This window comes from Sphingobium sp., from assembly GCF_033795625.1.
Lineage (GTDB): Bacteria > Pseudomonadota > Alphaproteobacteria > Sphingomonadales > Sphingomonadaceae > Sphingobium.
In genome coordinates, this window is record NZ_JARYGI010000005.1 from 1 (window position 1) to 57,671 (window position 57,671).

Here is a 57,671-nt window from a genome sequence, read left to right on the forward strand (position 1 = left end):
CTTTACCTCACCAACTAGCTAATCCTACGCGGGCTCATCCCTGGGCGATAAATCTTTGGACTTAACGTCATCATCCGGTATTAGCAGTCGTTTCCAACTGTTATTCCGAACCCAAGGGCAGATTCCCACGCGTTACGCACCCGTGCGCCACTAGACCCGAAGGTCTCGTTCGACTTGCATGTGTTAGGCATGCCGCCAGCGTTCGTTCTGAGCCAGGATCAAACTCTCAAGTTTGATGCTCGACCTCCAGCGCGGCGGAATAAGCCACGTCAAAGGCCGCCATTTCATGGAGCCATTCCTGCACAAATTACATTCACTGTGGATATGTAAAATTGAGACATATGAACTCCCCACCAGACCAAAGCCCAGCAGGAACCCATTAGGAACGGCCTAAATTTAACTGACCCCACACGCCATAAAACCGTGTGAAACCAGAGCCGTCGCCCACATGTCCCTTCATCTAACCTACAATGTCAAAGAACCCAGCCGACAAAAGTGGCGGACAGTTACCGTTCCCCGCTATCGCTATCGGGGGACTCACTGTCCGTTCATGTTGGCGACCAGTCAAAAGCACTACTTGCTAGCAGCGCCCCGTCCGGTGAAACGGCATATATGCCCATCACCATAAACCGTCAACTCCCCTTTTCAATTTTATGACAAAAAATCGAAAGAAGACCGGGAACAGGCTCACCGGCGGATGAAGATGGGCTTTGCAGGGTTGCCTTGAGCAATGGCGTTGGCCGGAATGTCCGTAACGACTACGGAGTTCGGGGCGATTATAGCTCCGTCGCCTATCGTCACGCAGTCCTGGATAGATGCGCCTGCACCTATCCACACATTATTGCCGATCGTGATGCGCCCCGGCTTACCCGCCACTTCGGTTGCGGATGTGCCACCCGGCCGTTTATAATCTGATCCGGCGATCCAGCTGTTTGGGCTGATAAGGCAGTCTTGGCCGATACTAACCCCCTGCTCGCCGCCGCCTATGAAGCTGCCAACTCCGACATCGGTGTGAGAGCCGATGGAAATCGGGCCGCCGCTGCTGCTGATCCTTACGAAAGAACTGATCCGGCTGTTCGCCCCGATGGACAACCAGGGTTTAAACTCCACCTGCGCGCGGGGACTGATGGCGGCCTTGAAGCGGATTAAGCCTATCAGAGGGTTTAATAACACCACTGGTTCCCTCTGGTCAGCCTGACCATGTCAGCGCTGTTCCGCAAGCATAACAAGGTCGCCAAAACTGTGGACATTGCCGATCTCGGACATGGAAGGCCGGATGCCGAACTCCTCTTCCAAAGCGGTGATTAGGCGCAGATGAGCGAGCGAGTCCCATTCCGGAAGCTCTTCCCGATCCACCTCGGGGGATAGGCGATGCACCGGAACTTCAAGTACGTCGGCCATCAAAAAGCGAATCCTATCGATCACATTCATGCAGCCAGATCCTCACGCATCTGAATCCAGGAGCAGGCGGCAGCGGCGGCATTGCCAGCGTACCAAGCATAATCGACTCTGCCGTCCTCCGCTTGATGCAAGGGGTGAAATCCATGATCCTCGAACAAGCCGGCTACTGGCGCATTGCGTGCAGTGGGCCGGTATGCGGCCAGGAGAGTCGCATCGGAATTCGTACTTGCAAGACGATCCTGCACGCGATGCAGTATTTCGGTTTCAACTCCCCTGCCCATTGCGCGGCAGCTCATCACGAAACTGTCTATTTGCCAGCGCATCGGATCGTTCGTCCGCGTAGCGATCGCCGCGATCATGCCCATGTCACCGAAGCGATCGCGCATGAAGGCCACTTCCAGGCAGATATCCTCCGTGTGGATCATCTCCTGCAACTCTCCCAGCGAGTACCGGATCGTCGTTACGTTGAACTGGTTGGTCTTGGTGAAAAGCTGATGAAGCCGATGGAGATCCCGAGGCTCGGCTTGGCGCACCTCAAGTTCGATACCCAAAGCGTCCAGATATCCAAGTCCCTTGGGTAATTCCTGTAGAGCCGCTTCTCTTGCCGCAGCTTCCGCATAATGATCGGCCTTGCGCACATCCTCGGCCGTGATTCGGGATTTCTCGAACCACGGCAAGCGGTCGAGCAAACCTTCATAGGACGCGATGTCCGCTGGGAGCAGCACCGTTTCGATGTCAGGCAACGCGGCCCGGACATGCTCGACTTCTGCAGGATTATCGTCGAGGAACACGAGCGCCTCGATCCCGATGTTAAGGTCGCGTGCAATGTTGATCAAACCCTGACTCTTTGAATTCCAGCCCACCGCAAGCGCTGCAAAATCACTCCGTTTCAAAGGCATGTCTACTCGCACATCGAACAGCTCATCGATATCGGAAGGATTGTTCTTGCTGCACAGAGCCAGCAAAACGCCGCGGTCTTTGAGAGCTTTCACTCGCCGTTGGAAAGCGAGAAACGCTTCTCCTGTGGGATCGCCGGGATCGATCTTGATCCCCCAAGGTCCCTCCTCACCCAGCACGCCGCCCCACAAGCTATTGTCAGCATCGACAACCAGGCATTTCCGGGCCGTGCCAGTTGCAGCAATCAGGTGCCGCGCGAAGCAGTTGCCCATTTCCGCCATCAGCCGTTCGGTCCACCCGACCTTCGCAACATGGAACATCCGCCGGTCGAAGCCCTGATCGCTACCGACGCGAGCGGCAGCGCCAGCTAAATCAAATAGCTGAACGCGCGGGTGATCCGCCACGATCTCCAGCATACTCCGGTTAAGCTCATAGTAGAACTCCATTTCGCCGAAATCATTGGCGGCATCCGCCACTCCTAGGGCCGGGAAAGCGGGCATGGGAAAATTGGCTACCAGCAGCGTCGCATTTGTTCCCGACTCAGCGGCCACTACCCAGTCGCGTATCTCATTCGTTATCTGCTCCCGCAGCTTGAGCCTCTCGCCAGGGGAAAGAGCAGTTATCCCAGTTATGGCATCGGGGCGGAGTTGCTCAAGCGACAGCAACAGAAAGATAATATGCGGATCGAACAGCTGACAGACGCCTGTCGTGAGATCCTGAAAGAACTGGCCAAAACCGCCATAGCGACAAGATAGCTGGAAACCCTCGCGGGCGCTTGACACCGCCAGGAACGGCTCCAGCAACTCGCAAGTGACGTTACCAAGCAACGTGACCCGGACAGTGCCGCCGGCATCAAGCTCCCTCAGTTGGCGGTGAAACGCACGATAGTCCGCGCCACGAAGAGGACCCTCACGCTCCTTGAGGCGAATGTCGCGACGAACAAGATCAATCGTCCGATCTGCTGCAATGGGATCACTCATCTTGCCAAAGACCTGTAAGCGAGGATTACCGTTGGGACCGATACAGCCAGCCCTCCGATGCTGACACCTAGCAGGAGGCCCGCCAGGCCGAGGGAGGACCCTGCCCACCCACCAGCACAAGCGAGAGCCAACCATGCGAAGCTCAATTTGTTCATGTGATGAACAGTCGTTCTATTGCCGCAGCCTGTAAGGATTGCAGTGGCCATGGCATGCGCGAGCTTCGAGAGTCCGTTTAGGCAGGCAGCTGCCGTTAATCCATAACCTACGTGATAAGCTCCCATGGTCAGCCAGGGCACCAGCAAGGGTGTGAGGGTCAAGATCGCTATGGTGGCGACCAAAGCCAGACCGCCCGCCGCCAGGATTTCCAGACCCACGATCCGCCGCCGCTCCCGCAAGTCCGTGGCGCGCCGCAATCGGGGCACCAAAGAAAACCCCACCCCTGCAACAAGCAAACGAAAAGGAAAAATTGCTGTCGACGCAAGCACGGCAAAGATGGCGAGGTCTGCAAGGCCCAGCGTACCGGGCACCAGCAGGCGCTCGACCTGGAGGGCTATAGTGCCAACAGCAGCAATGCCGAGCAGACTGGAGGTCTCACGCCAATCAATCTTCTTTACAGCGGGCACGCCACTGAGCTGATGACGCAGAGCCATGGCTACGGCGACCAGCGCCATTATCGTGTTACCAAGGGCGAATACAATCAGGGGACCAGCAGCTGTAACTGGTGTCCACAGCAATGCGGCTCCGCCGATGGCCAGCAACATCCAACTGGCCCCGGTAGTGAAGGCCAGGCCCCAGAGCGTTCGTGCTCGCGACCGCAACGCGGCGTTCGCAGTGACAATGATTGCCCCTGTCACTATGGAAATGGTCAGCGCAGATGCCTCCATCAGGCTCAGAGCGTCCAGCGACACTATGAATGCCGAAACTGCCGAGCCCATGAGTAGTGCGAACGCTGCAACCAACGAAATCAACCGTGTATCGGGATTTAGCTGGTGACGCAGTATGAATTGGTCCAGCCCCAAGGGTGCAATCAGAATAAGTATATTGAACAGGGCCAGCGCCAAGGCAAACTGACCGAACTCCGTCACTGACAAAGTGCGTGCGAGAAGGAGGTTACCAAGCGCGAAGGCGCCACCCGACATGAAGAAGACTGCAGACGCCGCAAGGCTTGGATGCCTGAGTAGTTTGGAAGCCGTGTTCAGCAGCGAAACTGTGCCTGCCTCGGTTGCCCCCAACTTACCGAATGCCGCGCCTTGGCCCGCTGCTTCGTTCATCGCCATCTACCAAGAATTTTCCTGGTCAGGCTGAGCATCGCTGGCAAGGTTTCCGAACCAAGCCGACCGGGGCGGCATTGCAGCATCTGAATACCCTCCAAGGCAGCAGCAAGAACAATATGCTGAATCTGTGAAGGGCTGAGAAGCTACGGGTGAATACCTATGTAAGCTGCTGTAATGGATTCACCTGTTACAAAGGGTAAGGGTACATTCAAGGCGGTCAACTTGGGCAAGCTGCGGATGAAGATTTCGGTAGTCATACCTACACATCGACGGCCTGAGCTGCTGAAGGAAGCGATGTCGAGCGTCGCCCAGCAAAGTCTATTGCCGGACGAACTCATCGTTGTGGATGACGCCGACGATATAGTTACCCGACAGAATGTTATGAACTTCGCGCTTACGTGGCAGGTTCCCACGCGATACGTTTCCAATATGATCGCGCCTGGTGCTTGTGGCTCTCGCAATCTCGGCGCCTTCGTCAGCGCTCATGAATGGATTGCTTTCCTCGACGACGATGATGTGTGGCAGCCGCCGTTTCTTGTCCGTACAGCGGAGCGCGCCAAGCAGGACGGCGTCGATCTGGTCATGAGCGCTCTCAATCGGCAGGAGCAAGGCCGATCGGACATCATGCGGTCTACACCCGAGGGCATGACAGGAGCCAACGTTCTGCAATTTCGCAGTGCGATGACGGGGAGCAACTTCCTGATTCGGGGGACGCACTTCGCCGCTGTGCGTGGGTTCGATCCCGCCATGACCGTCTTCAATGACTGGGATTTGCTAGTGCGCCTCCTGCAAAACCAGACAAGATATTCCGTCGTTGGTGAGCCCCTCGTTGTATGGCGGGATCACTCGGGCGACAGGATTGCCACGCCCAGTCCAAAGCGCGCTGACGGGATCGATAAATTCCTAGCCCGATATGGCCATGAATTGCCGGCTGCTATGAGAAGGGAATTGCGAACTACCGCTCTTGGCATCAGGCGGAAATGCGCTGTCCGGCCGCGCCATTATCTTGAACTCAGTATCGCCCTGGCACTGGCGCATGGACCGGTAGCGGCACTGGCGCGGTTCGCAAAGGCGCCCAAGCTATCCGCTACGTCCTAGAGAAATGTGTCGGTTGAGGAACTTCGTGTGAAAATTGCGTTCTTTGTAGCCGATTATCCTAACCCCTCAGAGACATTCATCGCCCGCCAGATCGTCGGGATGCAAGCCTTGGGGCATCAGGTCACGATCATTGCCGGGAATTTGAAAGCGCCCTTCGAGGAGATGCGAGGCGAAGGCCTGACTGTCCAACTGATACGGGAGCAACGCACTGGGCTTGGGGTACTGGCTCTACGGTTAAGCTGCGGCTTGCGCTCACTAATCCGGTGGCGCCGATTACGAGGGGTCATCCAAGGGCTGAAAATGGGTTCACTGATGCCCGCAGCCGACCTCTTCAGCTGCCCGCGGCATCTGGGTTCTTTCGACGCCATCGTCGCGCATTTCGGGCCCATGGGAGTGCGCGCGGACATCTTGCGTCGGGCGGACTTGCTAAAGGGACCGCTGACAGTGGTTTTTCATGGAAAGGACATGAGCGATCACTGGACCTTGGAACGCTACCTGCCTTCCTATCGACAACTGTTTCAGTCGGCAGAACGCCTACTGCCGATTAGCCGGCTGTGGCGAGATCAGCTCATCTCATGGGGAGCGCCGCCCACCAAAATCCAGATACTGCGCATGGGGGTAGATTTCGACGCGTTACACCCGCTTCCGGACGACCGGCCGCTGTCCAGGCCCGTCCGTGTGTTAAGCGTGGCACGGTTCGTAGAAAAAAAGGGTCTTCAATATGCGATTGAGGGAGTGAAAAAGGCTCGCTCGGCCATCGAATATCATATCATCGGTTTCGGGCCTCTCGAAGAAACTCTCGCGAAAAAGGCTCAGTCCCAAGGCAACACGGTGAAGTTTCTTGGCCGCAAATCTCACTCAGAGGTGTTCGCGGAACTTCGCGCAGCCGATATATTCCTTCTGCCATCGGTGGTAGCTGCAGATGGGGACATGGAAGGCATACCAGTGGCATTGATGGAAGCCATGGCTATGGGCGTCCTTGTCATAGCGACTCATCATAGCGGTATCCCGGAATTGATTGAAGACAACAGTGAGGGACTACTGGTGCCGGAACGCAATGCCGCGCCTATCGCTCGGGCTTTGGAGCGCCTTGCTAGCGGTTCCGTGGATATAGCGGCGATGCGTAAAGCGGCACGGGCGAAGGTTCGGCTCGAGTTCAACAACGCAAATCTCGATCACGAATTGGAAGCTATTCTCACGCAGCTTCAGCCGAGCGTTTCACAACGCGGAGCCGTGAAAAGTGCGCCCCCTGCGGTGCAATCGCTCTCCACCTGATCCACCTCAGGAGGCCGCCACCATAGTCGATGAGCGGCCACGGCTAAGTATGCTCCGCACCATCTGGGCGGAGCGAGCGATCATGTCACGACCCTCGTTGGATAGCGCATGGAATGCGACACTGCTTGTATAGGCCGCCACAAGTCCACAAGCGATCAACGGAAGCGCTTCCAGGCGTTCCTTCAGCACCCAGACTACTGCCGCTCCGGCAGCCCCGGCAGCCAGCGAGGGCAAGAGTACCGCGTACAAGTCGGAAGCGTTCACGCTGGTGTTCCGCGTGCTCCACCGGTACAGGATAGGAATGCGGAGAACTTCGCTTGCCGCATATGCGGCTGCGACGCCGGTCGCTCCCCATGGCAGCCCGATCACTATGCTCCCGATCGCGAAAATGGCTGAGGCAACACCCCAGTTCATCATAGACCGTGTTTGGCCCGAGCTGATGAACAGCCAGCCAGTGGCATTGGAGACCGACTGCACGCTCGCGGCCAGCGCCAGCCAGAAGAAGATGGGCGCTGCTCCCAGCCATCGTTCGCCGAGCAACAGCACTACCAAGGGTTCGCTACATGCGGCGGCCACCAGCGCGCCAGGCACCGTGACGAAGACGAGCGAACGCACTGCGAACAGGAACATCCGGCGATACCGTACAGGATCTGTGAGAACGGACGAAAGCGCGGGCAGCATCACTCGTGACAAAGGTTGATTGATCGTCTGAAGTGGAAACATCATCAGACGGTAGCTGCGGTCGTAAAGGCCCAACTGTACCGCACCCCATACCTTCGCAATCAGCACGTTATCGATGTTCCGGCTGAGTTGATTAAGCAGGTTGAAGCCCGTGACATCAACCCCAAAGCGCAGAAGCGAACGCGCACCTTGCAGCCGGACGCGGATCGAAGGGCGCCAAGGGTCCATGAACCACGCCAGCAGTGAACCGGCGATAGCTCCGACCAAAGGTCCTATTACCAGCGCCCAGTAGGTCCGCAGAATCAGGGCGCTCAAGACCGTGGCGGCAAAACTCACGATCGCCACAGTCATGTCGATGGCGCTGAGCGCGCCAAACCGCATCTGTCGGTTCAACAAGGCGACGTGCAACAGCGACACGCCCGTCGCCACTACCGTGAGGCCGCTCGCCGCGATCACGTAGCCGGGTCGCCGGTCGCCGTAAAACATGGCTACCAGCGGGCTTAAAGCTACGAACGACAGGGCTATGGCCAGCGACGCAAAGATGTTGAACCAGAACACAGCGTTGATCTGGTCCGCTGTCAGGTCGCGCCTCTGCACAACCGCCTGACCTAGCCCCAAAGACTGGAAGATCAGTATGAAGCTTGCGATTGGCGCCACCATCGCAATCACGCCGTAATCAGCGGGAGACAATAATCGCACCACGATCACCGTGGAAGCGAACATTGTGACGACCTTCACCGCCTGAGACAGCCCGAGTAATGTAGCGCCACGCGCAGCGGCATTGCCCAGTCCCGGAGAGCGCGCATTTTCGTTAGGCATGGGCCAGTCCCGTCGGAGCTTTTGCACTGTCCGCTTCGGCCACAAACGAAGCGAGTTTCGCCCGCGCGTAGAAAAAGCCGAAGCACGTCCACATCAGTGCCGTGGTCTTGATCGATAAAGACGCGTTGCTGATCGGCAGGCACGCCACCAGGAATATCGCCATGCCATGCTTGAAGGCCCTGCCGCCCCCTGTCTCCCCAGTACTGGCGAGCGTGACGGTGATCCACAGGATGATCGCGACCGGCAGCGTCTGGTTCTGAATGAAGTAGACCAGCCCCGCATCCTCGTTGCCGGTCCGGCTTTCGCCAATGGCGAAGAAGCGTTGCACATTGAGCCGTCCCAAGGCCTCGATCCCATATCGCAACCGGCCGGCGAAAGTGTCCCCGACTTCGGCCAGCAACCCCAGCATCTTCGCCACTGTCAGTAGAAGCAGCGAGAAAGGTAGGTAGACGATGCTAATCCAGCCGGGAATGAAGCGGACGACCGGCAGAACGGCAATCAGCATCAGGTTCACCCCTAACGCCAGGCGACCATCACAGACCACCAGCAGCGCCATATTCGAGGCGATCAGCAACACTCGCAATTTTACGCTCAGGTCACGCCAGAGGCCGGCGGTGAAGAGAGTAATCATGATCGTCCAGTTGCCCAGCGACACCGGCTCAAGAAAGAGAGACGATCCTCTGTGAAGCCCTGAATTCGGCAGCAGCATACGCCCATGTGGCCGCGTCGCGCTCACGAACAAGTCGCCACCCGCCCAGAAGTCATTGGCTTCATACCCGCGGGAGTTGATGTAATATTGGGCAACTTTGAACACGGATCCGAAGTTGACGGGATATAGAACCTCCCAGATGCCGACGATGAGGATGGCGGCCTGCATCATCACGACGGTTCGAATAAAAGTCGTTCGCGTGAGTTGCATCCCCATCAAAACGAAGGCCGGGATCAGGAGAACATCACCCAGGCTCTTGGGATCGAACTGCGCACGAACAGCCGCAGTGGCGAGGGACACCAGCGCGAGCATCCAGACCAGAGCTATCCACAAGCTGGCTGCTCTGCCGCAAGCATAAAGCCCCAGTAAAAGCGCCGAACCGATCAAAGCACCCTGTACGATTGCCACCATTGTCCCGCTGACGGGCATGACCGACGCGTTCACCAATGCCAGGAGAGGATTGAAGGCAACAGTGAGGCCGAGCACAGCGGCGCAGGCAATCTGCAGCTGAGAAAGAGCAAACGGCCGGGAATCATCCTTAGCACCACCGGGAGGTGCTGGCGGTGCCCAGGTAAAAGTCGATCCCATCGGCGCCTTTGCCTCAAGCACGGGCAGCCTCTATCAAGTTGCCCGCTACTTCCGACCAGGATGGCACATGCGAAATCGATCGGGGCGCATTCGCCGCACGCTCCAATGCGCCAATGATGGTTTCTGGGTATTCGGGATCGTAGCCGAACCTCAAGCTACCTTGCTCGACTGCAAACTGAGGACAAACTGCAGGTAAGCCGATCGCACCGAACTGAAGCAGTTTAAGGCTGGATTCCGCGAGATATTCGGATCGCGCTTCCTTCTGATACGCGGCCAATCCGATGTCTGCGTGGCGGATGTAAGGTAATGTACTGCTGAAAGGCATCTCCGGATGTTGCACGACGTTATCCGGAAAAGTGCTGCTGGGCACACCGATCAGATGGAACGTCCAGTCCGACAAGTGCTCGGCAGCTAGGCATACCGGCTTCGGGTCGAACAGCATGGCGCCCACGGACACGATGTTTTTGCCACGGGGGTACGGACTCTCTGTCGGGGCACAGATCTGATCGCGGTCGACGCCATGGCGAAGCACTATCTTTGGCGCCCGAAAATCATCGAAGTGGGGAAGCATCGCTTGAGCGACCACTACTACAAGATCGATGGCTTCCCGCGACTGTTCCAAAATCTCCTGCACACGCGGATGAACTCCAGCCGTTGATAGGAGGTCGGCGGCGCGGTAGATGAGACGCGCATTAGGCGCCGCAGCTCTCACCCGCGGGATGAGAACCGGCGCGATGCCGGACTCTACGATAATGACATCCGCTCGCGACGCCGCTTCGTCCAGCGCATCGCAGCGACTGCGTGCCCACATATCGTACAGGTAGCCGAAGCGTTCGCCCATGAGTGGCATCCGCGTCGCGTGCCACACCCCCCGCCATAGATAAGCCTGGACGCCGTCGACGGTTTCCCAATGATTGGCTCTTTCGTCCAGGAACGCCCGGCTGTCGCTTCGAAGGCGGGAAAGCCAACTATAGCCGATAGAGAAGAACTGAACTTCGTGCCCCTGCTCCACCAGAGCTTTGGCCAGAAAATGCGCACTTGCCTTCCGCTTCGTGCGATAATCATGACGCGACAAGATGAGGACCCGCACGGGCGATGCTGATGAAGGGAGCGCGCCTGCTGCTGGCGTATCTCTTTCGCCTAAACTGGATGTCGAACGCACATTTGCTGCTGCGGTCTTCATCAGGCGTGTAAACCAGCTTGGCGTTGAGGAGTGCCGCCGCTTTTGGTTCGGAACCTCACTCCCCGCCGCGCCTCATTCGCTATTGCCGCAAGAAATGTTACATTTCCAATGAGGTAGCGTCGAGCCAGTCGTCGTGGCTCAAGATATAGGCGATATGTCCATTCAAGACGCGCAGCCCGCATCCATTCAGGCGCCCGAACGGCGGCTTCGGCAACGAAGTCGATCAACCCGCCCACGCATATGATCGGCAGTCCGATCGCCTTCACATTTCGGCTGGCCCACAGTTCCTGCTGCGGCTGGCCCATCCCGACGAGGACCAGATCAGGGTCTGCGGCGCGCACGCGCTGCGCTAGCAACGCCTCGTCCTTCGGATCGAAAAAGCCATGGTCCGTTCCCACAACCTCAATCTTGGGATTGATCCGTTGCAGCATCCTGCCTGCGCGTGCCGCGATCCCGGGGGCGCTTCCGATGATGTACACTCGCAACTTCGTACGAAATTGCCTCAAGAACGCGGGAACAAGATCGGTGCCGTTAAGGTTCGCAGGGAATTTTCGACCGTAGAGCAACTTGCTTGCAATATCGATGCCGGCACCATCGTTCAGAACGAGCGCCTCGCTCATTGCCTCGCTGAATGCCGGGTCCCGGCGCGCTACGTTGACCGTGTGAGCGTTGCAAAAAGCAACCACCTGCGGCTGCCGCGCCCTGACGATGCCTCCCAACTGATCCAGCGCGGAAGCCGCATCCATCACGGGAACATCGATGCCACCAAAAGAACGCCGCCTTGTCCCAAGAATGGTGTCGTACAAGGTTTCGATCTGTTGCGACACTCCGCTCCACGCGAAGGACTGAAGCGAAGTAGCCAGCACCTCCTTAGGAGGCACAAGCAAGGCGCCCGCGCGATACAGGTCCAGGAACCGCTCTGGCGACTTAGGATCGTCGAACGTTTCGAGCAGCCCATACCCTAATCTGGTGCGCGTATACTGATGTGCAGGAATATCACTCAGCACGGGGAAAAGTCCTGCCGAGGCAGCTTCCACGGCAGCTATCCCAAAGCCTTCATGAGAGGCAGCGGACGCAAAGAAGCTGCTCTTCGATATAAGGCCGGCAAGTTCCGCGTCGCTTGGGAAAGGCACGACTTCAAAGGCGTCGGTCACGCCCAGCTGCCGTGCAAGGTCGGTCAGGGCCGCAACATCCACGCCCATGGGCTTGCCCGCGATGACGAGCTTCCATTCTGGGTCCTGCCGACGGAGAGCAGCGAACCAGCGGAGCAGCTTTTCCGGCTCCTTGTTAGGCGCCAGGCGTCCAAAACTCAAAATAGTCTTTGTGTCGCGGGCTGCCAGCCCGGCGAACTTTCGGACATCGACGCCATTCTCGATGGTCAGCAAACGATCGTCGGTGATCGTCGCGAACATGTCGTGGTCCGACTGGCTGCAGGCGATTACCGCGCGATAGGCCTTAAGGCTGTGCCGCGTGACCTGGTTGAAGTAGAGCCTCTTCATCTTCGCAGCAAAGCTGGTGTGGAAAAACCCGCCGTGCGTACTCAGCACCAGAGGCTTCCGATGCACCATCGTCGTCGCCGCGAGAAAATCGGCGAAGAAGTCCACCCCATGAACGTGCACGACGTCTGCCGCGCTCAGGTGGCGCAGGACGGAAGGAGCGAATGGATAGCGTTCGCTGCCTGAGAAGGAGATACGTTGAACATCGACACCATCGATGTTTTCCTGGTCCGCAAGCACACGGTCGGGTTCCCCGAAAGTCTTGTTCAGCGTCAATACGCTGACCGAATTCTGTGCAAGCTGTTCACGAGAGAGGCAGCGCACGTAGTCTTCCATTCCTCCGACGCCAGGAAGATATTGGCGAGTCACGTGCAAAATGTGCATGAATATCTCACTCGTTCGTGAAATCTGACATCTACTTGAACATAAATGTCCCTAATACCGCGGTACCGGCAGTTCGAAGACTATGTACTATTTCCTGAGTATCAGCCACAGCGGTAAAGTCTCTACGTAATACTACTACAGCTGCATCGGCTCCATATGTAGGTGCCGACGATCTGCTTCTGTGACTTGCGTCGACAATCGTGAGATCAAAATCTTCCGTGACCTGCCTGAGCGCAGAATGCATCTGCACTGAGGCGGATGCGGAAGTAGAATGCTTGGCGGTCGCAAGCGCGAGACGAGGAATGGAGCTTGCGCGCACGATCAATTCCGGCTCGCCGCCATCGTCCTGCCCGGTGCCAGTGTAATATGGCAGCCCAAACAGCCGATGTTGAACGGGATCGGCGGAATCCGTGTCGACCAGCAAAGTACGCCAGCCCGACTGGGCACTGGCAATCGCGACATTGGCGCTAAGCAGCGCCGTCTCCGCATCTGCATCCGCGCCAAGAAGCACCACCACCTTCGGGCGCTCGCCATTTTCCAGTCGCGCCGCGGAGATCATCGCCCGTAAATTCCGCGCCGCTTGAGCAAGTGGGTCATCGGGTGACAGCGCGGCCACGAGATGAGGGTCGAGCTCGAGCAGGAGGTCGACTTCCGAACTGCTCGCCCCCTCCCCGCGACCTTCCTCCTCATCGAACCGGGCGTCATGCGCCAGCGGAACATCGTGGATTCGAACCGTGCTTTCTGATGATTTGAGCCTCATGTGGTCGCCTCCCCGCTAGGCTGGGGCAGCGCCCGTGTCACATGCACAGTGCCCAGGACAGGCGCTCCCGTAAGATGAACCAGGCTGGCCACGTTCCGGATGCGCGGCCGCCGCCATTCCAGCGCAACCGCTACGCCCACGGCCAACATGAGCCCGAACATCATCGCCATCAGCAGTCGCATGACGACGTCAGGACTGGTCGGCAGCATCGGCGTCTCCGCCTTGTCCAAAAGCCGGATGTTAGTCGCCGGAACCGTGCTGCGGAGCCGCATCGACGCGAGTTGCTGCGTGACCGAGTCATATTCCCTGCGTGCAGAAGCCGTATCGCTTTCGAGCACTTCCAGCTTGCTGCGGTCAGCGGCCTGCGCCAGCATCCTGTTGCGCTGGCCCGAGAGCAATCCTCTGATCTGGCCTTCTCTCGAAGTGGAAGCGGCGCTTGCTGCACCCAGCATCCCAGCCGTCTTCCCCGTTTCGCTTGCCAGCCGCGCCTGCAATTCGGACAGCTCCGCCTGAGCAGCCTGCATCATAGGATGTGCGCTACCAAGCTCCGAGCGCATTTGCTGCACCACCGCGGACTTCGATGCAATTTGTGAGCGCAGCCCCTGGATCACGCCACTCGTCTGCACTTCGGGCATCGCCGATCCGCCCACATTGGCGCGCGCCCGCGCATCCGCAGCCTGGGCTTCGGCATTCGACAGTTGGGACGACAGTTCACCCAGCCGCGTGCTCTCGGCATCTATCGATCCAGTGGAGATGATGCCCCGGGCCCGCTGAAAGTCCGACAAGGCCTGTTGGCTAGACACCAACTTGGCGCGCACTTCCGCAATCCGTTTCTCGAACCAGTCGGCGTAAGTTTTTGCCGGATCAGTGCTCATCCGCAGGCGGACATCCACATAGCTGTCGGCAAAGGCATTGGCCATTTGAGCCGCTTTCTGGGGATCCGACGATTTATACGACAAGGTCATCACATTGTCGGTTTCGCTGGTCGCGACCGAAAGGCCGGACAACAACCCCCGTGCCAACCACCCATCGTAGGTCTGCGCGCGGCCCGTCTCCTCCATCCACCGCTCCTTGAGGTCGGGGCGCTGCTTCATGCCAAGCTTGTCCGCCACCTGACTGGCGATAGCCTCACTGCGGATGATCTTTGCCTCGGTGGCTAAAGTGGAGGTTGCCTTGGAGCTTTGCGAGGGCTCGGCTGACACAGGGTCCGGCGCACGAGAGTCCACCAGCATACTGGCGCTGGCGATGTACGTCCGCGGCGTGACGGCTATCCAGATTACCGCGAGAAGCAGCACTCCAAGGAAAATCGCTACTTCAAGCCTCCAACGGACAAGTACCGCGCGGATCAAGTCTGCCAAATGCATGAGCGGCCTTTCAAACTACATGCCCGAGACGCGTTGTCTCGGATAAGGGAATGACGTTGTCGGGTGTATCTGCCCGACTGGGCGTGTGGGTGAGCAGCAACGCCAGGAAGAACTGAGGCGCGCCAGAATCCCTAAACACATATTGTCCGTCGTCGCGTCGCTGGAGGGCTGGGCCGAATGCCTGGATCGCCTGCTCTGCCTGCCCTCCCGGCAACTCCCTTACGATATGAGGCATGCTGACGGCGTCCAGCATCGCCGCAGATCGCGCGACATGCGCCAACGCATGATGCAGCGCTGCATTCTTCTCCGCCAGATATCTGAAGATCGCCGCGTCTTCGTCACTCATCAGCGCCCAATCTTCGGTGGCAGCGAGGATGCCAGCCAACGCATCGGTAGATGTCACGGTGTCGCGGCCGCGCCTTAGCGTTTGAAGCCCAGCCTGCGCGCAAAAGAGCCGTACATGATAAGGCGACCCGCAGGCCAGGCTCGCGATCAGCTCCTTGCTCGCAGCATCGAACGGGAGGCCGGCTTGCTCTGCCCCCACGTCGATCATTTCCTGCACCGCACTGGCGCTGATTCGGCCGATAGGAATGGCCGTGAGATGGCGCCTTAGCGAAGGATGGTCGGTGATAAGATCAGCCAGATTTCCGCCTATCCCCACGAGCACGGCCTGCACCGGCAGCAGCGCATCTGCCAGCAACTTCAGGAAGCTTGCGAATTCCAGCCGAACCTCACGCCCCAGGATTCGGTCGAATTCGTCGAAGATGAAAATCAGCCGCCGCGTCGTGAACTCCTCCAGGAAATCCACTGCATTTCGGGGGGTAAGGTTGTCCGAGAGGTTCCGCAGCGCATCGCGAAACAGGACATCGCGTCCCTCGGTAATGCACGATCGCGGGATCGTCTGAAGATAGGGCTTCAGCAATTGGGCGAAGCTCTGTTGCGGCTCGCACGCGGTATAGATGATGACCAATCCCTGTTGGTCCGCATAGTCCGCGAAGACCCGGACCAGTGAAGTCTTGCCTGATCCCCGCGCGCCGTAGATCAACGCGTGCTGCTCGCGCAGGACCACTGCATCGAACAGGGCCTCCAGCTTCTCAGCGCGCCCGTACAGGTCGCGACGGTTTTGCACCGGTTGTGTGCTGTTGAAGTTGATGCTGACCCTGCGCCGGCGCGGATCGGTGAGCGCATCGAAGGTATGGCCTTGCCGGATCTTGGGTGAGGCGGGAGGTGGCGCCGCGGTCCTGCCAGCTTGCCCTCCGGGTGCACTTCCCTGAGCCAAGGGTTGTCGAGCAGGTGCTGAGAGGACCGGCCGCACTGGAGGCGTCGGCGCGAACAGACGCTTGAACCACGACATGGGAGTACCCCATGATCTTCGACGTCCAGCAACGGTCCGCCGCGTGTCGGGAGCGGCCCCAGCCATCAGAACAGTTTCTCATTGACGAAATAGACATCGCCAGCCTGAACCGGCGTATCCAGAGGAACCTTCTTTTGCGTAGTGGGGCCACGGGTCAGCGTGATCCGCTTTTGCGTACCCGCCAGCGTGGGACCGCCTGCTTCCGCTATGGCCTGGCGCAGTGTCATTCCGGAGCGTATCTCGATCTTCCCCGGCTTGTTGACCTGGCCGTAGACGTACAGCAATGGCGCGGCCGGAACGAAGATGGAGTCTCCCGCGATCAGAGGTTCATCGCTGCCATTCGCCAATTCATCCAGGATCACGCGTCTGTCGGGTTGGCCCTTACGGCGCAGGATCACGTAATCCGCGGCGTCGTTCCGCGTTCCCCCCGCTCTTGCCAGCACCATCGCGACCGTCAATGGCCTGTCGATCGGATAGAGCCCCGGTTGCTGAAGGCTACCGAACGCCGTGACGGAATTGCTGACGAAGCTTGTGATCTCCACATTGACGATGGGGTTCACATAATAACTGCCAGCCTTCAGCTTCTGCGCGATGTTGCTGGCCAGCTGATTTGCGGTCTGCCCGGCCGCCTGCACTTCTCCGAGCATGGGCAGGGTGATGCCGCCATTCTCCTTGACGCGGGTTTTGACGTCGATGGGATGCCCGCCGAAGACCGAAACCTGGACTTCGTCGTTGATGCCGAGCGTATAGCTGGCAGATGTCGCCTCTATCGCTGCGTGCACAGCTATCGGGCTAGCCACAGTGCCAAGCAGGAGTGCCACATGCACAAGCATTTTCATGATCGATCTCCCATCATAAACGTACGCCGATCTGTGCAGTGACCGACGCCGATTTATACTCGTAATAGTCGATGTTGGCTGAGCGCCGTTCGTAGCTGGCGGCCAGCCCGGCCCTGATCTTCTGGTTCAGCGCACGTGTCACGCCGAGCCTGACGGTTGCGGTGCGATCGAAGTCCCTCGGGAACGGCGTGTCGATAAACAGTTCATCCTTGAAGTTGCGATGCCGCAGACTTCCCCCGAGCTGGAACTCCGTGCGCGCGCCTGGTTTGTAGGAGGCAGACACCTGCCAGTTGGTCAGGATGATGTAGGTTGCGCCCGTATTTCCCTGACTGGATGCTGCCCGCCCTGCCCTGAAGGCAATGGCCAGAGCTGGCGATGGCCGGACATCCACCCCGCCCTCGAACCCGAAACCTGAAAAATCGGCGATGGCAGGAGCGCGGGGCTTAACCCTGAAGTGGTTGGCGGCTGCCCTGAAGCTGATGCGCGGCGCGACGTTGCGAGTGAACAATAGCCCATATCGCCAGGTTCCGGTGCGATCGTCGATGCCCAGCCTCGACCTGAGCTTTGGACGATCAAAGCGTTCATATTCCACAGACGCCACAAGGTCGCCGATGCTGGGCACGCGATACCCGATCCCCGCTCTTACATATTCGTTATGCAGATTGAAGATTTCCCGCGATTCCGCAGTGTTGGTCGCGCGGCTTATGCGCCCGGTCACGGTGGGATACAGCCCGGCGGCCCGACGACAGGACAATGTCAATTCCAGATCCGTTTGCCGCAGCGTGTTGCCTACGACGAAGCCCTGATCGGACAGGTTGGCCTGAGCCCAGTTCACGGCGGCCGCCGGACGAGCGCGACATGACCCCGCGACAACGAAGTCCACTTCGGCAGTGGCTTCTATCCTCTCGCGATTGAGAAACTTGAAATTACGGTGCAGGTCATAGCCGGCAAGCCCCGTCAGCGTGACCTGATGCCGCCCACCCAGCAAGCGCCGGAGAGTGAAGTCTATCGACGGCGTGATCCGCAGATCGTCGCGCTCATCCGGCGCGCGTAGCCGACTGAGCTTCAGCATGTTGTCGTCATACGTGGCGCGGACCGTAGGCTGGATTACCAGCGTGTCGGGCGGCATGTCGACTTGCGCAGATGCGGTGCCGTGGCTTGCTGCTCCAATGCAGACAACAATCAAACCGACGAACCGGGGCCGCATCATCTTCCGGCCCCGATAAACCGCGCCAGCACGGCCATCTGTGGCTTTTGCTGCCCGGCCTCCGGCTGAATACTCATTGGATATCTTTTCCACCACGCCCCCCCCGCCCAATATGCCCAGCCCATCCAGACATCCGATCCCTGCTCGACTTGCCGCAGAAGCATCGTGAGTGCTTCGAGGCAGGGAGCATTGGATGCGGCGCCGAATTCCCCGAGAAAGCCGCGATATTTGTTCTTGCGCAGCCATTCGGTGGCGGGCTTGAGGCGGGAGGCGGCAACGGCCGGTTCGACGCACTGTTCCGTCGTTCCGCTATTGTCCGCATCAAGATATTGGTGGAGTTCGAAAGCGAAGTTACCGCCGGGATCGCGAAAGCCGGTGAAGGCGGCCGCGTTCGAGTTCGGGCCACCCCTCGTCCAGCTGTGCGCCCCAGTCCAGGACGTTCCGGGCACCAAAATCAGGTTCCGGGCGCCCGTGCGGCGAATGGCGGCAACCGTGTCATCCACCATCCCGCGCCATGTTTGAGCAGGAATGCCGTTAGGCTCGTTCATCAGGCCAAACGCGATCTTGTCGTTACCTTTGTAATGCTCGGCGAGTTGACGCCACAGATTGGCCAGCAACATGCTTCCGTCCGGCAGATGATCCAGCCGCTGACCGCCAAGCTTTCCGTAATTATGGACGTCCAGGATGATCGTCTCGAAGTTGTTCATTGCGGCAAGCGCTTTGTCGAGCCGCCGCATCTCGTCGCGGGCAAGGGGTTGGCTCGCCACCGGCTGCACGCGTTCCCATAGAATGGGCACGCGCACGATCTTCATCCCGCTAGCGACGAACGGCGCAGCAACCTTGGCGTCAGGATAGACATAGTCCTTCCCGTAGGTGCCCGGCTTGCGTTTCGAGTTGAACTCGCCGCTTGCCAGATTGACACCGGCAATCGGGCGCTTCTTTGGCGCGCTGTTGGCGGTGCACAGAGCCAGAGCTACCAGGATCGTCAATCTGGCGCATGGGGAGGAAGGCGACGCTTTCATCGCAGCATGCCTTCGCTTCTATACCAGTCTACGGTGCGCCTGAAGCCCTCGGCCAGCCCGACCTTCGGCGCATAGCCCAGCAGCGACCGCGCCCGGTTGATCGTGAAGGCGCGGTGATGCTTGAAGAAGGTCAGCCGCCGCCGATGCAAAGGCGGCTCGACGTTCAAGGGCGCACAGAGCAGCTCACAGGCCCTGGCCGCCGCGTTCACGGGCCCATAAGGAAGGTGACGCTTGGGAGCAGGCACGTTCAGGGCGCGCGCCGCCGTCGCCACATAGTCGCGCAGTGGCAGATGCTCGGCCGCGCCAATGATGAAAGTCTGACCGGCGGCCGCGGGCTGCCGCATTGCCAGCATGAATCCCTCGACCAGATCATCGATATACACTGGATGGAAGTGCGACTTGCCCTGCCCCACGTAAACGAAGGTGCCCTTCTGCAACATGCTGAACATCTTGAGCATTCGCGTATCGCCCGGACCGTAGATGCCGCAGGGACGGACCACGACGATCTCCATGCCCGGCTCGCGCATCTGCTCGCGGCAAAGCTGTTCGGCCAGCAGCTTGCTCTGCTGATAAGGATCGCGCGGCGAGAAAGGCGCTGTTTCATCGGCTACGCCACTATGCACATCGCCGTGGACGCCAATGGACGAGCAATAGACGAACCTGCGCACCCCTGCATCACGCGCAGCCTTCAGCAGCAGCGCGGTACTGTCGCGATTGATGTGCAGGAATTCCTCCGCGGGGCCCTCCGTCCGGTACATCGCGGCAATGTGGAAACAGGTGTCGGCGCCTTTCACCAGCTGCGCTATCGAATCCGGATCGGTGAGGCCGCCAATAAGCCAGTCGGTAGCGCGCGTCGCCACATCATCGTCGGGCGCACGGCGCGATAAGGCGCGAACATGATAGCCCTCGGAGGTCAGGCGGCTTGCCAGTGCTCCGCCGGTGAAGCCTGACGCGCCGGTGATAGCGACTATGGGGAGCGCTTCGGCGTTCATGCAGACACCCTGTCGAACCGGGCGAGAACCGGATTGCCGATCAGGTGAGTGATACCAGTGACTCGCAGTGCTTCCTCTACCGGGGCTACGCGTTTCCCTGCCAATCGATGTACGCCCATCGGAATGCTGAACTGCTTGATCGTTCCTGCTGGACGAAAACCATGACGAGCGAATGCCCGATTGATTTGCATTGGCCAGAAGCTGCGATAGGTCCGGGTATCGCCCTCGATCGCACGCTTCAGCGGATAAGCGGGCAAGGCCAGTGCGTTCAGCCCTGCCAGCGTAGGATAGTCCACGATCACATGGCGACGCGCGACCCTGCACAGCTCGGCGATCAGTACATGCCAATGTGTCATGTGCGCGAGCAGCCGGATGCTCGTCACCAGATCGAAGCTGCAATCATCGAATGGGGAGGCAAGCAGCTCGCCTTGTCGGAACTCGACCTGGTTGCCAAACGGCCCATGAGCGATCCGCTTTGCGCAGCAATCATCGCTGCCAAGAACCGTCACTCGTCCTGCGTTGCGAAGCAGCGTTTCGACGAGCTGGCCGTGTCCTCCGCCTACATCGAGCGCCGACCGGAGCGGAGCAGTCCCCTGCCCCTTCTGTAGCAAGGCTTCTACACCTTGATTCTGGACTTTCAGGAGATAGGCCCCGGCGTCCCCCGAAAAGCGACCTGCGTAGGCATCAGACGATGTCTCGACATCTGGCCAGGTAAAATCCAGCGCGATCATGCAGCGCCTCCCGCGACGCTGGCCCATGGGCAGGAGGTGCTGGGCCGGTGATGCCAGCGGAACAAGCGGAAGTGATTTACCGGGGATTGCACCGGGGACGTGCGCTGCTCGATCCGGTCGGCTACCGCAGGCGGCACACCCTTGGCAGTCCGCCAATGTGCATCGTCCACTACGATCAACCCGTCAGCCCGGCAATCGATCAGACGGTCCAGACCCGCCACACTGCCAAGGATAGGGCGGCCCGTGCGCACATCCCTAGTGAAATCCTTGCTCGTATTCAGGTCGCTCAAGTGGCTCGCATTGATCAGCATGTCATGCGGCCGGATGTGCTCGATCGTGCGCAAATCATCGGATGCGACCAGAAAGTCGTCGCTCCTTACGGCGGCCCGTAGCGCTTGCGCCTGCTCATCCCAGATCGGGTCTGCAGGCTGAGCGAGATACCCAGAGCCACGAAACGCCGTGATGCTCTCACGCAGTGCGGCGGCCGTATGCCGATAGCTGGAATTGAGGAGCAATGTGGCGAGGCCAACTGCCAGGAGCACAGCCACGGCAAAGACCGCACTGGTTTCCGGACCGACGCCAAGGGACCTGAAGGCTCGCTTCAGGGCTGTAACCGCTGCCTGGACTGGCCGCGTCAGCGCCAGCCCGAAAAGCAGCGCCACGAACGGCATCGCGTAATAGACGTAGCGGCCCGCCTTCATGGCGGCGAATGAATGCGCCAGCAGCGTGACAGCAACCATGAGGATGCCGAGAAGCGCGAGGCGGCGATCCTGAATCACGGCTAATACGGCGGCGATCGGAAGCAGGATGAGTATCAATGGGATCTGACGGGAGAACTCCCGCAGATAGAACAGGCGATCGGACGCATGGTCCTGCGCCCACACCGACGCAGACTGAAAGCGCTGCATCAGGTGCGGGAATAACAGGAGCATGAAACTGACTATTAAAACGCTTACCGCAGCGGCCGCCCACGGCCAGCGCAGGGCGCTCGCCTTGATCACATCGAACCGTTCAATCCCAAACCACGCCGCCAGCGCGGCTGCAGCAATGAGCGTGGTCGGCTGCAGGTGATAGCCGAGCGCCAGCAACGCCACCGCTCCCGCCAGCCGTATCGCCATGGCGCTTCCGGCCTTGGCCGCAGCGGCATGAACCAGGATGGCTGCTCCAAGCACGACCAACGCTTGAGGCGCATAGAAGCGGGCGAAATGCGCCACATCCAGCGTATACCCGGAAAGCGCCAGCAGCAGGGCCGCCACCGTCGCCGCCGTCCTGTCCGCATGACGTGCTACCCAAACATATAGCAGCGTTACAACGCCAGCGGCGAGAAGCACGCTAGGCACCCGTGCGATCAACAGGCTTCCGCTGCCGAACAAATCGAATGTCGCCCCCACCATTATCGTGAACAGACGGGCCCGCGTATATTCCCCGTCCAGAATGGCGAAATTCGAATGCTCGGCCCAGTTCCGGGCTGCGAACAGCGTGTAATATTCATCGACACGCACCGGCGTCGTACTGATCGTCGCGGCATAGAGTGCGGCCACTGCGAGAAACAGCAGAGGGGCCTGAAATGTACCGATGTTCAACGCCAACGCTCGCTTCGGGAAAGGTATCGGCATCTTGGTCGATACAGTCATCTGGAGTTCCCCACGATACGATCGAATCGCCATTGTGCGGCGCAGCGTAAATCTTATGGAAAGAAGAGTGGCAGATCACTGGTAGATAAGCACTAGGTATGAATACCTACGTGCCTTACTTAGTATAAGTTCTATCTCGACCCATCTACAGTATAAGACATATCACCGCGAGATTGTTGTTTAAATCGGGGGATTTATGGGGGTTTATCTTTCTGTAGTTGTTCCCTCTTTCAACGAAGAAGAGAATCTTCCACTTCTGGTAGAGCAAATTTCCGCAGCGTTGTTATCATATGTTGGTAACTATGAAGTTATATTAGTGGACGATGGCAGCACCGATGCCACTTTCGCGGTCGCGGAACGCCTGGCGGCGCAAGACCCCCATTTACGCGTGATCAAATTCCGTAGGAATTATGGCCAGACCGCGGCGATGTCCGCCGGGATACAGCATGCACGCGGCGACGTGATCGTTACGATGGATGGCGACCTTCAGAATGACCCGGCCGACGTCCTGCGCCTCGTCGAACTGATAGACAGCGGATATGACATTGCGACCGGCTGGCGCCGCAAGCGGCAGGATGGCGCCGCCCGCGTCTTCGTCTCCAAGATCGCCAACGGGATCATGGCGAAGCTCATGGGTGTCGCGGTACGCGACAGCGGCTGTTCGCTGAAAGCCTTCCGCGCATCGCTCATCAAGAACCTGCCGATGTATGGCGAGTTGCACCGCTTCATTCCTGCTCTGTCACGGCTGGCCGGCGCGCGCCTTGCGCAGATCGAAGTCAATCATCATCCGCGGCGCTTCGGTGTCTCGAAATATGGTTTCTCACGGATCTACAAGGTGATGCTGGACATTCTTTCGGTGCGGATGCTGCTCAGTTTCACGCGCCGCCCGGCCGCCTGGCATTCGCCGCTGACGAGCGTGGTTCTCGCCCTGGGTTTCCTGTCGCTGGTCGCCGGGTTTGCGGCCGATGCGCGCATCTCGCTGCCTTACCTGACCGTGGGCGTACTCTGGCTGTCGCTAGCAGCCATACTCATAAGCTGGGGGATGGTCGGCCAGCTCTTGGCCTCCTCGAACCAGCGTGTCTCAAACTATGCGACGCTCGGTGCGACTTTGTCGGCCCGCGTGGCGCATCTGCGGAGTGGTGAAGATGAACATGGCAACGGTAACTAAGCTCAAGCTCACGCCCCCCGTCGACCTGTCCGTGATCATCCCCGTCACGGGGAGGTTCGATCCTCCCGAGACGCTTTATGCCAGCTATGCTCAGGCTCTGAAAAAAACAGGGCGCAGTTATGAAATCATATACGTCCTCGACGGACCTTATCCCCAGATCTCGACGATGGCCGATCGGCTTGCGGAGGCTGGCGCACCGGTCCGGGCCGTAGGTTTCAACCGTGAGTTCGGCGAAGCGGCGTGCCTGCGTGAAGGCACACGGCGCGCCATCGGCGGGTCGATTTTGTTCCTGCCCGCTTATTCCCAGATCGAGCCCGGCGCGATCGGACTGGTGATCGACCAGTTGAAGACCGAAGACATCGTGGTAGCCAGCCGCGACCGCAAGCACGACCGTCCGCTGAACAGGCTGCGCAGCTGGGGCTTCGAAATGCTGGCCAAGGTCGCCGGCTCCCGGTACGCCGATCCGGGATGCGTGGTCCGTGCCGTCCGCCGCCGTGTGCTGGACGAAGTTCCGATCCAGGACGAACAGCATCGCTTCCTGCCGCTGATGGCGGAACTTCACGGCTTCCGGGTCGGCCAGGTCACGGTGCCACAAGCGAGCAGCGACGCCCGGCGACCACAGCACCGACCAGCCGTCTATCTGGACGTCATTCTCGACCTTTTTGCCGTCGCTTTCCTGCTGCGCTTCATCCAGAAACCCTTTCGGTTTTTCGGCACGGTCGGGGCGACATCGATCGTCCTCAGCGCCTTGCTCGCGGTCTACCTGCTGTACGAGCGGCAGGTGACGGGCGTGCCCATGTCGGACCGGCCGCTGCTGGTCCTCGACGCACTTCTCGTGATCGTCGGCATCCAGCTTGCCGCCATTGGTCTTGTGGCGGAAATCGTTCTGTTCACGCGCAACGATGGCCGCACCCATTACCACATCGACACCATCGTCGAAGAAGAGAAGACGCTTGGCTGAAGTCGTCATCCTGGGCGGAGGCATACAGGGGCTCAGCATGGCGATGGCCGCGGTCGAGCGCGGCATAAAGCCAATCGTGATCGAGCGCGGCGGGCTTGGCGGGGGAGCAAGCGGTAACAGCTACGGCATCGTCCATGGCGGGCTGCGCTATCTGCAGACGCTGAACGTCGCCCGCTGGCATCGGTCGCGCCGGGCTCAGCGCTGGTTCATGGAACGGTTTCCCGATCATGTCCGCCCGCTAAAATGCGTCATGCCGCTCTATGCGGGCAAAGCGCGTTCGCCAGCAGCCTTCGCGGCTGCACGTGGCATGGAGCGCACGATGGAGACGCTGCTACACGCGCCCGCTGCTCCACTTGCCGCTGGCACGATGACGCGGAACGAAGTGCTCGAACTGTTCCCCGTGCCGGAGCGTGGCTTGATCGGCGCGGCTTTCTGGCATGATCTCGAACTGCGTGACGCGGACGCATTGCTGGAGCAAATGGCGATGCGCGCGCGCACCGGGGGAGCAACGATACTTCTGAACCAGGAAGCCGAAGGGCTGTTGTGCGACTGCAAGGTGCGCGGCCTCACAATGCGTGATCGAACCACCGATAGCCACCGCAGCATACACGCAGATACCGTCATCGATTGCCGCGGAGCAAATGCGGGACACTGGCCCGGTTCCTCCACGAAGGGCATCCCTGCGCCGACAAGCGCCACTTTGGCTTATAACCTGCTGCTGGACATGGCTCCGCCGCCTTCGGGCAACGCCCTTGCGGTGTCGTGCGTGCCTGGCTCGGGCCGCAGCTATTTCCTTCGGGAGCAACGGGGCCAGATCCTCGCCGGCACCTTTTATCGGCCCGCTCCCGGAACACGCGAACCGCGCACCAGCGAGCAGGACGTGGAGACGGCTCTTTCGGAACTACGGCAATGCCTCCCTGCCCTCGATTTCGAACGAAGCATGGTTTCCGCCGTCACGGCTGGACTATTGCCCGACACGGACGGAACGGGCGTGCAGATGACGTCGGCGGACCGCCATCTCCAACCATTGGGGCCCGGCTATCACATCTTGCTGAGCAGCAAGCTCACCACTGCGCCTCTAGCCAGCGAAGGCCTCGCGGCGCGGCTGTGGCCCGCGAAGGTCCAGAAGACGAGCCGAACTGGCGTCCTTCAGAATGCCTGAGATAGCCATCGATGCGCATGTGCATCTGCATGATCCTGCCAACGCCGTCACACAAGTGAAGGCCGCCTGCGCGCAGTTGTACGACACGCTAGGCAGAACATCAGCCGTGGCACTGATGCTGGCAGAGCAGGCAGGGCGCAATGTCTTTGGCGTGTTACGCGAACACCTGGAACCCAGCGCGGAGCCGGAAGCCTTGTGGATCGGCAATCGCGCCGACCCTGCGCTGGTCATTGCAGGACGGCAGATCGTCAGCGAGGAAGGACTGGAAGTCCTGGCCCTCGCTTGCATCGACATGGTGGACGACGGATTGCCCGCCCGAGCCCTGGTCTCCAGACTACTCGCGCAAGATGCCATCGTCGTCCTGCCATGGGGTGTGGGAAAATGGCTCGGCAAGCGTGGCCAGCTCGTCCGCGATCTTATTGCGACATATCCCAAGGGAACGCTTTTCCTTGGCGACAATGGGGGGCGTCCATCGTTCTGGCCAATGAACGCCTCACCCTCGGCACGCATCCTGTCCGGTTCCGATCCCCTGCCCCTGCCCGGCAGCGCCCAGCGGATCGGCACATTCGGCACGATCCTCTCGGCAAGCCTGACCCGCGAGCATCCGGTGCGCGATTTGAAACGGGCATTGCGCAACCCGGCACAGCCCCTCGTCCCGTTCGGCCAAACAGCATCCGTGGCGCGCTTCGGGCGCGATCAAATTCGTTTGAGGTTGAGATGAGGATATTGTTCATCGCCCCGCAGCCCTTCTTCGCGGAGCGTGGCACACCGATCGCCGTGAAGCTGGCGGTGGAAGCGCTCATCAGCTTTGGGCACGAGGTCGATCTGCTCACTTATCATGAAGGGACAGATGTCGACATCACGGGCCTCCGTCATTATCGGATTTCCGCCCCGCCCGGTGCGCGCGCCGTGCCCATCGGCTTTTCAGCGAAGAAGCTGATCTGCGATCTCTGGTTGGCTCGCGCTGCTTTCCGTCTGGTCCGCGCGAACCGCTATGACGTGATCCATGCAGTAGAGGAAGCGGTGTTCATCGCGCTATTGCTGAGACCGTTTACGAAGGCGCGGATCGTTTATGACGCCGACTCCATCATGAGCGACCAGATCGCGCAAAAGTGGCCCAGAGCACGACCCGTCAATGCCATGGCGCGTGCTGCCGAAGCGTGGGCCTTCCGGCGCAGCGACATGGTGTTGGCCGTCTGTCCCGCCATCGCCCGCCATGCGGAAGAACATACCATGGAAACCAAAGTGCGCGTTTTGCCGGATGTAGCCTTTGCGCCCGAAGCAGGGGGAACGCCCGCGGAGGACTTGAGACAGTATGCGCGGAGGGACCAACCCTTGGCGCTCTACGTGGGCAATCTTGAATCCTACCAAGGGTTCGACCTCCTGTTGGAAGCGCAGGCGCATATCGACTCGTCACAGCGCTGCACCCTGATCGTCATCGGCGGCACGGATGCCTCGATAGCCGCCTATCGCGCAAAGGCTTCCAGCGCGGGTATCGACCGTGACATCGTTTTTCTGGGGACGCGGCCGCTAAAGCAGCTCCAGCAGTATCTTGCGCAGGCGGATATCCTGTGTTCACCGCGGCGGGATGGCGTCAATACGCCGATGAAAATCTATTCCTATATGGCGTCAGGCAAAGCGATCCTCGCAACCGATATTGAGAGCCACAGGCAAGTACTGGACGCCGACACGGCTTTGCTGGTGACGCCTACGGCCGAAGCGATGGCCAAGGGACTGGAAACGCTGCGGACGCATGGCGCTCTGCGGGCAATGCTGGGGCAGGCCGCTGCGGTACGGGCCAAGACGGAGTTCAGCCTCGAAGCTTTCGAAGGGCGGATCAAGGAAGCCTATCGTCTGCTCGCCCCCGCTCCGGCCAAGCCCCAACTGGGACTGCAATTGCCCGCTGCCTAGAACGCGTTGCGGTGAGTCAGCACCCGGAACGTTGCAAGGACGATGCGCAGGTCCCGCTGCAGGGACCATCCCGACAGATATTCCAGATCAGCCTGCAGGCGATTGATGAGGTCGTTGGGGCTCGCCGTCGCGCCCCGGAAGCCGCGCACCTGTGCAAGGCCGGTAAGGCCCGGTTTCGCGGCATGCCGGAACCAGTATCGCTGATCCACATCCCAGAACAAGGCTTCGCCCGCCGTGGAGGCGATGGCGTGCGGACGTGGGCCGACGATGCTCATGTCGCCCAGCAACACATTGATAAGCTGCGGCAACTCATCGATGCTCGTAGCCCGAAGCAGCCTGCCCACGCGCGTCACTCGCGCATCTATCCGGCTGGCAGATCGCTTGCCGTCATGATCGAGCAGTTCGCTGCGCATCGACCGGAACTTGTACAGCCTGAAGAGGCGGTTGCCATGGCCCACTCTTCGCTGGGCAAAAAGGATTGCGCCGCCGTCATCGAGCTTGATGGCCAAGGCGGTCAGCAGGGCCAGGGGCAGCACCAATGGAATAGCGACCGCCACGACCGCTAGATCGAAGGCCCGCTTCATCACGCGGTCGCGCAACCGCATGGGCCCTCGCGTGATGGTTGCTGTGGTCGCGCCGTCGAACTTCTGCAGGTCCAAAGGTCCCAGAGCATCCAGCTCCGGCAACAGCACTTCGGTATCTATGCCGACGCCTTTCAGTGCCAGGCCCCAGAGTTGGCGGCGCTCAGGGGGGCAAGCGACAATGATGCGATCGGCGAAGCGGGCCAGTTGGCCGATGCGGTCCAGCATCGCCGGGTCATTGAAAATGGGGTAGATCGCATGTTCCTGGGTGTTGATCACCAGTTCGCCCCGCTTGGCGACGCGATGCACGCCATCGCAGAGAACGAGCTTGTTCGTCGGACCATCGGGCATGACGTATCGCATGGTCCAGTCCACGGCATGCCGGCCGAGCCACAGCAGGACCGCAGAGCACGCCGTCCCTGCTACGAGCGCCATCGGTCCCGGCACATGCTGCGGGCGTATGTAGGACACGATGGTAACAGCGAGGGGCACGGTGACGCACAACGACCCGAGCGAGCGACGTACGCCCGACACCCGGTAGCATAGTCCATGAAAGTTGAACGCCTTGGCACTGAAGTTGATCATCAGGAACAATGCCGTCAACAGCATGATCATCTTCGTGTTGGCGCCTGCCCGCGCTCCCCAGTGGGCCAGGTCGCCGAGAGAGAATCCTCCATAGACTGCCACGGTATCCAGCAGCACAGCCATGAGCGCGAGGTGTATCCGCGTAGTTTGCTTGTCGAATGGGAAGCTTTGCGCCTTCTCCAGAGGCACGATCTGACCGTCAAAAGGCTTCTCTGACGGGAAGAACTGGTCAGGCTTTAGGAAGTGCAGATGATCCGGAGTAGAGCCACCACCAGATATTTGAGCTGCATCTTTTTTGAAGTGCTGCATACTGTTCCAGCCCTGGTTATCGCTTGAATATTTGCGACTTCTTTTTCGACAGGGCTCAGAAATTCCCCACCTATTCTTAAACGATGGGCTTGTTGTTTTTGTTTCTCAATACGTGCTTTTACTCGCGTGCTCTACTTACGCGATGAGAGCCGTTCAGATGCTGCAGGCTGTCGCTGGCAAGTCCCGCCGCAAATGCTATGCGCAATGCGTCCGACAGGCTGCGAACCCCCAACTTCGCCATCAGGTTGGCGCGATGGATCTCCACTGTCCGGGGGCTGATCTCCAGATCATAGGCTATGAACTTGTTGGGTAGCCCGCGAGTGAGGGCGTTGAGCACATCACGCTCGCGTTCGCTGAGTTTCGCGACCAGCCGCCGGGCATGTTGTTCGTCCGCTTCCTTGCCGTCCGAAATATCTAGGCGCTTCAAGGCGTCGCGGACTGCCTGCACCAGTGCGTCGCGTTCGGGTGGCTTTTCAAGGAACGTTACGGCGCCAGCCCGCATTGCCAGCACCGCACTGCTCACGTCGCCATGCCCTGTGAACATGATGATCGGCAGATCGAGATCCAGTTCCCGGATGCGCTTTTGCACTTCCAGCCCGTCCATTTCCGGCATCCGAATATCCAGCAACACGCATCCAGCCTGTGCACGCGGCGCCGCATTCAGGAAAGCCTTGCCGCTTTTCCAGCTCTTGACCGTGAAGCCGTTGGATTCCAGCAGGAAAGTGGTCGCCGCTCTCACTTCTTCTTCGTCATCGACCAGATGAACAAGGTTATGCGGCATGGGATAGCTCTCCTGCAAATCTGCACAGGGTGAAGTTGAATCGCGTGCCGCCATCCTCAAGGCTCTCAGCCCAGATCCTTCCCCCATGCGCCTCTACGATTGTCCTGCAGATCGACAGGCCAAGGCCGAGCCCGGTTTCCTTGCCGGCGCTCGTGAAGGCCTGAAAGAGACGGTCCCTCACCTCTGGCAGCAGTCCACCGGCCCGGTCCTGAACGGCAACCCGCACGAATTCCTCGTCCTGCACATGCGTGGAAACGGTGATGCGCCTGCTCGCACAGGTTCCCTCGCGCATGGCATCGATGGCATTATTGATCAGGTTGACCAGCACCTGATGAACCTGAACGCGATCGACGAATACCGATCCGACATCGTCCAGGACATAGTCGATCGTGACATTTTCCTGCTTCGCAGCGCCAGCAATGAGGGTTCCTGCGCTGGTGACGATTTCATTGCCATTCTCGATGGAGAGAGTCGTTTCGCCACGCGCCACAAACTCGCGAATATGTCCGATGATGCGTCCGGCTCGCACAGCTTCGGAGGACACGCGAGCGAGTATCTCGTCGAGTTTCTTGATGGGTTCTCCCTGCATCCGGCTCAGTTGGGCGCGGCAACCCTCCAGATAGTTGGTCATCGCGGTCATCGGCTGGTTCAGTTCATGCGCCAGCGTCGAGGCCATGATGCCCATTGCGCCCAGCCGGGAGCCGTGCAGCAGATCCATCTGCAAGGCTTCCATTTTGGCTCGTGTTTCCTCCTGCTCTGTCAGGTCGCGCAGAAATGCGGTTATCCAACGGCCGGAAGCGGTGTCGGCTATGCCGAAAGTGGCTTCAACCGGGAAAAGCGCGCCGTTGCGGTGCACGGCGATAAGTCGCATCGGCTTGCAAACCGAGCCGTTCTGCCGGGACTGAAGATAATGCGTGACGCGCTTGCTCCAGGGAAGCGCGAACAGGACGTCCGGCGCTTGTCCCACGACTTCATCTTCACCATAGCCAAACATCTGTTCCGCATGGGCGCTGAACATCTGGACCACGCCCTGCTTGTCCACGGCGACCATCGCCTCAGGTACTGCGGAAAGAACGGAGCGCAATTGCGCCTCCTGCGTATGGATGCGCCGGTACAAGGCACGCTCGGAGCTGATGTCTTGAAGCGAAACCCCGAAGCCCAGCATATCACCTTGATCATCGCAAATGCGTGTCAGGCTGATCGTCCCCAGGAACGTTTCTCCATCGACACGAGCGCATAGGCGCTCATCAGAGTAGCGCCCTAGCCGCCTTGCGGCTTCCAAATCTGCCTGCGGCCGGCCCGTCGCTATATCCTGGGACGCATAAAAAATCTCGAGACCTTGGGCCAAGGCATCGCACTCAGGGCGGCCAGTGAGGTTTTCGGCCCCTTTGCTCCAGTGAACGACCATGCCCGCCTTATCAAGCATGCAAATCGCGAACTCCGAGGCGCTATCGGCCAGTCGCCGAAAGTCGCTAATTGCGCGCGCGCGCGCTCCCACCCGTTCTTCTGTACGGACGCGCTGCAACGCCTCCCGATGAGCAAACACTGCAAGGCCTACGCAACAGGCCAGCAAAGCAGATAGTGGAATGATCTCGGTTAAGAGATCCTGCTGTCCCGTAAGCATGGCAGCGTTGACAAGCACGGACAAAGCGGCGGCTGTTAACCCGCAACTCCATCCTCCATGCGCCAGACTGGCAACAACCGCGGCGACGTAAAAGAAATAATGGCCTGTCGAGCCAATCAAAGGTTCCATCAGGAAACGAAGTGTTGTTGCCGCAACCACTCCGAGCAAGACCAAGGCGTAATGCCAGATCTTTATACTGTCATAACCGGGCACCGGACCTAGCGCAGTTCCATCATGCAAACCAAAGCTACTAATGCTCGACTGCTGATGAAACATGGTGCGGAGAGCCAAAAGAAGGTGATGCACCCCCTTTGTACCGCCATACGAGGTACGACAGTTCTGTATACTGTTCATAATACCCCACCTGATCTGCGAATTACCTCCCGATTAACCTAGGTGAATTAGGCCCCAAGGAAGTTTCACTAACTCGTCATTTGTATAAATGCTAATGGGATTCACTTATCGCATCCATAACATATGTATATTCAGTAAACACGAAGGTGCCTGATACTTAAAGATTTGATATTGATTTCATTAGGAAAATCATTGGAGCTATAAGAATGCGACCAATCGTATTATTGCGCAGGTTCTTACTACCTCCTTATGTCATTACAGTATTAGCTTATTTGAAGTTCGGCGCGAAGGTGAGCCATAGAGCAGAAGTCGAGCTTAGTTCATTGCTGTGGTTGGGAAAAGGCGTCGTTGTAAAACCGAGGGCCAAGATCAAGGCTAGCGAGGGACCGATCTCCATCGGCTCCGGGACAACGATAGGTGAAGGGGCAGTGATTGGAGGGCACATCCATGGAGTGATGATCGGCGAGCACTGCACTATTGGATCAGCAGTAACGATCATGGGCGTCAATTATCGTTACGATCGCATAGACATACCTATCAGGGAGCAGGGCCTTGTATCCAAAGGTCCCATAAAGATTGGAGATCGTGTCGAAATAGGTGCAGGGGCCGTCATATTGGATGCGTCCGAGATAGGCAGCGGAGCAGTGATCGCTCCGCGCGCTGTAGTATCGGGCAGAATTGCGTCTCAATAGGTCAGAGCTTCAGTCGACCTGTGCATATAGCGTCTTCCATCGGCGACCAAGTATTGCTTCGAGCTGGACTTTTCATCCGCACGAGAAACGGGGGGAAATTACGCCGCACCCAGAAAGGCTTACGGCTTTGTAAAAGGTGAAACTCCGCGAGGCTGAACGTGTTATCAGCAAGTGAGGACGATTTCGGTCCGCAGGAATAAAGCCATCGTGACCTTCCACTTCCCCTTCGACAACAGCTATGCCCGCCTGCCCGACCGGTTCTTCGCGCGGGTGGCTCCTGCCGTCGCGCCCGCGCCTGTGCTCATCCGCGTAAACCGGGGTCTGGCGACCGCACTGGGGCTGGACGCGGACTGGCTGGAAAGCCCCGAAGGCCTTGAAGTGTTGTCCGGCAAACGCGTCGCCGAAGGAGCGGAGCCCATCGCCATGGCCTATGCCGGGCATCAGTTCGGCAATTTCGTGCCGCAGCTTGGCGACGGCCGCGCCATCCTGCTGGGCGAAGTTGTGGACACGCATGGCCACCGAAAGGACATCCAGTTGAAAGGCGCCGGACGGACGCCCTTCTCACGCGGCGGCGATGGGCGTGCGGTGCTGGGGCCTGTTCTGCGCGAATATGTGGTGAGCGAAGCCATGGCAGCGCTCGGCATCGCGACGACTCGCGCCCTCGCCGCCGTGACCACGGGCGAGAAGGTGATGCGCGACGCGGTTCTTCCGGGCGCGGTCCTGACGCGCGTAGCCTCCAGCCATATCCGCGTCGGCACGTTCCAATATTTCGCGGCCCGGCAGGACGTCGAGGGCCTGCAAACGCTAACGCGCTATGTCATCGACCGCCATTATCCCGACGCGGCAGTGGAAGAGAACCCCGCCCGTGCCTTCCTCGATTCCGTGATCACCGCTCAGGCAAAGCTGGTGGCAAGCTGGCTTCTCGTCGGCTTCATTCATGGCGTCATGAATACCGACAACACGTCCGTCGCTGGCGAGACGATCGACTATGGCCCCTGCGCCTTCATGGATGCTTATGATCCCGCGACAGTCTTCAGTTCCATCGACCGCGGCGGCCGCTATGCCTATGGCAATCAGCCGCAGATCATGCAGTGGAACCTGACGCGTCTCGCCGAAACGCTGCTACCGCTACTCGCCGACGAAGAAGAGGCCGCCATCGAGCTGGCGCAGGAGGCGCTCTCGAGCTTCGCCGCCCAATTCGAACAAGCCTATCATTCCGGCCTTATGCGCAAACTCGGCCTGTTCACCACGCGGGATGGCGATATGGAGCTGGCACGCGACATGCTCTCTGCAATGACGCAGAACCAGGTTGATTTCACGCTGTTCTTCCGGCGGCTTGCCGATGCAGAAGCGCCGGGCAGCCCTGATGAACCGATCCGCGCGCTGTTCGTCGATCCCACCGTATGCGACGCGTTGCTGGCGCGCTGGCGGGAACGGATTGCGCAGGAAGCCGGAGAAGAAAACCGCCGCGACCTGATGCGCCTCGTCAACCCCGCCTACATTCCCCGCAATCACCGGATCGAGGCGATGATCAAGTCCGCCGTCGAGGAAGGCGACTTTGCCCCTTTCGAGGAACTGCTGACGGTCCTTGCAAAGCCTTATGACGATCAGCTTGAATGGGCGCACTATATGGACCCACCGCAGGAGCACGAGCGCGTGCGGGCGACCTTCTGCGGCACCTGATGACCATGGCCGTCACGGACATCGCGACGCGGGTCTATAATCACAACTTCCGGCTCGACCCCATCGTCCGCAGCCTGCTCGACACGGATTTCTACAAGCTGCTGATGCTGCAGATGATCCGGCATCTGCACCCTGACGTGCAGGCGACTTTCTCGGTCATCAACCGTAGCAAGCACATCCGCCTCGCCGACATCATCGACGAAGGTGAATTGCGCGCAAAACTCGATCAGGCGCGGCAAGTGCGTTTTGCAAAGAAGGAACTGATCTGGCTCGCCGGCAACAGCTTCTATGGCAAGGCGCAGATGTTCTCGCCTGACTTCCTGGCCTGGCTCGCCGACTTCCGGCTCCCACCCTACGATCTACGCAAGCGCGACGGCCAGTTCGAATTGCATTTCGAAGGGCCATGGATCCACACGACAATGTGGGAGATCCCGGCGCTCGCCATCATCAATGAACTGAAGTACCGCGCCGCGCTCCGCGACAAAGGGCGGTTCGCGCTCGACGTACTTTATGCGCGCGCCAAGGCTAAGCTGTGGGGCAAAGTGGAGCGGCTGCAGGCCTTGCCCGATCTCGCCATTTCCGACTTCGGCACGCGGCGGCGGCACAGTTTCCTCTGGCAGCGCTGGTGCGTGGAGGCATTGAAGGAGGGACTGGGTAACCGCTTCATTGGCACGTCCAATGTGTTGCTGGCGATGGACGCGGATTTGGAGGCCATCGGCACCAACGCCCATGAGTTGCCGATGGTGGCCGCCGCCCTGGCGGAGGACGATAGCGCCCTCGCCTACGCACCTTATCAAGTGCTGGAGCAATGGGCGCAGCACTATAATGGCAACCTGCTCATCGCCTTACCCGACGCGTTCGGCACTGACGCCTTGCTGAAGGATGCGCCAGATTGGCTGGCGGACTGGACCGGCTTCCGCCCCGACAGCGCGCCGCCGATCGAAGCAGGGGAGCGGATCATCGCGTGGTGGAAGCGTCATGGCCGCGATCCACGCACCAAACTGCTGATCTTCTCCGATGGAATGGACGTGGACTCCATCGAAGGCACCTATCGCCATTTCGATGGCCGCGTGCGGATGAGCTTCGGCTGGGGCACCAACCTCACCAATGATTTCCGAGATTGCGACACGGATGGGGCTGCAGGACTCGACCCGGTTTCGCTGGTTTGCAAGGTGACGCATGCCAATGGCCGCCCTGCGGTAAAGCTCTCCGACAATCCCGCAAAGGCGACCGGCGATCCTCGGAAGATCGAACGTTATCTCCGCGTCTTTGGGACTTCGGGCCGTGCGGAAACAGCGCTACGCGTGTGAAGCGCGGTCGCTGAAGATCGCCGCAACTACGGCGATCCGTTCGACATCGGCATAGGCAGGCTGTTCCAATTCTTCGCCGAAGACGTCGGGGTCCAGTTCGCGATAGGAAAGATCGCACCCATATTCCCCGGCAGCGTCCTGCAAAGCCGCTCGCAGTGAATCGCGGCCTTCAGCGATGGCGCTCCCGGTGTACAGAATGAACCGCCCTGCCTCGCTCAATCGCGGCAAGGCGGCGCGCGCCATATCCACTGCAACCTCCCCGCCATGCATCCCGCCCCCATCGCGGTAGGCCCGCTTCGAAGGATCGATGATATACGGTGGATTGGCCAATATGAGATCAAACGCGCCTTGGACATCCGCCAGATTGCTGCCCTCTACTAAGTGCAGATCGACCCCTGCCGCGCGCGCATTGATCCTGGCGATGCTCAGCGCGTGGCGGTTGATGTCGGTCCCGAAAACTTCAGCGTCCGTCGCCAGCCTGCTCGCTATGATCGCACCCACGCCCGACCCCGTGCCAATGTCGAGTATCCGGCTCCCTGGCGCACAGGGAAGCCGCTGAAGCTCTCCCTCGATCAAGTCTGAAAAGCGATAGCTGTCCGGCCCGAAGAACACGGCATCCTCCGCGGAAGTCGGATAAGCGGAGTGGATGAATAGCTGCCTTTTGAGCCGTGACACCCTGATCCGGGAACGAAGCCTCCCTTCTTCTTCGACAAGGACGCCGGCCTGCCACAACAGCTCTTCGATATTCGTGTCCACGGCTCCTGATACGAATGGCAGGCTCCAACCGAGCACATCCCTGACCGAGCGGCCGGTGCGCCCCTTCCAGCGCTCCAGAACCCGCGCCTGCGTCGCCGGTGTCGGCGTCACGAAGTCATATCCATTAGTCGTAAGATGATCGAGCAGAGCCAGCAGCGCCGCGTCCCGCTGCTTACCGGTCCCGCTCCGCACTTCCACCTTATCGATGTCGACCAGCGCGTGCATCATCCCTCCAACTTCGTAAGTACAAACGCCAGCAGAAATCCGATCACGGCGATCAGTCCCGAATATTCATGTGTGCTTTCCGTCGCTTCGGGGATCATCGTGTCGACCAGCATGGCCAATATGGCCCCTGCGGCCACAGCGGTAGTGGCCGCGATGACATCCGGATAGGCTCCCGCCAAGGCGACGTTGCCGAGCAACGCAGCAACTCCGGATGCGAGCGCGATCACGCCCCATACGCCGAAAATATATCCTGCGCCCCGTCCCGCCTTCTTCATGCCCGCAGCACTCGATAGGCCTTCCGGCACGTTTGACAGGAACACAGCCGCAACGGTGACAAGTTGCACGCTGCCGCCCTGAAGCAGGCTGACGCCAATCACGACGGACTCCGGAATGCCGTCGAGCAACGCACCCGCGGCGATGGCCAGACCGCTATCGCTCTCGGCCGATGGTTGGCTGGCTTGCGGACTGTAACCTGAACGCTTGCGGTGCTTCGCGCCCCGTCGGGATATGACGATATTGGCGGCAGTGTAGGCCAGGGCTCCACCCAGGAAGCCACCCGCCGTCGAGTCGAAGCCTCCTTTTTGAAAAGCCTCGTCCATCAGGTCGAACGCCACTGCCGAGATCAGCACGCCCGCCCCCGCTGCCATAACTGCAGCAATCAGCCGCTGGGGAAGGTGCGTGACATAAGCGATGGCAGCGCCGATCAACAGCGCAGAGCCGCCGATCAGACCCCACATTCCCGCTTCAAGTGCACCTGACATACGTATCTAACGCACGATAGAAGAAAAAGTCCGCTGACACGTTGGCTACGCGGCAGGAACCAATAAAAAAGGCCGATTTTTGCGCCGACGCCTGCGAGCGGGGGGAAGTGCAGCGTTCCGGCACGTCAAAGAACCAAGCTAGTTCCCTTTGGTTCCGGACAGCGAAACAGTTATTTGACGGCACCCTCCACATAATCGATCCGGATGCGCACCCATGTGCCAACCATCGATCGCCCGCCGATCCGGGGCGGCTTTACAAGGAACTGCCATGCCGCTTGTCGCACTGCGCGGGCAAAGCCAGACCCCAGTGGGGACTCTCCCAAGGACTGGCAATTCTCGACATGATAGTTCTCGACTGTTTTGCATGCGACAAGGCCGTAACCCGTGCTCGGCGCGTTGGCTGGCATATAAGTGGCCAATTCAGCATTGGTCGGGCGGCGATACCAGTCGGCATCGTAGAGTTGCTCGCCGCCCGGACCTTCGCCGGGGCCGGAGACCGCGCCCCGATCCTGCCCGGCACCGACATTGCCAGCACCGCTCCCGCTTTGGTCGCTCTTGCGCGTCGGAAGCTTCCCGATGTCGGCAGCCGCAAGTTCGTCCTTTGTCAACGTGATGAACGGGAAATCGGGAGTTGGCGGGGTTTCCGAAGGCTTCATCACAGGCTGGCTCACAGCGGGGGCCGAAGCGCCTTCCGGCGCGCGACGGGCCTTTTCCGCAGTCTTTGGATTTCTGGTCGGTGCTGGCGGCCCCGGTGTGATGTCGAACGTTACCGGAAGGCTGTCCTGAACCTTCTTGATGAATGGCGGCGGAGCCAGTTGAAGCAGTAACAGCAAGATAAGGAGATGGATGAGAACCGTCAGCGCCAATGGCACCATGCGCCGTCGCAGAGGGGCGCCTCTGGCCGTGAAGCCGTAAAGAGGGGATGCTGAAGGCATTGGCCTGCTGCCTAGAGTGAGGCGCAGAAGACCGCAAGACAGACGAGGAAGGCCCGAACCCGGAACAGCGCTTCAGAAGTGGCCCGCGCCGCCATCGACGCGAGCGACCGTCAGTCTAATGCTGCTTATGTTCCGCGCCTGCCGGGGCTGCGGCGCCCGTCTTCTGCACGATCGCGTCCACGATGATCCGATCGCCATTGGAGAACAGGAAGGTCAGCGGCACCTTGCCTTGCTGCACTGCTTCGGGATTGACGCCCCAAAGCATCAGATGCTTACCGCCCGGCGCAAAGGCTACCTGAGTTTTGGCAGGCACGGGCACAGCTTCGATGGGTTGCATCGTCATCTTGCCGTCCTTGCTCGTGCTCTCGTGCATTTCGACCCGCAATGCGCGGTCGGTAATCACATCGCGCAGTTCCACCGAAGCCTCGCCGCCATGCACCACAAAGTATCCGGCGGACGGCGTGTCCTTGTTCGGACTGATCCTGATCCACGCCTGATCGACGTAGAGCGGCGCAGGATCGGCACACGCCGCCAGCAGCATCGGCGCGGCAAGCACGCTGAGGGAGCCAAACATCCTTGATATGGCCGACATTCTTGCAGTTCCCTTGGCTGTCCCGTTTCCGGTCGGTTTCCCTGTTGCGTTTCCCCTAATGCGCTTAGCTTCTTGTGCCAAGCGAAAGCCCCCCTATATCGACGTTCGAGACGGTACTTGTGCTGGCATGATGTGCAGGGCAAGGCCGCTAACCGCTGAACATCTTGGGGTTAAAGAGGACATACATGGCTAAAGTTATCGGGATCGATCTGGGCACCACCAACAGCTGCGTTGCTGTGATGGACGGCGGCAAGCCGAAAGTGATCGAAAATTCGGAAGGCGCGCGCACGACGCCGTCGATCGTCGCCTTCACCAAGGATGGTGAGCGCCTGATCGGCCAGCCTGCAAAGCGTCAGGCCGTCACCAACCCAGAAAATACCATTTTCGCCGTCAAGCGCCTGATCGGCCGTCGTTTCGACGATCCGGTGACGAAGAAGGACACCGAACTGGTGCCTTACACCATCACAAAGGGATCGAACGGCGACGCATGGGTCAAGGCCGGTGGCGAAGACTATTCGCCTTCTCAGGTTTCCGCCTTCATTCTCCAGAAGATGAAGGAAACCGCCGAGAGCTATCTTGGCGAAACCGTGACACAGGCGGTCATCACCGTTCCTGCCTATTTCAATGACGCCCAGCGTCAGGCAACCAAGGATGCAGGCCGCATCGCCGGCCTTGAAGTGCTGCGCATCATCAATGAGCCGACTGCGGCGGCGCTGGCCTATGGCCTCGACAAGCAGGACGGCAAGACGATCGCGGTCTATGACCTTGGCGGCGGCACCTTCGACATCTCCGTGCTGGAGATCGGAGACGGCGTGTTCGAGGTTAAGTCGACCAACGGCGATACCTTCCTTGGCGGCGAAGACTTCGACTCCAAGGTCGTCGAATATCTCGCGGACGAGTTCAAGAAGCAGGAAGGCATCGACCTTCGCGGCGACAAGCTTGCCCTGCAGCGCCTCAAGGAAGCTGCGGAAAAGGCAAAGATTGAACTGTCTTCGGCGCAGACCACCGAAGTCAACCTGCCCTTCATCACTGCCGACCAGAACGGCCCCAAGCATCTGGTGAAGACCATCACGCGGGCGGACCTCGAAAAGCTCGTGGCCGATCTCATCCGTCGCACGATGGAGCCGTGCCGCAAGGCGCTGGCCGACGCAGGCGTCTCCGCTTCAGACATCAGCGAAGTGGTGCTGGTCGGCGGCATGACTCGCATGCCCAAGGTGCGCGAAGCCGTGAAGGAATTCTTCGGCAAGGACCCGCACACGGGCGTCAACCCTGATGAAGTCGTCGCCATGGGCGCGGCCATTCAGGCGGGCGTGCTGCAGGGCGACGTCAAGGACGTGTTGCTGCTCGACGTGACGCCGCTTAGCCTTGGCATCGAGACCCTGGGTGGCGTGTTCACGCGCATGATCGACCGGAACACGACGATCCCAGCCAAGAAGAGCCAGGTCTACTCGACCGCGGACGACAACCAGCAGGCCGTTACGATCCGCGTCTTCCAGGGCGAGCGTGAAATGGCGGCGGACAACAAGATGCTCGGCCAGTTCGATCTCGTCGGCATCCCGCCCGCTCCGCGCGGCGTGCCGCAGATCGAAGTCACGTTCGACATCGACGCCAACGGCATCGTCAACGTGTCGGCCAAGGACAAGGGCACCGGCAAGGAGCAGCAGATCAAGATCCAGGCTTCGGGCGGTCTGTCCGATGCCGACATCGACCAGATGGTCCGCGATGCCGAACAGTTCGCCGAGGAAGACAAGAAGCGCCGCGAGGCAGCCGAAGCGAAGAACAATGCCGAGAGCCTGATCCACACGACCGAGCGTCAGCTTGAAGAGCATGGCGACAAGGTCGACCCGAGCCTGAAGTCGGAAATAGAAACGGCCATTGCCGCCGCCAAGACTGCGGTGGAAGGCAATGATCCCGAAACGATGAAGACGAAGGCACAGGATCTCGCCACGGTGGCCATGAAGCTGGGCCAGGCGATCTACGAGAAGGAGCAGGCGGCTGGGGCGTCGCCGGGTTCCGAAACGGCCAGCAATGCCGACGACGGCGTTGTCGACGCCGAATTCTCGGAAGTAGACGAAGACAACAAGGCGTAAGCCGTGCACTTTACCCGTCACTCCGGCATGAACTGGAGTGACGGGGAAGCGCATCCGGGGGCATCATGAGCACCGAAGCAGACTATTACGAATTGCTGGAAGTCGATCGCACTGCCGACGCCGCAACTCTCAAGAGCGCATACCGTAAGCTGGCGATGAAATATCACCCGGACAAGAACGGGGGATGCACCGACAGCGAAACCAAGTTTAAGGCCGTCAGCGAAGCCTATGCGGTTCTCAACGATCCGCAAAAGCGGGCCGCCTATGACCGCTTCGGCCATGCGGCCTTTCAGAATGGCGGCAATGGCGGTTTCAATGGCGGCGGCGGCGGCTTTTCCGACCTTGGCGACATTTTTGAAACCATCTTCGGCCAATCCGGGTTCGGCGGCGGCGGACGTCAGGCCAATCGGCGCGGCGCCGATCTGCGCTACGACCTCGAAATCGGGCTGGAAGACGCCTATCATGGCAAGGCGACAGATATTTCAGTCGAAGTCTCTGCGCCCTGCGAAACCTGCGACGGGTCAGGCGCAAAACCCGGCACCGGCGCGAAGACCTGCGGCACTTGCAACGGCCACGGCCAGGTTCGGGCGCAGCAGGGCTTCTTCGTCGTCGAACGCACCTGCCCTTCCTGCCACGGCGCAGGGAAGGTGATTGAAAGCCCCTGCAGTTCATGCCGGGGCGAAGGCCGGGTCGACAAGCAGAAGACGCTGTCCGTCAATATCCCAGCGGGCGTGGACGAAGGCACCCGTATCCGAATGACCGGTGAGGGCGAGGCCGGGGCACGTGGTGCGCCTCCGGGCGATCTCTACATTTTCCTGCATGTGAAGCGGCACGCCATTTTCGAGCGGGAAGGCACGACGTTGTTCTGCCGCGCGCCTGTCAGCTTCACGACCGCAGCCTTGGGCGGCACCATCGAAGTGCCCGGCTTGGACCGCGAGCGGCACGAAATCCGTATCCCACCCGGCATCCAATCCGGCAAACAACTGCGTCAGCGCGGAGCAGGCATGCCGGTACTGAATGGGCGCGGCCATGGCGACATGGTGGTGCAGATCGACGTGGAAACTCCGACGCGGCTTACCGCAAAGCAGAAGGACCTGCTGGAAGCCTTCCGCGAAACCGAAACGGGCGAGGAGTGCCCGCAATCGACGGGCTTCTTCAGCAAGCTCAAGGACCTGTTGGGATAAGCCCTCCCGAGACGCTGCCTCACTCCTGCGGCGGCATCTCGATCGTCTTTTCGTAATCTTTCAGCGCCGAGATCACGTCGGCGTCCTTGGCGTACCGTTTACGGAGGACCGCCAGCTTTACGTCCGTGCCCGTACACAGGGTTCGTATGTTCTCATCGAGATATGCCCGGCGTTCGCTATCATATGGCTCCTCGCCGCGAAAATGGTCGCAACTGTCCCTTGCCACCATGAAGTCGGTAACTTCGTCGGGAAACGGCACCGCGCCCTGCGCGTTTTCGGCAATTGTTTCATCCGCAGGCAAGTCGGGCACGGCGGCATTTTCCGTCACGACCGCAACCTCCGGCGTGACCGCATTGTCTACGACAGCAGCATTCCGCACCGGCGCGTCGGGCACTTCAACTGCAGCGACATTTCCGATCTGCGCCTTGTTTTCTGCGGGCGCGCGGGAACAGGCCGCCGTCAGCAGCACAAGCATAACGGTCCCGCTCGCCCTAGTCAGGCTCACCCGATTTCCCTTCTCAGACTGACGATCAGATCCGTCACCAGCGTCAGCCGCTGCGCTTCCTCGTCCAGGATAGCGTGGAATGCGGCCTTCCTGTAACGCGCCACTTCTTCTTCCGAAAGCTGCGTACCGATCGGAAGTGTAGAAAGCACGATGTCGATCAGTCGCTCGGCGCCATGCAGCCTTCCCCAGAGATAATCATTCTCGCGATAGGCCCGGCTGAAGAACGCTCCGAAATTGTTGAACTCCATGCCTCGCAGGGTCGCCGCAGCATCAGCGGGACGAATGGCCGAGCAATCCTCCGGCGAAATCCGATCGACCTTTATCGGGTTATATTCGTCCAGCCCCTCTCCTTGCAGCAACGGCAAGGTAGCGATGTCGTAGAAGGGAAAACCCAAATAGGCGAGCAGCATAGAGCGCCGCTCCGCCTTGGGCAGCCCTCCCAACGCCCCCGACAAAAGCGCCTCCGCCGCTGAATCGCAGGCCCGCAGGTCGCGCGCCCGTGCCAGCGCCGCCAACACGACGTCCGGTTCGGCCATCACGTCGCCCGGCTCCTGCTCGCCAAACGCTGCGCGATAATATTCCGGTGATTCCCGCTCCAGGTACATCGCCAACCCACCGTAGATCGCGTCATGAATAGCCGTCAGCGCATCGGGTGCGGCATCGCTCTCCACTTCCAGCGTCTCGGCCAGCCTCCTCGCCAGAAATCGGAGACGACGGATGCGGAAGCTCAGGTCATGGTCGCGAAAAAATAGGATCGCCTGTTCACCCGCGCCCGCACGCCCATCGCCGCCAAGCTGATCGATCCCATTGCTGCGGATATGTCCCCATATCGCCTGCCGCGCCGCTTCCCGTTGCAGGGCCTTCTCCTCCGGCAGCACCCGGAACAGCAGATCGGCCATCTCATCCACGATGCCCGACAGCTTCAGATGACCATAGGCAGGATAAGCAAAACCCGCCGAGTTCGCGGCCCGCGCCTGTGCCTTCGCACGCCATCCCGCAAGCCGCGCGGGCGTCGGGCGGTCCAGGAACAGCGTGCCGCCGAAGCTGCTTTCCACATCCTGCTCGATCTGCGGCCGCAAAGCATCGATGATCTCGCGCATTCGCCGGATACGCCGCGAGCGTTGCTCGATGGCTTCCAGATTGTCGCGGATCGGCTGTTCGCGCGGAATATCGCTCAGCGCACCGAAGATCGTTCGGAAGAAACCCGGCAGCGGCGGCGGCTCGCCCTCCGCCTGCGGCTTGGGCTCGCCGCTGCGCGTCAGGCGAATGCTGCGGCTGTGTGGTTTGGGATCGATATAGACGAACCGGCGGTCTACCTCGCGGCGGGAGGGCCGATCACGCAATGCCCCAATGGCTTGCGCGAAGGGCGCGTTCGCCAGCACCGATCCGTCGATCAACACTGCATCTTCCGCTTTCCCCAGCACATGATGGCGCGGCAGCACGCGCTTGAGGAACGCCCCCCGGTCCGGCCAAGCGCGATCCCGCTCCGCCAGCACAGCATCCAACTCTCGCACCGTGAACGGCGGGAACGCGCCGGGAAAGCTCGCCGTCGCGCGTGCCGCGAAAGCCAGTTCGGCAGCATCCGCAAATGCTCGTTCTGCTCCCGCTTGGGACTGGCCCCGAGCCGAAAATCCGAGGGAAAGCCGATGCTCCGTTTCGATGACCTGCGCCGGGCTATTAAGCGCAAGGCTCTGCGCATAACCGTCGAAATCCGTCACCGTCACGAACAGGTCAAGTGGATGCCCCGAAGGCAATAAGGGCATTCCGGCGGGCTCCCGCGCCATCGCCTCGAATGCATCCAGCAGCATGTGGCTGAACACGGCGCCGCCGAATGGCGGCTCGAACCAGCGCGAGCGGATGAACCGCGACAGCTTCGCCCGCACTTCCTCGCGCGTTTCCGGAGCGACCGTCTCATCCACGTCATCCGCCGGACGCCGCGATGCCATCCACACCAGAGGCGACGCCCAGAATTTGCTGAATCGGGCCGAGGGACGTGCATCCGGATCGAGCAGCCGGTCGATGTCGGCATATTCCATCCACAGGTCCGTCAGCGGATCGAGGGACTGCCCGGTTTCAATGGCTTGCGCCAGAAAGATGCCATTAATGCCCCCTGCACTCGCCCCCGCGATGATGTCAGGCAGAATGCGCAGCCGCGTACCCGTGGCCGTTTCGATAGCGGCGATCAGTTGCGAGTAGACGGCTCGCGAGCTGCCGGGAACCTCCGCTTCATCGACACCATCATGATAATCGCGGCTAGCGCGGGCGAGATGCCAGATCTCCTTGGTGATGCCGTGCATGTAGATGGCGAGGCTGATGCCGCCATAGCAAACCAGCGCCAGCCGAAGTTCTTTCTCCCTCATATGGCCTGCATGACGCAAGGCGGCGGGCTTGTCACTTAGGCCAGTGCGAATTCGGCCCAGATGGGCAAGTGGTCGGACGCCTTGCGAGAGGCGGCGCTCAGATGCACGCCGCAGTCGATCAGCGTAAGCCGCTCGCAGTACATGATGCGATCGAGACGCGCGACCGGCCGTCGCGCATGGAAACTGCGTCCACACGGCGCAAAGCTGTAATGCCGCGCGAAATCGGCAAGGCATCCCCGGTCCGCGCTCCATTCGTTAAGATCGCCCATCAGCACAGTCGGCATCGCTGTTCGCGCCGCAGCCGCATGAATCACCGCCGCTGCCTGCCGCCGCCGCCATAGCCCAGAAAGATCGAGATGCATCCCGAACAGCCGCACCGGAGTGGCGGGGGTGGCAACCTCGGCCATGATAGCCCCCCGCGGCTCCAGGCAGGGAAGATGCACGATGTCATGCGCCGGGATCGTCACGTCCTTGCGCGCCAATATGGCGTTGCCATGCCAGCCCATGCTGTCGACCTGCACATCCAGCGGTACCGCCTTATAGGGGCTGTGGCTATCAAGCAGACGCGGCGGAATGGCGGCAAGACGCGGCCCGAACCGCCTGTCCGCTTCCTGCAGCGCGACGACGTCAGCGTCCAGTTCGCACAGCACTTCCAGCACCCGCTCCGGACTTCGGCGGCGATCCGTCCCTATGGCTTTGCGAATGTTGTAACTGGCAACGCGAAATTTAGTCTGACCCATGGAGCAGCAATGCCTCAGAGTGGTCAATGTTTCCAGCGCCACGGACAAAGAGGCTAGCGTTCCTCATATGTTCTGGTAATGAAGAGGATGGACGGACGGGAAAGACAAGTGGCCAAGGCAAAACGCAAATTCGTGTGTCAGCAATGCGGGTCGATATCGCCGCGCTGGCAGGGGCAATGCGACGACTGCGGCGAATGGAACAGCCTGTATGAAGAGGCGGGCGATACCGTCTTCGCGGCGAAGCATGATCTCCAGACCGGCGGCCGCGCGTTGCAGATGGTCGCCCTCGACAGCGCCATCGCCCTGCCGCCGCGCGCCAGCACCGGCATCGCGGAATTCGACCGCGCTCTTGGCGGCGGGCTGGTGTCGGGCTCCGCCACGTTGATCGGCGGTGATCCCGGCATCGGCAAATCCACGCTGCTGCTGCAGGCCGCCGCCCGCATGGCGATACGCGGGCTGAGCGTCGCATATATCAGTGGCGAGGAAGCCGCCGATCAGGTCCGCCTGCGCGCACAGCGGCTGGGCCTTGGCGGCGCACCTGTGCAATTGGCGAGCGCCACATCGGTCCGCGACATTCTCACCACTCTTGGCGAGAGCGAACCCCCCGCCCTACTCGTCATCGACTCTATCCAGACCATGCACAGCGACCTGATCGAAGGTGCACCCGGCACGGTCAGTCAGGTGCGCGCATCGGCGCAGGAGTTGATCCGCTTCGCCAAGCAGCGCGGCACCGCTGTCGTGCTAGTCGGCCATGTGACGAAAGACGGCAGCATCGCAGGCCCCCGCGTCCTCGAACATATGGTCGACACGGTGCTGAGCTTCGAGGGCGAACGCAGCCATCAATATCGCATCCTGCGCGCCATCAAGAACCGCTTCGGCGGCACCGACGAGATCGGCGTCTTCTCGATGGCCGAAGAGGGCCTGGCGGAAGTCACCAACCCTTCCGCGCTGTTCCTGACTCATCGCGACGAGTCGGTGACCGGCGCGACGGTGTTCCCCGCGCTGGAGGGCACGCGCCCGGTGCTGGTGGAGATACAGGCGCTGACAGTGCGGCTGGCGAGCGGCGCCACGCCGAGGCGCGCCGTCGTCGGCTGGGACAGCGGACGGCTCGCGATGATCCTTGCGGTGCTGGAGGCACGGTGCGGCCTCAGCTTTTCCACCTGCGAAGTTTATCTCAACATTGCCGGCGGCTATCGCGTATCCGATCCGGCGGCGGACCTGGCGGTCGCGGGCGCGCTGATTTCCGCTCTTGCCGAAAAACCCGTTCCTTCGGACGCCGTGTTGTTCGGCGAAGTCGCATTATCTGGTGAGGTTCGCCCGGTCTCTCACGCGCCGATGCGCCTGCGCGAAGCCGCAAAACTCGGTTTCGAGCGCGCATTGGTGCCCGCCTCGGTCGCGGACGGTGCCAAGGGGGTCTCGGTCAGCGGCTACCGCACCCTCGCGCAATTCGTTGATCACATGCTTGGCCGCGGCTAAATCGAGACTAACGATCGCGGTCAACGTTAACGACTAGCTCAAACTTGCCGGCAGCTTTATGACGCGTGGAACCTTGCTTGCTCTTGGCCTTGGGTGCTGGCATCAGCTTCCTGACCTGATGTGCAAGCGCCCTGCCTTGCATGAAGTTGCCCTGTCGCATTTCATCGGACCTAGTTTTATGACGTTTCATATGCCCGCTGAATGGGCCCCACATGACTGGGTTTGGATCGGCTTTCCCGGCGACGCCGCGGAATGGCCCGTAACCCTGCCACAGGCGCAACGGCAAATCGCGGCCTTCGCCGACGCTGTGCATGCCGGCGGCAAGGGCGAACAGGTGCGGCTGGTGGCAGCCGACGAGCTCAATGCAACGCTCGCCCGATCCTTAGTCAGTGAAGATGTGGTCGTGCAAGTCGAGAAGCACGGCGACGTCTGGCTGCGCGATACCGGACCGATTTGCGTCAGCAACGGCTCGACACGGGCATTAGTGGACTTCGGCTTCAATGGCTGGGGCGGCAAGTACGTCATGGCGGGGGACGAAGACGTAGGGGCGCGGCTCGCGGCTCAGACGAACCTCGCCCTCTCGACGGCACCGTGGATTTTTGAAGGCGGCGCGGTCGATACGGACGGCACGGGGTTGTTCGTGACCACCGAACAGTGCCTACTCAACCCCAATCGCAATCCCGACCTGGATCGCGGCAAGATCGAGACGCTGCTGGCGGGAAGCCTGGGCCTCTCCGATATGCTTTGGCTCGGCAACGGGCTGTTGAATGACCATACGGACGGCCATGTCGACAATCTGGCGCGTTTCGTGACGCCCGGCTTGTTGGCAGTGCCGGAGGCAACGGATGCAGACGATCCGAACGCCGCAATCTACGCCGACGCACGGGCGCGGGCGAAGGCGCATGGGCTGGAGGTGGTCCCCGTCCCTTCCCCAGGACTGGTGAAGGTCGAGGGTGACATCATACCGGCCAGCTACATGAACTTCTACATCGGCAACGCAGTGGTCGTCGTGCCGATCTATGGCCGCCCGAACGATCAGGCTGCATTGAAAGCGCTGGGCGAGTTTTTCCCGGACCGGGAGATTGTCGGATTGCCGAGCGACGCCATATTGGCGGGCGGCGGGAGCTTCCATTGCACCAGCCAGCAAATGCCTAGCGCCTGACCTCTCCGGAGCAGTTGATGACAAAAGTGACCGTCGCAGCCCTGCAACTTTCGTTCACCGACGATATTCATGAGAATATCGCGCGCGTGGAAACGCATGTGCGCAAAGCTGCGGCACGGGGCGCGAAGATCATATTGCCTCCGGAACTCTTTGAAGGTCCTTATTTCTGCCGCGTCGAGGATGAGGCGCTGTTCTCGAACGCTCAGCCGGTGGAAAGTCACCCGGCGGTGCTGGCGATGCGGCGGTTGGCCAAGGAACTGGAGATCTACATTCCCACTAGCTTTTTCGAGCGGGATGGGCAGCATTATTATAACAGCCTCGCGATGATCGATGACGCAGGCGAGATCATGGGCGTCTATCGCAAGAGCCATATTCCGGACGGACCGGGCTATGAGGAGAAATATTACTTCCGCCCCGGCAACACCGGCTTCAAGGTTTGGGAAACGAAGTACGGCACGATCGGCGTCGGCATCTGCTGGGACCAATGGTATCCCGAGAGCGCGCGCGTAATGGCGCTCATGGGTGCGGAGATGCTGTTCTATCCCACCGCGATCGGCTCAGAACCCTATGATGCTGACCTCGATACGAGCCGCATGTGGCGCCGGGCGATGCTGGGCCATGCCGTGAGCAACTGCATGCCGGTGATCGCTGCGAACCGGATCGGCGACGAGGAAGGCCAGCGCTTTTACGGGCACAGCTTCATCACCGATGAATGGGGCGATTATCTGGCGGATGTGGGCGACCAGGAATATGGCGCAGTGGTAGCGACCGTCGATCTGGATGCCGCGCGTACTCATCGGGCGGGCATGGGCTTCTTCCGCGATCGGCGGCCGGAACTGTACGGACGCATCGCTCAGGATATTTGAGACACGCAAAGACGTTGATCCGTAATCCGATTGCGCTATTCCGCGGGGATGACAGATCGCTCCCCCCTTGCTCCCGCATCTTTTCCTGACCTGCCCGATATAGACGGCGTAACGCTGCGCGTCGCGCAGGCGCAATATAAGACATGGGATCGCTGCGACCTTACCTATGTGGAGCTGGCGCCGGGCACGACGGTAGCTGGCGTCACCACCCAGAGCCTGTGCCCCTCGCCGGAAGTCGAATGGTGCCGCGATGCGATACCGCTTGGCAACGCCCGCGCGCTGGTGGTCAATGCCGGCAACAGCAATGCCTTCACAGGCCATCGGGGGCGTACCGCAGTAGAGGCGATTGCGGCGCGGGTCGCCAATCATCTGGGTTGCCTCCCCAGCGATATATTCATTTCCTCGACGGGCGTCATCGGCGTTCCCCTACCGGTGGAGAAGGCCGAGGCGGGCCTCGATGCGGCTTTCGTGGCGGAACCGTGCGGCTGGCAGGAGGCCGCTGCGACGATCATGACGACCGACACGTTCGCCAAGGCTGCAGTAGCGCAAGCCGTGATCGGCGATCGGACCGTCAATCTTGTAGGCATCGTCAAGGGATCAGGCATGATCGCGCCCGATATGGCGACAATGCTCGGCTATGTGTTCACTGATGCCGCCATCGATGCCGCATTCCTTCAGTCGATCTTGTCGGCGGCCAACCGGACGAGCTTTTCCTGCATCACCGTGGACAGCGACACCTCCACATCCGACACGGTGCTGGCGTTCGCGACCGGCACCGCGGATAACACTCCGCTGACGAGCTTTGAAGATGCCGGAGCGGATGCCTTTGCATCTGCAATGGCAGACGTCTGCCGCCAGCTTGCGCATCTCGTGGTGCGCGATGGCGAGGGCGCTTCGAAATTTATCGCCGTGCATGTCTCCGGCGCGAGCAGCGATGCCAGCGCTCATCGAATCGCGCTTTCGATCGCCAATTCGCCGCTGGTCAAGACGGCCATTGCTGGCGAAGATGCCAATTGGGGCCGTGTCGTAATGGCTGTAGGCAAAGCGGGTGAACCCGCCGAACGGGACAAGCTTTCTATCCGCTTCGGAGGCGTTCAGGTCGCCAAGGATGGCCTCGCCGTGGAGGAATATGATGAAAAGCCCGTCGCAGCCCATTTGAAGGGTTTGGAAATCAACATCGATGTTGATCTGGGGCTAGGAGAGGGACAGGCAACGGTTTGGACGTGCGACCTCACGCACGGCTACATTTCCATCAACGCAGATTACCGGAGCTGAAGCTTATGCATGCCCTCTATCGTTCTGTCGCCACTCTGATGGAAGAAGTGGCGGCCGAAGTCGTGCTCCCGCGCTACCAGAACCTCGCCGCCCACGAAATCGAGGAGAAGGCGGCGGACGATTATGTGACGATCGCGGACAAGGAAAGCGAATTGCGCCTCCACGAAGGCCTCTTGCGGATATTGCCTGAAGCCGGTGTGATTGGCGAGGAAGCGGCGGCGGCAGATCCGACCGTCCTGGACAGGGCAGGCCAAGGACTGAACTGGATCATCGACCCGATTGACGGTACCGGGAACTTCGCGGCTGGCCGCGCACCTTTTGGCATCATGATCGGGTTGGTGGACAACGGCATGATCCAGGCTGGATGGATCCTCGATCCGCTAAGCGGCAGGATGTGTCACGCGGCGCTTGGCGGCGGGGCTTTTATCGATGAGGAACGAATCAGCGCCCGGGAGACTGGCGCTGACATGCCGATTGCCGCGCTTGCGGTCTATTTCATGACGGACGAGCAACGCGCTGAGATCGGCCGACGTGCCGCAGGAAAGTTCACATTGGTGGACATCCCGCGATGCGCTGCCGAGCAATATCCGCGGCTGATCCTAGGTCAGAACGACGTGTCGCTCTTCGAACGCTCGCTTCCATGGGATCATGCCGCAGGGGCGTTGCTTTTGAACGAGTCGGGCGCAAAGCTCGCGCGCCGTGACGGCTCGCCTTATGTCGTCGGCGACAACAAACGTGGCCTTCTGGGCGCGGCCTCTCCGCGCATGTGGGACTTAGCGGCGAAGATATTATGCTGACGATCTGGGGACGCCTCAATTCGCATAACGTGAAGAAAGTTGTGTGGCTGGTTGACGAAATCGGCCTGCCCTACGTCCGGCATGACATTGGCGGGAAATTTGGCATGACCGAGGAATACCGGGCGCTCAATCCCAACGCGCTTATTCCGACGATTGAAGATGATGGCGTAACTCTCTGGGAATCGAACGCCATCCTGCGCTACCTGGCTGCGCGCTATGATCGGGACCGCTTCTGGCCGAATGATCCCGCGGCGCGCGCAGTCGGCGACAAATGGATCGACTGGCAGTTCTCCTTTGCCGAAGCGCAACGCGACGCGTTCCTCAATCTCATCCGCCGCCCGATGGCAGATCGCAACGCGATCCAAATTGCGAAGTCGGGAGAGGAAACCGCGAAAATGATGCTGCGGCTGAACCAAGCTTTAGGAGAAAGTCCCTGGCTTTCCGGCGCGAACTTCGGGCTCGGCGACATTCCGATGGGCGTATATGCCCATACGTGGTTCACATTGGAGTTGAAGCGCCCTGACGTTCCTAATGTCAGGGCTTGGTATGACCGGCTGGTGGAGCGGCCTGCCTATGCCAGCACGGTCATGATCCCACTGACATAAACAGGCCCCTCGAGTCTTATAGTTCGCCTTCGATCCAACCCTTCAGCTGGCTCTTGGGCGCAGCTCCCACCTTGGTCGCGGCGATCTGGCCGCCCTTGAACAGGATCATCGTGGGAATACCGCGCACCCCGTATTTCGTCGGCGCATCAGGATTCTCGTCGATGTTAATCTTAACGATGTCGAGTTGATCAGCCATCTCCTCAGAGATTTCCTCCAAAGCGGGGCCGATCATCTTGCACGGGCCGCACCATTCCGCCCAGAAGTCCACGAGTACGGGTCTGCCGCTCTCGATCACGTCGGACTGGAAGCTGGCATCGGATACTGCCTTTGTGGCCATGCGAAATCTCCTTGAGTGGGTTGTTGCGTATCTAGGGTGTCGAGGTGCTACCCTCAACGGCTATATGTCCAATTTGTACTGCTGAGCCTGGAAGCCGGGCTTGTAAGGCGCAAGCAGAGCATCCGGCAACAGGATCAGACATGGCGCGGACGTATAAAGTAGCCCGGCTTCGATCCGACGGTCCGGAAAAATGACCGCGAGAGCGGCGACATAGGCCGCCATCTGCCGCAGATGCGGGACCGGAACCGCCCCGGCATCGACGGGAACCATATTGCCGGTCTTGAAGTCTACGACCTGAATGAGGTCCTTGCCGATACAAAGCCGGTCGACAGTGCCGCTGATGACCGCTTCGCCGACGACAGCGGCGATAGGCGCTTCTGCCAAGGCATCGGGCGAAAACAGCCCGGCAAACGCGGAGCCTTCGATCACGTCAATCGCATGATCGATGATGCTTCCACGTTCGGCTGCATCGCTTACCCGCGCCGTGTTTGCCAGCCAGGTATCGGCAGCGGCACGGCGCTCGCCAACCGGCAGCGCAGGCAGTCGTTCGAACAGAGCATGAAGCCATTTGCCTCGCTCCGCTGCCTTCCGCATGGTGGCCGTAGGCGGCGGGTTAGGCGTATCATCCTCAACCGGTGCCGACGGAGCCAACGGTCGCGGAGGGCGTGCTTCGACTGGCGCTGGCTGTCTCAGCCAAACGGGCTCCGCGGTCGCGGCTTGGCCCGCAGGAGCACTTCTCTGCGGCTTGGCGGGAGACAGTTGCTCCTTTCCTCGCCACACCCGCCGCGCATTCCAGAGGGGATCCGCTTCCCATTCAGTGCCGAGGGTCGCCATTCCTCGTTCGACTGCCGAATGCCAGCTTGCCTCGGGTACGATACCTTTTGCGCGAGTGGACAGCGATCCGGCGATCACCAGCTTTTCTTCGGCACGAGTCAGCGCCACATAGAGCAGCCGCCAATGCTCCTGCCGGTCCGCAGCCGCCTGATCATCGAAGGCTTGCGCAATGGGGCCGAAGCGTTCCGCCTTGCGCGGTGCGATCAGCGGGAGTTTACCCTCGGCCAGTGACCAATCCAGGCCGTCGGTGCGGTTGCCTGCATCCGGGTCATGCGCCGCATCAGCGAGAATGACGACAGGCGCCTGCAAGCCCTTGGCGCCATGCACCGTCAGCAGACGCACGGCGTTCCCCTGCGCCGCCGCATCCCGAACGATCTCCACGTCGCCCCGGTCGAACCAATCTACGAAGCGCTGTAGCGAGGGTTGACTGTCGCTCTCGAAGGCGAGCGCGGCGTTCAGTAGTTCTTCGATGGGATCGCGTGCTTCCACGCCGAGGCGGCGAATAAGGGCGTGGCGACCCTGCATTGGTCCGGACAGAATATGTTCCAGATACCGATAGGGCGTCGTGAAGTCCGCACGAGCCAGCAGATCGCGAAGGGGCGCGAGCCGATCTTCGGACACCGTCGCCCGCAAATGCGCCCACAGGCCCGCACCATTGCGCGAATGCGCGTGCTCCAACAGGTCCTCCTGCGTCCATCCGAGCAGCGGTGAGACCAGAAGGTTTGCCAGATTGAGGTCATCCTCCGGCTGCACCGCAAAGCGCAGGGCAGCGAGCAGATCGCGCACCGCGAGTGGCGCATTGAGGCGCAGGCGATCGATCCCCGCGACCGCCACGCCCGCTTCGTACAAACGCGCCACGATCAATCGGGCGAGATCACCGCGCTTGCGGACGAGGATCATGACGTCGCCGGCCGTCATCGCCCTGCCCTTGCTCTCCAGAATGACCGGTCTAGCAAGCCACTGCCTGATCTGCTCGGCGATACGCTCGGCCAGCTTTCGATCCTGCCCTGCGAGCCAATCTTCCTCGCCTTCGAAGTCTGGATCTTCTTCCTCTGTCATCCCTGCCGCAACCGGCTTCAGCAGGATTACTTCGCCGGGATAGCGGTTTGCGCTGACATGACGGACGCTGTCGGAAGCGAAACCGAGAGCGCCCCGGTCAAGCGCCGCGATGGTCGCATCCACGGCTTCCAGAACGGCTGGAGTCGAACGGAAGCTGCGATCCAGTGAGAGATCATGGAAGGAGTGCTGGGCCGCAAAGGCGTAGTCGGCAAAACGACGCCGGGCATGCTCGAACGCGATCGGGCTGGTTCCTTGAAAACCGAAGATCGCCTGCTTGAAGTCACCCACCGTGAAGATGGTACGCACCTGATTGCCCTTGGCGCCTTCCCCTGCGAAGAATTCACCGGTAAGGGCAGTAACTATCTCCCATTGTTGAGAATTTGTATCCTGCGCTTCATCAACAAGGATGTGATCGGTCTGCTGGTCGAGCTTGTAGCGCACCCAATCGCCCATTCCTGGCTCGTTCAAAAGCAACTCGGCCCGCGCTATCAGATCGTCGAAGTCGACTGCCCCGGCTTGCCGCTTGGCCTCGGTATAGGCCGAAGCATAGGCCCTGCCAGCATGGAGTGCGCGTGCGAGAAGGTCGGCGTAAGCCGCACGATCACGCAAGTCGATCAGCGCATAACACTGCTCCGACAGGCGCGAGCACAGTTCGGCATAATCGGATTCCGCGTCGAGGAGTTTCTGCTTGTGCTTCTTGGCTTCACGCTTGGCCGTGCAGAATATGCTCACCAAGTCAGTGACGCTTTTCGCCCGGTCTTCCGTGGTCGCAGCCAGCCATAGCGCGATCCTGTCCGCGTCGGCCAACCCGGTAGCTGTGTTCCAGGAGACGTTGGCAGCTGCGATCCTGGCGAGCGCGGCGATATCGAAAGCATCGTCCCCGCAGCCCGCTGCAATGGCGGCCTCGACATCACCCGTCGGCAAGTCGAGCACCTCGAACAGCCATCCGCGAAGGTCTTGGGGTAACGCTGCCAAGACCCCGTGATTGCGGGCGCAGCGTGTCAGGAACGCCTCTGCGGCGCCTTCGCCCAGGCGGAGGCTCAATGCCTGCAACCCAGTCATCAGTTCGGCATCGTTCGTCGCTTCGGCGTCCAGCACCATCTCCGCTAGCGCCAGCCGCGCCAACTCCGATTGTTCACGCGCTTCGAGCGGACGGAAGCCCGGTATCAGCCCAGCTTCGACCGGAAATGCGGAGAGAAGTTGCTGGCAGAAAGCATGGATCGTCTGAATGCGAAGCCCGCCCCCTGTCGCTTCCAGCACCTCGGCAAACAAGCGGCGCGCATTGTCCTGCGCCTCGGGTGCGAAATCCTCGCCCAGGGCTCGCAGATCAGCGGCCAGCGATGGGCCGTCCATCTGCACCCACGCCGCCAGCCGATTATGGATGCGTTCCGCCATTTCCGCCGCCCCCGCTTTCGTGAAGGTCAGGCAGAGGATGTTTTCTGGCCGGACGCCACTTAGTAGAAGGCGGTAGACACGTGCCGTAAGTACATGTGTTTTCCCGGTTCCCGCTGAAGCAGAAAGCCAGACGTGACTATCCGGCGCGGCGGCCAGCGCCTGCTCGCCATGCAGAGGCTGAAGAGCGGAAGCGGGTCTAGACATTCTTGTCGCGCCCATACCATTCTTCGAGCCGCATCAGTTGATCGTAATCGGCATAGGTCGGAATTTCGGGATGAAGTTTGGCCGTGTATGCCTCCATACCCGTCAGCCATTTGGAGGCAGCCTCGCTGAATTCGGCGAGCGCCTCTCCGGTGAACTCGGCGGTTATGATCTTGCCGCGCTTTCCGGCTAGATCTGCGGGGCTCTCGCGATAGCCAAAGCTGTCCCCCTTCTTCCCGAGCGACCAATATTCGAACTCGCCAGCGACCCCCGTGACATTCCTGTCGGCAAAGCCGCCGTGCTCCAGAATGAGGCCCAGAAGCCCCAGTTGCATGGCAAAGCCAGCCTGAACCTGCTTAGCGCGCGGCGGCTTCCCGGTCTTGTAATCGACGATGGCCCAACTCCCGTCAGGAAGTCGATCAATCCGATCAGCAGTCCCATGGATAGTCACACCCGCGAGAGCCGCCTCCCCCCTTGCCTCAACCAAAGCGATGCGACGCCCAAGGGCAGTATCCTCAATAACTTGCGCACCGATCCAGTGAATTGCTGCGAGCAATCGCGGTTGCCAGAATGCGCGCATCAGCGGGTGCGCATCTGCACGCGCCAGCATGTCGCGTGCGCGCTGCTCAAGGCGATCGGGATCACACTTGTCCTGCTCTGCCCAATGCTGAAGGATGCGGTGGACCTCGGTGCCTCGCCAGGCGGCGCTGGGGTCGGCATCGACGGGGTCCAGAGTGGAAAGGCCCAGTATCTTGCGCGCGTAGAAGGCGTAGGGATCGGCCTTCAGCCTGTCGACGTCGGTAACAGCGATCTTCCGGGGCCGAAGCGCCAGGGGCGGACTTGGCGAGGGCTGAGAAGCCGGAGCATATTCCTCAGCGCTATCTAGTTCGCGGCCCAGCGCCACATATCGTTCGGCCTCTTTCCATTGGGGGCCGGCCATCGCTTTCAGCCTCAACCAGAAGCGTGAGGCTACGGCAGGTGCGCTGGCATCCCGACGCGAGCGGGTGATGAGAACGCGAGGCGCACCGAGACCGCTGGCAAAGTCGTGGGCAAATATCCCGATGCGCCTGTCCAGCCCCGGCAGCCCGAGCTCCTGCCGGATGCGCGGTGCAAGCCAGGGGTCCGGAGCCGGGATAGCGGGCCACGTGCCTTCATTAAGCCCGCCCAGGATCATCAGATCGGCTTGCTGCAGTTGCGCCTCTATGAGGCCCAGAATAGCGATCCGTGGATGCCCGCCTTGAGGCGGCCGGACCGCAATTTGCCCCAGCATCCTGTCCAGCAGAGCAGGCAGTGATTTTCCGTCGGCATTGTCCGGCCCCAATGGCGCAGCCGCTTCCATATCGGCAAAAAAACCGGCGGCCGCATGTCCCTGATGACCAGCCCACACCGCATCGCCGCTGAGTTCTCCAGCAGTCCTCCGCAGCGCCGCCAGGAGCGACGCAAGGTCCCGTCCGGACTCGAACACAGTTTCGATAGGCTCCAGCAAGGTGCGGGCACTTGGCCACCATGACGCCACGTCCGCCCGCAAGCGCTTGAGGCGATCATCGTCCTGCGGGACCATCAGCGTATCGATGCCGGCAAGGCCTGCTGGCGGACGCGGCCCGCGAAGCAGCAGATCGAGGCGTCGGACATTCTCCAGCCAATCGAGACGTGCCTCGCCCCGCATCACCAGGGGATGCTTCAGGAGGTTGAGCAAGGCAACCGGCG

48 protein-coding genes and 1 rRNA gene (1 of these 49 running past the window's edge) are annotated in these 57,671 nt (G+C 60.4%); 18 read left to right on the top strand and 31 right to left on the bottom strand.

Annotated elements, in window-relative coordinates:
- From QHC67_RS03655 to QHC67_RS03675, 5 genes are all read right to left on the bottom strand, one after another.
- Positions 1-234 (bottom strand): 16S ribosomal RNA (locus QHC67_RS03655); the annotation flags it as partial.
- A gap of 453 nt (positions 235-687) precedes the next feature.
- Entirely contained in the window at positions 688-1,092 is a 405-nt protein-coding gene (locus tag QHC67_RS03660; protein WP_319291121.1) for an acyltransferase, read from the bottom strand.
- A gap of 111 nt (positions 1,093-1,203) precedes the next feature.
- Complete coding sequence (locus QHC67_RS03665; RefSeq protein ID WP_319291124.1) at positions 1,204-1,431, bottom strand: acyl carrier protein; 228 nt, start codon at positions 1,429-1,431, stop codon at positions 1,204-1,206.
- Positions 1,428-3,278, bottom strand: a complete 1,851-nt coding sequence (locus tag QHC67_RS03670) for an HAD-IIIC family phosphatase (protein WP_319291127.1) — start codon at positions 3,276-3,278, stop codon at positions 1,428-1,430. The genes QHC67_RS03665 and QHC67_RS03670 overlap by 4 nt, the downstream gene beginning before the upstream one ends.
- A complete protein-coding gene (locus QHC67_RS03675) occupies positions 3,275-4,510 on the bottom strand; it encodes a hypothetical protein (RefSeq protein ID WP_319291130.1) in 1,236 nt (411 codons plus the stop codon). The genes QHC67_RS03670 and QHC67_RS03675 overlap by 4 nt, the downstream gene beginning before the upstream one ends.
- Positions 4,511-4,726: 216 nt before the next feature.
- On the opposite strand from QHC67_RS03675, the gene QHC67_RS03680 reads away from it, so the two are divergent.
- Positions 4,727-5,650 carry a glycosyltransferase family A protein gene (locus QHC67_RS03680; RefSeq protein WP_319291133.1) on the top strand — a complete coding sequence of 308 codons (924 nt, stop codon included), beginning with the start codon at positions 4,727-4,729 and terminating at the stop codon, positions 5,648-5,650.
- Positions 5,651-5,677: 27 nt separating this feature from the next.
- Positions 5,678-6,925 carry a glycosyltransferase gene (locus tag QHC67_RS03685; protein WP_319291135.1) on the top strand — a complete coding sequence of 416 codons (1,248 nt, stop codon included), beginning with the start codon at positions 5,678-5,680 and terminating at the stop codon, positions 6,923-6,925.
- A 6-nt stretch (positions 6,926-6,931) separates the two neighbouring features.
- Here the strand turns inward: QHC67_RS03685 and QHC67_RS03690 are convergent, their stop codons facing one another.
- The 13 genes from QHC67_RS03690 to QHC67_RS03750 all read right to left on the bottom strand — a co-directional run bounded on the left by QHC67_RS03690 (position 6,932) and on the right by QHC67_RS03750 (position 22,688).
- Positions 6,932-8,425 (bottom strand): lipopolysaccharide biosynthesis protein, encoded by a 1,494-nt coding sequence (locus tag QHC67_RS03690; protein WP_319291138.1) that lies wholly within the window; start codon positions 8,423-8,425, stop codon positions 6,932-6,934.
- Positions 8,418-9,743, bottom strand: a complete 1,326-nt coding sequence (locus tag QHC67_RS03695) for a polysaccharide biosynthesis protein GumE (RefSeq protein WP_319291140.1) — start codon at positions 9,741-9,743, stop codon at positions 8,418-8,420. The genes QHC67_RS03690 and QHC67_RS03695 overlap by 8 nt, the downstream gene beginning before the upstream one ends.
- Complete coding sequence (locus QHC67_RS03700; RefSeq protein ID WP_319291143.1) at positions 9,736-10,905, bottom strand: polysaccharide biosynthesis protein GumK; 1,170 nt, start codon at positions 10,903-10,905, stop codon at positions 9,736-9,738. The genes QHC67_RS03695 and QHC67_RS03700 overlap by 8 nt, the downstream gene beginning before the upstream one ends.
- Positions 10,905-12,737 carry a WecB/TagA/CpsF family glycosyltransferase gene (locus tag QHC67_RS03705; RefSeq protein WP_319291146.1) on the bottom strand — a complete coding sequence of 611 codons (1,833 nt, stop codon included), beginning with the start codon at positions 12,735-12,737 and terminating at the stop codon, positions 10,905-10,907. The genes QHC67_RS03700 and QHC67_RS03705 overlap by 1 nt, the downstream gene beginning before the upstream one ends.
- A gap of 79 nt (positions 12,738-12,816) precedes the next feature.
- The gene (locus QHC67_RS03710) at positions 12,817-13,545 is read right to left on the bottom strand and encodes a hypothetical protein (protein ID WP_319291148.1); all 729 of its coding nucleotides are present in this window, start codon (positions 13,543-13,545) and stop codon (positions 12,817-12,819) included.
- Complete coding sequence (locus QHC67_RS03715; protein WP_319291151.1) at positions 13,542-14,909, bottom strand: GNVR domain-containing protein; 1,368 nt, start codon at positions 14,907-14,909, stop codon at positions 13,542-13,544. The genes QHC67_RS03710 and QHC67_RS03715 overlap by 4 nt, the downstream gene beginning before the upstream one ends.
- Before the next feature lie 10 nt (positions 14,910-14,919).
- Positions 14,920-16,263, bottom strand: a complete 1,344-nt coding sequence (locus QHC67_RS03720; protein WP_319291153.1) for an ATP-binding protein — start codon at positions 16,261-16,263, stop codon at positions 14,920-14,922.
- Between the two features lie 65 nt (positions 16,264-16,328).
- The gene (locus QHC67_RS03725; RefSeq protein WP_319291156.1) at positions 16,329-17,102 is read right to left on the bottom strand and encodes a polysaccharide biosynthesis/export family protein; all 774 of its coding nucleotides are present in this window, start codon (positions 17,100-17,102) and stop codon (positions 16,329-16,331) included.
- 13 nt (positions 17,103-17,115) lie between these two features.
- Complete coding sequence (locus QHC67_RS03730; protein WP_319291158.1) at positions 17,116-18,312, bottom strand: gellan polysaccharide biosynthesis protein GelF; 1,197 nt, start codon at positions 18,310-18,312, stop codon at positions 17,116-17,118.
- Positions 18,309-19,331 (bottom strand): glycoside hydrolase family 5 protein, encoded by a 1,023-nt coding sequence (locus tag QHC67_RS03735; RefSeq protein ID WP_319291163.1) that lies wholly within the window; start codon positions 19,329-19,331, stop codon positions 18,309-18,311. Before QHC67_RS03735 ends, QHC67_RS03730 begins: the two co-directional genes overlap by 4 nt.
- Positions 19,328-20,323: an NAD-dependent epimerase/dehydratase family protein gene (locus QHC67_RS03740; protein WP_319291166.1), complete on the bottom strand. Its 996-nt coding sequence runs from the start codon at positions 20,321-20,323 to the stop codon at positions 19,328-19,330. The genes QHC67_RS03735 and QHC67_RS03740 overlap by 4 nt, the downstream gene beginning before the upstream one ends.
- Positions 20,320-21,054, bottom strand: a complete 735-nt coding sequence (locus tag QHC67_RS03745; RefSeq protein ID WP_319291167.1) for a class I SAM-dependent methyltransferase — start codon at positions 21,052-21,054, stop codon at positions 20,320-20,322. Before QHC67_RS03745 ends, QHC67_RS03740 begins: the two co-directional genes overlap by 4 nt.
- Positions 21,051-22,688, bottom strand: a complete 1,638-nt coding sequence (locus tag QHC67_RS03750; RefSeq protein ID WP_319291168.1) for a hypothetical protein — start codon at positions 22,686-22,688, stop codon at positions 21,051-21,053. The genes QHC67_RS03745 and QHC67_RS03750 overlap by 4 nt, the downstream gene beginning before the upstream one ends.
- A gap of 196 nt (positions 22,689-22,884) precedes the next feature.
- On the opposite strand from QHC67_RS03750, the gene QHC67_RS03755 reads away from it, so the two are divergent.
- Genes QHC67_RS03755 through QHC67_RS03775 form a run of 5 tightly spaced genes read left to right on the top strand, consistent with a single transcriptional unit; the run spans position 22,885 to position 27,890 of the window.
- Entirely contained in the window at positions 22,885-23,856 is a 972-nt protein-coding gene (locus tag QHC67_RS03755; protein WP_319291169.1) for a glycosyltransferase family 2 protein, read from the top strand.
- On the top strand, positions 23,840-24,817 hold the full coding sequence (locus QHC67_RS03760) for a glycosyltransferase (protein ID WP_319291177.1): 978 nt from the start codon (positions 23,840-23,842) through the stop codon (positions 24,815-24,817). The genes QHC67_RS03755 and QHC67_RS03760 overlap by 17 nt, the downstream gene beginning before the upstream one ends.
- Entirely contained in the window at positions 24,810-25,979 is a 1,170-nt protein-coding gene (locus QHC67_RS03765; RefSeq protein WP_319291178.1) for an FAD-dependent oxidoreductase, read from the top strand. The genes QHC67_RS03760 and QHC67_RS03765 overlap by 8 nt, the downstream gene beginning before the upstream one ends.
- Positions 25,972-26,700: a hypothetical protein gene (locus QHC67_RS03770; protein ID WP_319291179.1), complete on the top strand. Its 729-nt coding sequence runs from the start codon at positions 25,972-25,974 to the stop codon at positions 26,698-26,700. Before QHC67_RS03765 ends, QHC67_RS03770 begins: the two co-directional genes overlap by 8 nt.
- Complete coding sequence (locus QHC67_RS03775) at positions 26,697-27,890, top strand: glycosyltransferase family 4 protein (protein WP_319291182.1); 1,194 nt, start codon at positions 26,697-26,699, stop codon at positions 27,888-27,890. Before QHC67_RS03770 ends, QHC67_RS03775 begins: the two co-directional genes overlap by 4 nt.
- Here QHC67_RS03775 and QHC67_RS03780 read toward each other — a convergent pair.
- The 3 genes from QHC67_RS03780 to QHC67_RS03790 form a co-directional block, all read right to left on the bottom strand.
- Positions 27,887-29,365, bottom strand: a complete 1,479-nt coding sequence (locus tag QHC67_RS03780) for a sugar transferase (RefSeq protein ID WP_319291185.1) — start codon at positions 29,363-29,365, stop codon at positions 27,887-27,889. The genes QHC67_RS03775 and QHC67_RS03780 overlap by 4 nt on opposite strands.
- A 118-nt stretch (positions 29,366-29,483) precedes the next feature.
- Entirely contained in the window at positions 29,484-30,146 is a 663-nt protein-coding gene (locus QHC67_RS03785) for a response regulator transcription factor (RefSeq protein ID WP_319291188.1), read from the bottom strand.
- Positions 30,136-32,124: a PAS domain S-box protein gene (locus tag QHC67_RS03790; protein WP_319291190.1), complete on the bottom strand. Its 1,989-nt coding sequence runs from the start codon at positions 32,122-32,124 to the stop codon at positions 30,136-30,138. Before QHC67_RS03790 ends, QHC67_RS03785 begins: the two co-directional genes overlap by 11 nt.
- 206 nt (positions 32,125-32,330) lie before the next feature.
- On the opposite strand from QHC67_RS03790, the gene QHC67_RS03795 reads away from it, so the two are divergent.
- From QHC67_RS03795 to pncB, 3 genes are all read left to right on the top strand, one after another.
- The gene (locus tag QHC67_RS03795) at positions 32,331-32,816 is read left to right on the top strand and encodes an acyltransferase (RefSeq protein WP_319291193.1); all 486 of its coding nucleotides are present in this window, start codon (positions 32,331-32,333) and stop codon (positions 32,814-32,816) included.
- 207 nt (positions 32,817-33,023) lie between these two features.
- Positions 33,024-34,499 (top strand): protein adenylyltransferase SelO, encoded by a 1,476-nt coding sequence (locus tag QHC67_RS03800; protein WP_319291196.1) that lies wholly within the window; start codon positions 33,024-33,026, stop codon positions 34,497-34,499.
- A gap of 5 nt (positions 34,500-34,504) precedes the next feature.
- Positions 34,505-35,809: a nicotinate phosphoribosyltransferase gene (pncB, locus tag QHC67_RS03805; protein ID WP_319291462.1), complete on the top strand. Its 1,305-nt coding sequence runs from the start codon at positions 34,505-34,507 to the stop codon at positions 35,807-35,809.
- On the opposite strand, the gene QHC67_RS03810 is transcribed toward pncB, so the two are convergent.
- The 4 genes from QHC67_RS03810 to QHC67_RS03825 form a co-directional block, all read right to left on the bottom strand.
- The gene (locus QHC67_RS03810; protein WP_319291198.1) at positions 35,798-36,793 is read right to left on the bottom strand and encodes a class I SAM-dependent methyltransferase; all 996 of its coding nucleotides are present in this window, start codon (positions 36,791-36,793) and stop codon (positions 35,798-35,800) included. The two genes, pncB and QHC67_RS03810, sit on opposite strands and share 12 nt — an antisense overlap.
- Positions 36,790-37,551 (bottom strand): ZIP family zinc transporter, encoded by a 762-nt coding sequence (locus QHC67_RS03815; protein ID WP_319291201.1) that lies wholly within the window; start codon positions 37,549-37,551, stop codon positions 36,790-36,792. Before QHC67_RS03815 ends, QHC67_RS03810 begins: the two co-directional genes overlap by 4 nt.
- A 170-nt stretch (positions 37,552-37,721) precedes the next feature.
- Complete coding sequence (locus QHC67_RS03820) at positions 37,722-38,486, bottom strand: hypothetical protein (protein ID WP_319291204.1); 765 nt, start codon at positions 38,484-38,486, stop codon at positions 37,722-37,724.
- A 115-nt stretch (positions 38,487-38,601) separates the two neighbouring features.
- On the bottom strand, positions 38,602-39,060 hold the full coding sequence (locus tag QHC67_RS03825) for a copper chaperone PCu(A)C (protein ID WP_319291207.1): 459 nt from the start codon (positions 39,058-39,060) through the stop codon (positions 38,602-38,604).
- 203 nt (positions 39,061-39,263) lie between these two features.
- Here QHC67_RS03825 and dnaK point away from each other — a divergent pair, with 203 nt between their 5' ends.
- The gene (gene dnaK, locus QHC67_RS03830; RefSeq protein WP_319291209.1) at positions 39,264-41,168 is read left to right on the top strand and encodes a molecular chaperone DnaK; all 1,905 of its coding nucleotides are present in this window, start codon (positions 39,264-39,266) and stop codon (positions 41,166-41,168) included.
- Positions 41,169-41,233: 65 nt separating this feature from the next.
- Entirely contained in the window at positions 41,234-42,352 is a 1,119-nt protein-coding gene (gene dnaJ / locus QHC67_RS03835; protein ID WP_319291213.1) for a molecular chaperone DnaJ, read from the top strand.
- Between the two features lie 19 nt (positions 42,353-42,371).
- Here dnaJ and QHC67_RS03840 read toward each other — a convergent pair whose 3' ends face one another.
- Genes QHC67_RS03840 through QHC67_RS03850 form a run of 3 tightly spaced genes read right to left on the bottom strand, consistent with a single transcriptional unit; the run spans position 42,372 to position 45,957 of the window.
- Positions 42,372-42,857, bottom strand: a complete 486-nt coding sequence (locus QHC67_RS03840; RefSeq protein WP_319291216.1) for a hypothetical protein — start codon at positions 42,855-42,857, stop codon at positions 42,372-42,374.
- Positions 42,854-45,217: a patatin-like protein gene (locus QHC67_RS03845; RefSeq protein ID WP_319291218.1), complete on the bottom strand. Its 2,364-nt coding sequence runs from the start codon at positions 45,215-45,217 to the stop codon at positions 42,854-42,856. Before QHC67_RS03845 ends, QHC67_RS03840 begins: the two co-directional genes overlap by 4 nt.
- A 35-nt stretch (positions 45,218-45,252) precedes the next feature.
- Entirely contained in the window at positions 45,253-45,957 is a 705-nt protein-coding gene (locus tag QHC67_RS03850) for an endonuclease/exonuclease/phosphatase family protein (RefSeq protein ID WP_319291220.1), read from the bottom strand.
- Between the two features lie 108 nt (positions 45,958-46,065).
- On the opposite strand from QHC67_RS03850, the gene radA reads away from it, so the two are divergent.
- The 6 genes from radA (at position 46,066) to QHC67_RS03880 (ending at position 52,138) form a co-directional block, all read left to right on the top strand.
- A complete protein-coding gene (radA, locus tag QHC67_RS03855; protein ID WP_319291222.1) occupies positions 46,066-47,433 on the top strand; it encodes a DNA repair protein RadA in 1,368 nt (455 codons plus the stop codon).
- Positions 47,434-47,611: 178 nt separating this feature from the next.
- Entirely contained in the window at positions 47,612-48,595 is a 984-nt protein-coding gene (locus tag QHC67_RS03860) for an agmatine deiminase family protein (protein ID WP_319291226.1), read from the top strand.
- A 17-nt stretch (positions 48,596-48,612) separates the two neighbouring features.
- Positions 48,613-49,461 (top strand): N-carbamoylputrescine amidase, encoded by an 849-nt coding sequence (gene aguB / locus QHC67_RS03865; protein ID WP_319291228.1) that lies wholly within the window; start codon positions 48,613-48,615, stop codon positions 49,459-49,461.
- A 48-nt stretch (positions 49,462-49,509) separates the two neighbouring features.
- On the top strand, positions 49,510-50,736 hold the full coding sequence (argJ, locus tag QHC67_RS03870) for a bifunctional glutamate N-acetyltransferase/amino-acid acetyltransferase ArgJ (protein WP_319291232.1): 1,227 nt from the start codon (positions 49,510-49,512) through the stop codon (positions 50,734-50,736).
- A gap of 5 nt (positions 50,737-50,741) precedes the next feature.
- Positions 50,742-51,533 (top strand): inositol monophosphatase family protein, encoded by a 792-nt coding sequence (locus tag QHC67_RS03875; RefSeq protein ID WP_319291235.1) that lies wholly within the window; start codon positions 50,742-50,744, stop codon positions 51,531-51,533.
- The gene (locus QHC67_RS03880) at positions 51,527-52,138 is read left to right on the top strand and encodes a glutathione S-transferase family protein (RefSeq protein ID WP_319291238.1); all 612 of its coding nucleotides are present in this window, start codon (positions 51,527-51,529) and stop codon (positions 52,136-52,138) included. Before QHC67_RS03875 ends, QHC67_RS03880 begins: the two co-directional genes overlap by 7 nt.
- A 16-nt stretch (positions 52,139-52,154) precedes the next feature.
- Here the strand turns inward: QHC67_RS03880 and trxA are convergent, their stop codons facing one another.
- The 3 genes in view from trxA to addB are tightly spaced (at most 60 nt apart) and all read right to left on the bottom strand, a layout consistent with a single transcriptional unit that may run on beyond the window.
- Complete coding sequence (trxA, locus tag QHC67_RS03885; RefSeq protein ID WP_319291240.1) at positions 52,155-52,475, bottom strand: thioredoxin; 321 nt, start codon at positions 52,473-52,475, stop codon at positions 52,155-52,157.
- Positions 52,476-52,535: 60 nt separating this feature from the next.
- Positions 52,536-55,982: a double-strand break repair helicase AddA gene (gene addA, locus QHC67_RS03890; RefSeq protein WP_319291243.1), complete on the bottom strand. Its 3,447-nt coding sequence runs from the start codon at positions 55,980-55,982 to the stop codon at positions 52,536-52,538.
- Positions 55,960-57,671, bottom strand: the 3' portion of a protein-coding gene (gene addB / locus QHC67_RS03895; RefSeq protein ID WP_319291246.1) for a double-strand break repair protein AddB. It continues 1,273 nt past the right edge of the window; 1,712 of the gene's 2,985 nt are visible here — the last part of the coding sequence; its start codon lies beyond the right edge, outside the window — the gene reads right to left on this strand; it ends in the stop codon at positions 55,960-55,962. The genes addA and addB overlap by 23 nt, the downstream gene beginning before the upstream one ends.

What these genes read in the sequence shown, in the direction of transcription:
- dnaJ (WP_319291213.1), top strand. Translation starts at nt 41,234, where the DNA reads ATGAGCACCGAAGCAGACTATTACGAATTGCTGGAAGTCGATCGCACT.
- QHC67_RS03750 (WP_319291168.1), bottom strand. Translation starts at nt 22,688, where the DNA reads ATGACTGTATCGACCAAGATGCCGATACCTTTCCCGAAGCGAGCGTTG.
- dnaK (WP_319291209.1), top strand. Translation starts at nt 39,264, where the DNA reads ATGGCTAAAGTTATCGGGATCGATCTGGGCACCACCAACAGCTGCGTT.
- QHC67_RS03745 (WP_319291167.1), bottom strand. Translation starts at nt 21,054, where the DNA reads ATGATCGCGCTGGATTTTACCTGGCCAGATGTCGAGACATCGTCTGAT.
- QHC67_RS03760 (WP_319291177.1), top strand. Translation starts at nt 23,840, where the DNA reads ATGGCAACGGTAACTAAGCTCAAGCTCACGCCCCCCGTCGACCTGTCC.
- QHC67_RS03770 (WP_319291179.1), top strand. Translation starts at nt 25,972, where the DNA reads ATGCCTGAGATAGCCATCGATGCGCATGTGCATCTGCATGATCCTGCC.
- aguB (WP_319291228.1), top strand. Translation starts at nt 48,613, where the DNA reads ATGACAAAAGTGACCGTCGCAGCCCTGCAACTTTCGTTCACCGACGAT.
- QHC67_RS03710 (WP_319291148.1), bottom strand. Translation starts at nt 13,545, where the DNA reads ATGAGGCTCAAATCATCAGAAAGCACGGTTCGAATCCACGATGTTCCG.
- QHC67_RS03825 (WP_319291207.1), bottom strand. Translation starts at nt 39,060, where the DNA reads ATGTTTGGCTCCCTCAGCGTGCTTGCCGCGCCGATGCTGCTGGCGGCG.
- QHC67_RS03795 (WP_319291193.1), top strand. Translation starts at nt 32,331, where the DNA reads ATGCGACCAATCGTATTATTGCGCAGGTTCTTACTACCTCCTTATGTC.
- QHC67_RS03790 (WP_319291190.1), bottom strand. Translation starts at nt 32,124, where the DNA reads ATGAACAGTATACAGAACTGTCGTACCTCGTATGGCGGTACAAAGGGG.
- QHC67_RS03730 (WP_319291158.1), bottom strand. Translation starts at nt 18,312, where the DNA reads ATGATGCGGCCCCGGTTCGTCGGTTTGATTGTTGTCTGCATTGGAGCA.
- QHC67_RS03720 (WP_319291153.1), bottom strand. Translation starts at nt 16,263, where the DNA reads ATGTCGTGGTTCAAGCGTCTGTTCGCGCCGACGCCTCCAGTGCGGCCG.
- QHC67_RS03880 (WP_319291238.1), top strand. Translation starts at nt 51,527, where the DNA reads ATGCTGACGATCTGGGGACGCCTCAATTCGCATAACGTGAAGAAAGTT.
- QHC67_RS03735 (WP_319291163.1), bottom strand. Translation starts at nt 19,331, where the DNA reads ATGAAAGCGTCGCCTTCCTCCCCATGCGCCAGATTGACGATCCTGGTA.
- QHC67_RS03820 (WP_319291204.1), bottom strand. Translation starts at nt 38,486, where the DNA reads ATGCCTTCAGCATCCCCTCTTTACGGCTTCACGGCCAGAGGCGCCCCT.
- QHC67_RS03815 (WP_319291201.1), bottom strand. Translation starts at nt 37,551, where the DNA reads ATGTCAGGTGCACTTGAAGCGGGAATGTGGGGTCTGATCGGCGGCTCT.
- QHC67_RS03755 (WP_319291169.1), top strand. Translation starts at nt 22,885, where the DNA reads ATGGGGGTTTATCTTTCTGTAGTTGTTCCCTCTTTCAACGAAGAAGAG.
- QHC67_RS03670 (WP_319291127.1), bottom strand. Translation starts at nt 3,278, where the DNA reads ATGAGTGATCCCATTGCAGCAGATCGGACGATTGATCTTGTTCGTCGC.
- QHC67_RS03700 (WP_319291143.1), bottom strand. Translation starts at nt 10,905, where the DNA reads ATGAAGACCGCAGCAGCAAATGTGCGTTCGACATCCAGTTTAGGCGAA.
- QHC67_RS03690 (WP_319291138.1), bottom strand. Translation starts at nt 8,425, where the DNA reads ATGCCTAACGAAAATGCGCGCTCTCCGGGACTGGGCAATGCCGCTGCG.
- pncB (WP_319291462.1), top strand. Translation starts at nt 34,505, where the DNA reads ATGGCCGTCACGGACATCGCGACGCGGGTCTATAATCACAACTTCCGG.
- QHC67_RS03715 (WP_319291151.1), bottom strand. Translation starts at nt 14,909, where the DNA reads ATGCATTTGGCAGACTTGATCCGCGCGGTACTTGTCCGTTGGAGGCTT.
- QHC67_RS03740 (WP_319291166.1), bottom strand. Translation starts at nt 20,323, where the DNA reads ATGAACGCCGAAGCGCTCCCCATAGTCGCTATCACCGGCGCGTCAGGC.
- QHC67_RS03860 (WP_319291226.1), top strand. Translation starts at nt 47,612, where the DNA reads ATGACGTTTCATATGCCCGCTGAATGGGCCCCACATGACTGGGTTTGG.
- addA (WP_319291243.1), bottom strand. Translation starts at nt 55,982, where the DNA reads ATGGGCGCGACAAGAATGTCTAGACCCGCTTCCGCTCTTCAGCCTCTG.
- QHC67_RS03785 (WP_319291188.1), bottom strand. Translation starts at nt 30,146, where the DNA reads ATGCCGCATAACCTTGTTCATCTGGTCGATGACGAAGAAGAAGTGAGA.
- QHC67_RS03705 (WP_319291146.1), bottom strand. Translation starts at nt 12,737, where the DNA reads ATGGAAGACTACGTGCGCTGCCTCTCTCGTGAACAGCTTGCACAGAAT.
- QHC67_RS03850 (WP_319291220.1), bottom strand. Translation starts at nt 45,957, where the DNA reads ATGGGTCAGACTAAATTTCGCGTTGCCAGTTACAACATTCGCAAAGCC.
- QHC67_RS03775 (WP_319291182.1), top strand. Translation starts at nt 26,697, where the DNA reads ATGAGGATATTGTTCATCGCCCCGCAGCCCTTCTTCGCGGAGCGTGGC.
- QHC67_RS03845 (WP_319291218.1), bottom strand. Translation starts at nt 45,217, where the DNA reads ATGAGGGAGAAAGAACTTCGGCTGGCGCTGGTTTGCTATGGCGGCATC.
- QHC67_RS03680 (WP_319291133.1), top strand. Translation starts at nt 4,727, where the DNA reads ATGGATTCACCTGTTACAAAGGGTAAGGGTACATTCAAGGCGGTCAAC.
- QHC67_RS03665 (WP_319291124.1), bottom strand. Translation starts at nt 1,431, where the DNA reads ATGAATGTGATCGATAGGATTCGCTTTTTGATGGCCGACGTACTTGAA.
- QHC67_RS03875 (WP_319291235.1), top strand. Translation starts at nt 50,742, where the DNA reads ATGCATGCCCTCTATCGTTCTGTCGCCACTCTGATGGAAGAAGTGGCG.
- QHC67_RS03725 (WP_319291156.1), bottom strand. Translation starts at nt 17,102, where the DNA reads ATGAAAATGCTTGTGCATGTGGCACTCCTGCTTGGCACTGTGGCTAGC.
- trxA (WP_319291240.1), bottom strand. Translation starts at nt 52,475, where the DNA reads ATGGCCACAAAGGCAGTATCCGATGCCAGCTTCCAGTCCGACGTGATC.
- QHC67_RS03810 (WP_319291198.1), bottom strand. Translation starts at nt 36,793, where the DNA reads ATGATGCACGCGCTGGTCGACATCGATAAGGTGGAAGTGCGGAGCGGG.
- argJ (WP_319291232.1), top strand. Translation starts at nt 49,510, where the DNA reads ATGACAGATCGCTCCCCCCTTGCTCCCGCATCTTTTCCTGACCTGCCC.
- QHC67_RS03780 (WP_319291185.1), bottom strand. Translation starts at nt 29,365, where the DNA reads ATGCAGCACTTCAAAAAAGATGCAGCTCAAATATCTGGTGGTGGCTCT.